This is a genomic window from Butyricimonas sp. Marseille-P3923 (genome assembly GCF_900184685.1).
Lineage (GTDB): Bacteria > Bacteroidota > Bacteroidia > Bacteroidales > Marinifilaceae > Butyricimonas > Butyricimonas muris.
The window spans coordinates 173,015-230,685 of sequence record NZ_FXXL01000006.1; the positions used below are offsets into that span (position 1 = coordinate 173,015).

Here is a 57,671-nt window from a genome sequence, read left to right on the forward strand (position 1 = left end):
CTTTCTTGCGCACACTGATCGGTTTCTCCGGGTCAACCCTCTCCACTTCCACGGCATTCGTCACGTTCGCGCTCACGAACCCGTTGAACCCCTCCGGATAGCCGTTTCCCCCGGGAAATCCTAACCGAATGGCGACCATCAACCATCGTTTTCTTTCTGTCGTCGTGGCGAAGGCTATCGACTGCCGTTTCTGCACCTCCCCGTTCGGCTTACGCTTCAACCCCGCACTCTTGCAATAGTTCTTCCCGTTCTTCCGCACGTAGCCAATCACGTTCCCGTATTTCCCCCGTATTTTTCCTACCGGATTCACAAATTCTGCCATACTCTTTCTATTTTAAAATTTTTCCTGTCAAATATAAATATTTCCTACCAAAACTATGCCAAGATTAGGCAAATACATACATTAATTTATCACTAATCCCGTATGAATTCCGGTTTAATCCCGTATAAAACGCTATTAGTTCCCTATTAAAACGCTATTAAAACCCTATATAGTAATAGCGTTTTAATAGCTTATTATTTGGATTACTAAAATATTTTAAGTACTATTGCACCGGAATTGATACGGAATTAATACTTAAATCATATAGGTTATGGATAAGACTTCACCAATACTTCTTGCTCTACTTGCCAACGGTCCCGTCAGAATGGACGGGGTGACACTCTACCGCCACGGGAATGGCGTGCGGACGTGTAAATCCAAACGGGGACCCAAGAAATCCCGCTCGGAAGGGGAAGAACAGTCTTCCAACCAATTCACCGAAGTTCGGAAGATGTGGCGGGTGTACCGACGCACCACGGGAGGGCTACCCGTGTGGAAAATCTGGGCAAAGGAAACTCATGCCGCCAAAAGCGACTCGGCTTTCCACTCCGTGAACGGCGGGTGTATCCATCCGGGCGAGGGAGTGTGGGCGTTCCCGACATTCCGTTTCTCCATGGGAACCTTGGAAGCCCCGGTGATTACCGATGTAGCACGAGATGGCTGGACGGTTACTCTCCGCTGGGAAAATGACGCCGACCGACCGAAAGCAAGCGCCTCGGATCAAGTGTACCTCGGGTATTTCTACAACACGCAACCCCGTTCCCCGCAAATGATTACCTGCCATAACGCGCACCGCGGTGACGGGGAGGTAACCATGGAAATCCCCGCGGCAGGACAACCGGACGGAACGCCACTGCATCTATATTTGTTCTTCGGCAACGAGAACCCGGATCGCTTTTCACCGAGCGAATACGCGGGCATCTAGCTGTTTTTGCCCCGGTAATTTGCAGACAGGTAATCGAGAAGAATTTGGACTTGGTTGCGACGCGAGTATTGTTTTATCTTGTCCCAATCTCGCGGAAGCACCTCCTTATTCTTCCATATCTGATAACATTTCATGATCATATTTTTAATCCCCTCTTTATCGGCGTCGTCAACGATAAACCCGGCTTTTGTTTCGGCAAGTAGCGGGGCAACCACATCGTTAGGGTCGTACAAAGCTAAAATAGGTTTATTCGTGGCAAGATAATCGAACAATTTACCGGAATACACTCCTTTCCGCCCGGAGCTATGCACCATCACGAGAGTATCAACCTCGGTCGTGGATATCCTGATCGCTTCTTCATGAGGCACAGCCTTACATTGAATCACGTTCGACGATATCCTGCCGGGTACATCAACATGCCTGTGATTTCCAACTATTTTAATCCGACTGTTTTCGGGTAGTCTTCCCTCCTCGATTAATTCGGAAAAGGCGTTAAACAGATTATCCGGAATAGCCATTCCATAAAACCTACCTATATAGCCCATCGTGAATTGGGATTGAAAATTCACTTCATGACACTCCTCGTAATCATATCCGTTTCTCACTTCCAAAAACCGCTCGTGTGAACACATCGTCTTAAAATCATCAATAAGGGGCTTCGACACGGACAATACCAAATCTGCCTTCTCGAGTATTTTACGTTCATAAAACGAGAGCCGTTTCGCGTATATTTTGGAATAGACAGGATGTTTTGACATTTCGTCACGCATGTCAGCAACCCAAAAGAATTTGTATCCTCTCTTTAACAATTTCATCACGAGTGCGTGAGGAGTCAAAGGTCCGAAAGAACTCAATACCACATCGAAATCATTCCTTTGAAATAATTCTTCTATTTTTTTATATGCCTTGGCACGCCAAATACAGGGTCCCTTCAAAAATATTCTTGCTTCTAAAGCCCTAACCACTCGTCTTGGAGTCCATTTTTTATTTAACTGTATTTGTTTAAGCAAATACGCCGGAGTCATCATCGGATCTTTAATATAGTAAACTTCACAGCCATTCCACAAGGCGGTTTCATCACATTCTCCCTCGGTCACGACCGTTACCGAATGCCCCGCTTCATGAAAATATTTAGCGAACGAGTTAATTCGAAAAGAGGCAATTCGATTGTAAGGATAAAAATGCTTTGTGATAATTAGAATATTCATAGTCAATTTCATTTTCATGGATTCGTTCGCAGGGATGACACCAACGGTTTCAACAGCCTCACGTAATTAATCCCCGCGATATATGAAAGAGGCAGATAGACAACAACCGATATCAAAAATCCCGAGAGAAGAACCGGGAAATCACGGGTAACTCCCGTTAAATTTACCGCACAACTCCCTAAAAAACACGAGAAGACAGACACGAATAGAATTTTGGACATGGATTTCCATGGCATCAATCCCGAAAGCCCGGTGTTCAGGAGCCGTGCCGTACTTACCATTAAAACCACAAGACAAAAGACCGTGGTTGCCGTTGCAATGATAGCAATCGCAGACAAAGACGGAAAAAAGGTAACGCAAAGAAAATCAAGCCCTAGCAATAGTACCGCCGTGACCAAGTGGGCGTTGGCAAATATCTTGCCTTTGCCTAACGCGAACATTATCGGTCCGTACGGCACGATACGCACCAAATTTACTATCGTGACAATCCGGAATAAACCGGCAGCTTCACGATAAGCGGTCCCGTATAACACTCCCATTATTTCCGGGGCAAAAATGCAACAATAGACGGTAAACGGATATATTACCGACGCAGACTTGAGCACCACGTTTTTCCAAAGGACCAGATATTGCCCGCTACCGGAACCGTCCTTTGTCATCCGGGAAAATTCCGGTAATAAAATACCGGAAACGACACCAATCATTATCCCCGCTACCGGAAGTTCCTTGTAACCGTTCGCGAACATAGCGAATTCTTCCACCCCAAAGTAACGGCTCACGAAAAATTGGCTCGCGGAACCAATGACGAATCCATACAAGCTCGAAGAAAACACCGGCATCGAGAATCGCAATATATCCGCGATTGTCAAATCCGTTCTTCCCCGTGTTACATTTTTAAAGGGCAATGACAAGAGTCTCGTACCAACGAGAAAGGAGCCAAAAGAAGCGAGCACCAACCCGATAACTGCCCCGGGAACCCCGGTATTGAAAACAATCACGGGTATCACGGAACAAAGTACGCTGAAAGCGCGACTCAACAGCACGTACACCAGCACAACACGTGCCCTCCCGTACACGGTCAATACGCGCTCGACGCCCAATACCTGCATCAATAGCAAGGGAGTTATGGCAAAATATTTCAAATTATCGGTTAGCAACGGGTTGCCAAGTAATTCGGCTATCCATGATGCCCCCGTGAACAAGGTGACTGAAAAAACGGAAGAAAGTCCCCAGAATAACACGCCGAGTTTGCGAATCACCGCCTGCCCTTCTTCTACCGGGACACGTGCAAGAAAGTAAGAATACGCACCGGGAAGCCCGAAGGAAAAAATCATCAACAAAGTCGAGTAAATATAAATCACCTGACGATACGTGCCATACTCGACAGCAGTCATATATCGGCTAAGGATAGCCGATATGACCAATGTCATGCATAATGACAAGGCATTAGCCAGCGCCAACCATAACGCTTGCGCCGTTCTACTGTTATCCGCCACGAAACTCCTACACATCATGTTTCAATTCACGAGCATGTATACAGTTATAAACTACAGTATCTAAATGTTTTACAATATCCCTTCACATACAATCAACATAAAGTTGCATGGTTGAAGAACAAACATACAAACGTAATAAATTATCCGAGATATGCAAAAAATATGAAGTTGCATGGTTGAATAATAAATATATAATGTAACAAATTATCCGAGATATACAAAAACATGGCGCATGTACCGACATTTTAGGTATCTTTGTCTTATTGTCACAAAAAAATAAACGGATTTCCAAGGAGAAAAGGAGTTGTTCGAGGGACTGGCGATAGAGGCGTTGGAAAAGGATTGGGTGCGCAGACCGGTGTTACATCTCGATCTGAATATCGGGAAATAAGATTCTCCGGACAGCTTGGATAAAATCTTGAACGAGGCTCTGATAAAAAAGAGAAAGGACAAGAAAATTATTCTTATCCCTGCCCTAAATGTTTTCACAACGGAATAATCCTTATTGTGATTTGCTTAAATTAGTATCACAAACATAGAAAAAATAAACGAGATGCCATAGGATTTTTAAAGAAATATTTATAGTTTTGGAGAAATTCAAACAGTATGGTCATGGGGAAAAAAATTTTAGGACTGGATTTAGGAACTAACAGTATCGGCTGGGCTATAATAAACGGTAATATTGATAACGAAAACAAAGTACAATTAGAGGAAATAGAAGCCGCCGGCAGTCGCATTATTCCGATGGATGCCGCCATATTGGGGGACTTCAATAAAGGAAATTCAACATCACAAACCGCTGAACGTACCCGCTATAGAGGCGTACGCCGTTTACGAGAGAGGCATTTATTAAGACGTGAACGTTTACACCGTGTTTTAGATTTACTGGGATTTTTACCTGAACATTACACGAATCATTTGGATCGTCACGGGAAATTCTCAACAGGCATTGAATGTAAACTTCCGTGGAAACCGGATGAAAACGGAATACATGAATTTATTTTCAAAGATTCTTTCAATGAAATGTTATTTGATTTTGCCACCCATGCACCTGAATTAGTCGCGGGCAATAAAAAAGTTCCTTATGATTGGACGCTATACTATTTGCGCAAAAAGGCTCTAACACAAAAAATCAAGAAAGAGGAACTGGCATGGATACTACTAAATTTTAACCAAAAACGAGGCTACTATCAACTCCGGGGAGAAGAAGAAAAAGAAAATTCCTCTAAACTGGAAGAATTTTACGCGCTTAAAGTCGTAAAAGTAGAAGACAGCGGAGAAAAAAAAGGAAAAGACTCGTGGTATAACATTCATCTGGAGAATGGCATGATATATCGCCGGACAAGTGCCACTCCTTTAGAGTGGGAAGGCAAAATAAAAGAATTCATCGTAACAACAGATATAGACGCGGAGGGAAACCCTAAAAAAGACAAAGAAGGGAATATAAAAAGATCTTTTAGAGCACCGAAAGAAGAGGATTGGACGCTTTCAAAAAAAAGAACCGAGGCTGATATCGAGAAGAGTGGTGAAACCGTGGGCAGATATATTTACGATACCTTGTTACAGAATCCTTCTCAAAAAATACGCGGGAAACTGATACACACGATCGAGCGTAAATATTACAGGGATGAACTTCAACAGATACTGAAGGCACAAATCAAATTTCACCCGGAATTACAGAACAAAGAATTATATACTACCTGTATTCAAGAACTTTATCCCAACAACGAGGCACATCGCAATAATATTGCCGCAAGAGATTTTATTCACCTTTTCATGAATGACATTATCTTTTATCAACGCCCGTTGAAAAGTAAAAAGTCGCTCATTGAAAATTGCCCGTACGAGCAGAATACTTTCGTTGACACGGAAACAGGAGAAATCAAGACCTCCCCGATCAAGTGTATCGCCAAATCCCACCCGTTATTCCAAGAATTTCGCCTGTGGCAATTTATCTCCAACATCCGTATTTACCAGAAAGAAGGCGAAAATGCAGGGGTTGATATAGATGTCACCCGACAATTATTGCCCACAGAAGAAGATTACGCCGAATTGTTCTCGTGGTTAAATGACAAAAAAGAGATCGACCAAAAGAATTTTTTGAAATATCCGGCATTTCACTTGAAAAACAAAGCCGCCAATTACAGATGGAATTATGTCGAAGAAAAAACTTATCCTTGCAATGAAACCCATGCCCAAATCTTGGCTTATCTCGGGAAAGCACACGTAGCTCCCACCTTCCTCACGAGGGAAAAAGAAGAAGCCTTGTGGCATATTTTATACTCGGTGGAGGATAAACAAGAAATTGAAAAAGCTCTTCGGTCGTTTGCCCGTAAAAATAATTTGAATGCCGAATTCGCGGACGTATTTAAAAAGTTCCCTCCTTTCAAAAAAGAATACGGAGCCTATTCAGCCAAAGCTATCAAGAAATTACTTCCCTTGATGCGAAGCGGAAAGTACTGGAACGAAACTGCTATTGATGCCCAAACCAAGACTCGAATTGACAAAATAATTGCCGGAGAGTACGACGACAATATACGAAACCGGGTTCGGGAGAAAGCGATTAACCTAACCTCCATCAATGACTTCCATTCGTTGCCCACGTGGCTGGCGTGTTATATCGTTTACGATCGTCACTCGGAAATGAAAGATATCACCCGGTGGAAGACTCCCGCGGATATAGACGATTACTTGCAATCATTCAAGCAACATTCATTGCGTAATCCGAGCGTGGAACAAGTGATCACGGAGACATTACGCACGGTTCGAGATATTTGGAAACAAGCAGGTCGGATTGATGAAATTCACGTCGAGCTTGGACGAGAGATGAAGAATCCGTCCGGCAAGCGTGCCGACATAACACGACAGATTTTGGAAAATGAAAACACGAACTTACGCGTCAAAATGTTGTTGACGGAGTTTATGAATCCGGAATTCGAGATTGAAAATGTTCGTCCTTATTCTCCAAGCCAACAAGATATTTTGCGTATTTACGAGGATACCGTGTTAAATAGTACTCCCGAATTACCGGAAGATATTTCTTCCATATTGGACAAATTCAAACAAGGTGACACGAAAAGGTACCCCTCCCGTTCTGAAATCTTACGTTACAAGCTGTGGTTGGAACAAAAATATGTATCCCCGTATACAGGTGAGGTAATACCACTTGGCAAATTGTTCACTCCCGCTTATGAAATAGAACATATCATCCCGCAAGCACGTTATTTTGATGATTCGTTCAGCAACAAGGTGATTTGTGAAGCGGAAGTGAATAAATTAAAAAGTAATTGCTTGGGGTACGAGTTTATCAAAAAACATCCCGGGGAAAAGGTGTTCCTCGGTTCCGGGAAAACGGTTGAAATTTTCTCCGTTGAAGCCTACGAGCGTTTCGCGCGTGAACACTATTCGCGTAACCGTGGTAAAATGAAGAAACTGCTCATGGAGGATATTCCCGAGCAATTCATTGCCCGCCAATTGAATGACAGCCGCTATATCAGTAAAGTAGTAACATCTTTGCTCTCGAATATCGTGCGGGAAGAAGGAGAAGAAGAGGCTCTTTCCAAAAATGTCATTGTTTGCACAGGCGGCGTTACAGACCGACTGAAGAAGGATTGGGGGGTTAATGATGTTTGGAACAAAATTATTCTACCCCGTTTTGTTCGGTTGAATGAAATAACGGGATGCTCTCGATTTACATCCGTGAGCGCAAACGGGCATATTATTCCTTCAATCCCCCTCGAATTGCAGAAAGGTTTCAATAAAAAGCGTATCGACCATCGCCACCACGCTATGGATGCTATCGTCATCGCGTGCGCGAATCGTAATATCGTGAATTACCTGAATAATCAGTCGGCAAGCAACAAAGCAAAGGTTTCCCGTCACGACTTGCAATCGTTACTCTGTACCAAATATAAAACTGACGATAAAGGTAATTATAAATGGATTCTCAACAAGCCTTGGGAAACATTCACGCAAGATATGCAGACGGCATTGCAAAACATCATTGTCAGTTTCAAGCAGAATCTGCGTGTCATAAATAAAACGACAAATCACTACCTGCATTACGAAAACGGGAAGAAAGTATATACCAGTCAGATGAAGGGAACAAGTTGGGCTATCCGCAAACCGATGCATAAAGAAACCGTTTTCGGAGAAGTGAATCTGCGCAAAATAAAAACGATTTCACTGAAGGAGGCTATCAAGCAACCGCAAGCGATCGTGGAAAAAGACTTAAAAAAGAAATTAATAGCCATGCTCGAACTAGGTTATGATAGCGGGAAGATAAAGAAGTATTTTGAAGACAATCGTGATGTCTGGCAAGACATTAATCTTTCAAAGATTGAAGTTTATTATTTCACGCGAGAAACAAAGGACAGGTATTTTGCCACTCGCAAACCATTGGATACGACATTTACCCGAAAGAAAATAATAGAAGAAATAACGGATACAAGTATTCAGAAAATCCTGCTCCGCCATTTAGAGGAAAATAATGATGATCCCAATTTAGCGTTTTCGCCTGACGGGATTGATGCCATGAATCGGGATATAAAGCGGCTTAACGACGGGACGCACCATCAACCTATTTATAAAGTAAGATGGTACGAGAAAGCTGATAAATTTGCCGTCGGACAATCGGGAAATAAAAGTTCAAAATTCGTGGAAGCCGCTAAAGGTACCAATCTATTCTTCGCGATCTATGAAACGGAAAGTGTTGATCCCAAAACCGGCACGCTTGCACGCAAAAGAACGTACGCAACAATCCCGTTAAATACGGTTATTGAACGACAAAAGAAAGGATTGGCGCCCGCTCCCGAGGATGCAAATGGGGATAGCCCGAAATATGTTCTTTCGCCCAATGATTTAGTGTATTTACCCACGGCGAAGGAGGTGAGTGATGGAAAGATTCATTTCCCGATAGAGCGAGAACGAATATATAAAACGGTGTCATCCACTGGATACCAGTGTTTCTTTATCAAAGCGGAAGTTGCAAAAAGCATTGTAGATAAAGTTGAATTTTCTCCCATGAATAAAATGGAACGAGCAATCACTCGAGAAAAGGAAATGATAAAAGAAACCTGTCTTCCTATTAAAATAGATCGTCTGGGAAATATTATAAAAATAGGAGACTTTAAACCGGAATAGCCATGCAAGAGGAAAATAAAAGTCAAATTCTTCTTTATCAAACAGAAGATGGAACAGCCAAAATAGAAGTGATCCTTTCCGAGGACACGGTTTGGCTGAGTATTGATCAAATGGCGGAATTATTTCAACGCAATAAATCCACGATATCCAGACATATAAAAAACGTATTGGAGAGTGGCGAATTAAAAACAGAGGCAGTTGTTGCAAAAAATGCAACAACTGCCTCTGACTTGAAAACATATCAAGTTTCTTATTACAACCTTGATATGATTATCAGCGTGGGGTATCGGGTAAATTCCCACCGGGGCGTACAATTCCGTATATGGGCTACGCAAGTGTTGAAAGAATATTTAGTAAAAGGATTCGCACTCAATGACGATTTGTTGAAGAGAGCGGGAGGAGGCAATTATTTTGATGAATTGCTCGCCCGTATTCGTGACATCCGTTCATCGGAAAAACTATTCTACCGAAAAGTTCTTGAAATTTATGCACTCAGCATAGATTATGACCCACGTACGGAAATGACCCGATCGTTTTTTGCCACGATACAGAACAAGATGCATTTCTCGGTTCACGGACACACAGCAGCTGAAATTATTTATAGCCGAGCAGACGCGGAGAAAGATTTCATGGGCTTGACCACGTGGACAGGAATGATACCAAAACGAAGTGACGCAGAGTACGCCAAAAATTATCTGACCGAAGAAGAACTGGATATCTTGAACCGAGTCGTTAGCCTCTTTCTCGATTTCGCAGAATTGCAAGCTAAAAGTCATACACCCATGTACATGAAAGACTGGATGCAAAAACTGGATGATTTTCTTAAACTTTCCGGGAAGGAACTATTGACACACGCCGGAAGCATCTCGGCAGAAATAGCAAAACTGAAAGCTGATACCGAATACGACAAATTCAAGCAACGAACGGATACGCAATTATCTCCCGTGGAGATACATTTTATCGAGAACTTTGAAAGAGAGAGGAAAAATCTAAAACAATAAAGGGTACTCACAAAAATATTTACATCATGATCAAGAAAACTCTCTATTTTGGCAATCCCGTATATCTTTCTTTACGAAACGGGCAACTAGTCATCAAATTGCCCGAAGTTGAAAAAAGCACATCTCTTCCCGAAACTCTAAAAAAACAAGCAGAAACAACCCGGGCTATCGAGGATATAGGCATTGTAATACTGGACAACAAACAAATCACCATTACATCCGGAGTCATTGAAGCTTTACTGGAAAACAATTGCGCGCTTATCACTTGCGACAGTAAAAGTATGCCTGTAGGTCTTATGTTGCCACTTTATGGTAATACAACACAAAATGAACGTTTCCGTGAACAATTAGACGCCTCTGTACCTCTAAAGAAACAGCTTTGGCAACAAACCATTCAAACCAAAATAAATAATCAAGCAACCGTATTAAGCCTTTGCACTCACGAGGAAATAAAATGTATGCGTGTTTGGGCAAATAACGTACGAAGCGGCGACCCGGACAATTTAGAAGCTCGAGCCGCGGCATATTACTGGAAATTATTATTTAGCAACATAAAAGGATTCACTCGCGAACGTGAAGGTATTCCTCCCAACAATCTATTGAATTACGGTTATGCAATCTTACGTGCCATCGTGGCACGAGGACTTGTCACAAGCGGCTTGTTGCCGACTCTAGGGATTCATCATCATAATCGCTATAACGCTTATTGCCTTGCTGATGATGTCATGGAACCCTACCGACCTTACGTGGACGAACTGGTATTTCAATTAACGAACGCACACGATATACCTATTGAGTTAACAAAAGAATTAAAAGCATCTTTGCTCACGATCCCAACTTTAGAAGTTGTTATTAATGGTAGACGTAGCCCTCTAATGGTAGCTGTAGGCCAAACAACAGCTTCACTTTATAAATGTTTTTGCGGGGAAAGCCGTAAAATAGTTTATCCCGAACGATAGTAGCATGGATCGTTTCAGTGAATATCGTATTATGTGGATACTTGTTTTCTTCGACTTGCCAACAGATACTAAAAAAGATAAAAGAGCATATTTCGATTTCCGGAAAAATTTACAACGGGATGGTTTTACTATGTTTCAATTTTCTATCTATATCCGCCATTGCGCTAGCATGGAAAATGCAGAAGTCCATATTAAAAGAGTGAAATCCTTTCTTCCTGAATTTGGAAAAGTAGGAATTATGTGCATCACAGATAAACAATTTGGAAGTATTGAATTATTTTATGGACATAAACCACAAGCACCCGATTCTCCCGGTCAACAATTGGAATTATTTTAAAACAATAAATCCCACTTTTATGTGAGATTTATTGTAAGGATTCTATCCCTTTTTTCTTTCCTATTTTAAGATATAAATCTTTGTTATTCAGCCAATAACAAAGATTGAGCTGTTTCCAATAGGTCAAAGATACTAATTTGTAAGCAAATCACAACATTAAAAAGTTTCTTCCCGACTACGATAAAGCTGTTTCCAATAGGTCAAAGATACTAATTTGTAAGCAAATCACAACGTACTCTTGTCAGGCATATTATTCAATTCAGCTGTTTCCAATAGGTCAAAGATACTAATTTGTAAGCAAATCACAACTGTTCTTTGCGGACGCCCTTTGGAGAGAAAGCTGTTTCCAATAGGTCAAAGATACTAATTTGTAAGCAAATCACAACTGGCTCATCTACTTCTTATCAGCGTCGCCAGCTGTTTCCAATAGGTCAAAGATACTAATTTGTAAGCAAATCACAACGATAATCAATAATAACGACTGGATAGTATGCTGTTTCCAATAGGTCAAAGATACTAATTTGTAAGCAAATCACAACCGACTACTTGCAATTATCGAAACACCGGCGCTGTTTCCAATAGGTCAAAGATACTAATTTGTAAGCAAATCACAACAGGGTCATGCAGGTAGATGCTAACGAGTATGCTGTTTCCAATAGGTCAAAGATACTAATTTGTAAGCAAATCACAACACTCATGGTCGTAATATTGAAAATCCTTATGCTGTTTCCAATAGGTCAAAGATACTAATTTGTAAGCAAATCACAACAAGAAGAAGAAGACGGTTGTTCCGTGGCAGCTGTTTCCAATAGGTCAAAGATACTAATTTGTAAGCAAATCACAACTGGAAGAGCGAGATATCCTCCGATTTTACGCTGTTTCCAATAGGTCAAAGATACTAATTTGTAAGCAAATCACAACTCCTCACCTAACGCTATTTTCCCCAAGGGTGCTGTTTCCAATAGGTCAAAGATACTAATTTGTAAGCAAATCACAACACCGCAATTAAAGGACATTTATATTGCACGCTGTTTCCAATAGGTCAAAGATACTAATTTGTAAGCAAATCACAACTTGATGTTGCATGACAAGAAAAACGATTGGCTGTTTCCAATAGGTCAAAGATACTAATTTGTAAGCAAATCACAACTCAACCAGACATGTGTCTTACTGTGTCTGAGCTGTTTCCAATAGGTCAAAGATACTAATTTGTAAGCAAATCACAACTATATATGAAAGAAAGAGTTAAACAACGGGGCTGTTTCCAATAGGTCAAAGATACTAATTTGTAAGCAAATCACAACAGTCATGCAGGTAGATGCTAACGAATATCGGCTGTTTCCAATAGGTCAAAGATACTAATTTGTAAGCAAATCACAACGGTTCCCGTACTCCTCTAGCGGAGTATAAGCTGTTTCCAATAGGTCAAAGATACTAATTTGTAAGCAAATCACAACTGCTTCTGAGAATGAGAAGGCACGTCGATAGCTGTTTCCAATAGGTCAAAGATACTAATTTGTAAGCAAATCACAACAAGAATTTATCACCGGAGGAAAAGATGGTGCTGTTTCCAATAGGTCAAAGATACTAATTTGTAAGCAAATCACAACTCCGAGAGTATGACCAAGTTCGAGTTAATGCTGTTTCCAATAGGTCAAAGATACTAATTTGTAAGCAAATCACAACACAAAAACAGAGAGAAAGGTAAAAATTTTGGCTGTTTCCAATAGGTCAAAGATACTAATTTGTAAGCAAATCACAACGCCGACTTATCATTCATTGTCACGGACACGGTTGTTTCCAATAGGTCAAAGATACTAATTTATATGTAAATCACAATACACAACAATATGGCTACAATCTAAGATCAAGATAAATCTCAATGCTAAAACTCGCAATAACGAGAGATAGACCGTGCTCCTAACGAAATAAATCTTTTCCCCATTCATTAGTAATATTAAAAAATACGTATTATTTTCGCGGCGTTATGGTTCTCGTGTAAGATATTCTACAATCTTACGTGGGATTAATAGGGAATCAGGTGCAAATCCTGAACAGATCCACTGCTGTAAGTTTCGTAACAACTTCTCCGGCACTCACGATCCACTGTCTATTTTAAGGATGGGAAGGACGCCGGGAAGGAAACAAGTCAGAAGACCTGCCATACACAACATTGTTTAACGTTCAAGGGGAAGGAAGAACGTGAACGCCGATAGCTTAACAATTGTCGACCGTGTACGTCAAGCCTTTTTCTGACTAAAAGGGAATTTATGTTCATGAAAAAGTGGTTTCATTTTCTGACAATCGTATGGATTAGCATGACGTTAGCGTCGTGCGACAAACCGGGGATGCCTTATCCCGACGGGGTGCTGGGCGACGGGGATATTGAGGCTCTCGTGCTGAACGAGGGGTTGATTAACACAAACGCCGGGGCGATATCGGTGATATACAAAGACAGTACCGTGGTAGTGGATGCCTTTCAAGACGTGAACCATCGCCCAATGGGTGACGTGGCACAATCCATCACGCTGATTAACGGAAAGTATTTCGTGGCGATGAATAACTCGAAGAAAATCGAGGTGGTCAATCCCGTGACGTTCAAATCCGAGGGAACGATACTCTACACGCAGGCGGGTTACCCGCGACAGATAGTGCCTATCTCGGAAACAGAAGCCGTCGTGTCCGACTTGAACCGACAACTGGTGCGTATTCGCACGGTAGCCCCTTACGGGAAGCCGCTGGAATATATTTCAATCCCGAGATGGGTGGAATATCTGGTCGTGGCGGAAAATAAAGTGTTCGGCATGACGCAGGGAGGTTTGTACGTGTTCGATGCCAACAACATCAATAAAGAGTACGCCCGGGTTATCAAGGATATATACAACGAGGAGTACACGAAGACGTGCCGGATGCTGATAGACAAAGACGGCATAATCTGGGGATTGATGCACCAGAAAAGGAGCGGTGTCGTGACAGGCGTCACGCTGAAAGGCGTAGACCCGAAACGGGAAAAAGTAGTTAAATCGTACACCCTCCCCATCGGCGACTCGAGCTCACAGACACCGGGCGAGATTATCGGCTATATCAATTACAACCGCACGGATATCGACCCGACGGGAACATGGATATACTTCAACGTGAAAACCCGTGCGACAGAAGAAAACGCCAAGGGCGAAAAAGAACAGCAGAGCGTGTACCGGATGAACGTGACGACGGGTGAATTCGAACATTATTACGACCTGCCGGGCGTGGGTATGATGTACGGGTTCGCGGTTAGCCCCGAAGGCGACGTTTACCTGTGCGATTGTTTGGATTACACGGCACAAAGAGGTTATATCCGTCATTATCTGAAAGACGGGAGAAGGGTAAGCCACAAAGTGGGTGTTTATCCCGGGCAAGTGTATTTCCCCGGAAGTCAACGTTAAAATGCAGAATATGTTCAAAAAAATAACGATAGGATTATGTGCCTGTTTCACGCTGGGCAGCGGGATGCAGGCAGAGGCACAGCGGCGGGATTCGGTGGCGATGCACGGGACTCTCGACACGGTGCAGGTGGTGAGCCGGCGTATCCAACACGCCAACGAGGCAAATGCCGGGGCGAAGGTTAGCCGCATAGACCCGGAAATCATGCAAGCGAATAAAACCCGTTCGTTGGCGGAATTACTGACGGACTACACGGCTATTTATATCAAGAGCCTCGGGATGGGAGCCTTGTCGACCGCCTCCTTCCGTGGAGCCAGTCCCTCGCAAACACGGGTGAACTGGAACGGCATCAATATCACGCCGCCGATGTCGGGAACGTTCGATTTCTCGCAAATCCCGGTTTTCTTCACGGACAATATCAACTTGTATTACGGGAGCAGCCACGTGAAGAACGGGACGGGAGCCATCGGGGGAAGTATCAACCTATTCACCGACCCGGATTGGCGAAAGGGAGTAAGCGGGAAAGTGCTGGGCGAGTACGGTTCCTACGGCACGTACACCACGGGGGCACAAGTAAACACGGGCGGAGAGAAATCAAGTTTCAAAACCCGCCTGTATTACCAGCACTCGGATAACAACTATACTTATTTGAACAAGATTCTGACCAACGTCCCCTTCCGCGAGAAACGACAGGATGCCGATTACACGCAATGGGCAGCAATGCAAGAAGGTTATTTCCGGTTGTCGCGCTACACCCGGTTGACGGCAGTAGCATGGTATCAAGAGGGCGAACGGATGTTGCCCCCCGCGCTTGGGGTGGTGAACCAATCACACGAGAAACAACGGGAAACGAATTTCCGGGCATACACGGGACTGGATTTCACCCGGGGTATACACGCCCTGCACGTGAAAGCGGCATGGCTGTACTACCGGCAGAAGTACGACAAATGGTACGCCGGGGGGATGTTTGACCCCGAGGGTACTAAAAATCAATCGCAAACGTGGCAAGGCATTGCAGACTACACGTGTACCCCGCAAGAAAACCTCGTGCTGGGGACAAGCCTGACTTACTCGCACGATTTGATACGAGTGAGCAGTTACATTGATATCGACTCGTCGAAATACACACTGGGCGACGTGGATTATGATATCCCGGTGGTAGAACCGCCATTCCGCCATCACCGTAACGTACTGTCGTGGCAGGCATCGGCGTTGTGGACCCCGGTGGAATGGATGATATTGAACGGGCAGTATATGTTCGAGCAAAACGATAGCCAGGGAGTATCCACGTGGTCGGCGGGCGTGGTATTTAACCTGTGGGAAAAAGAGTTGCAGGTAAAAGGGAATATGGCTTACAATTATCGGTTCCCAAGCATGAACGACCTCTATTGGCGACCGGGAGGCAACCCGGAGGTGAAGCCGGAAGACGGGTACTCGTATGACGCTTCCGTGGCTTACCGGAAACACTTGTACCGGGGGTTATCGCTGGACGCGGAGGTATCGGGCTACTTGATGTATATCGACAACTGGATACTGTGGTTGCCCAAGGACGGGAATCAATGGGTGTGGACGCCGCAGAATCACCGCAACGTGCGCTCGGAAGGCGTGGAACTGTACGGGAAGCTGACATACGAGATGGGGGATTTAAAGGTGAACGCATCCGGCAATTACAGTTGGTCGCAATCCCGTACCCGCAAGAAACAGCACGAGGACGACGGCTCGTACATGAAGCAGATTCCTTACGTGCCGAGATTCAAATGGAACGTGCGGGTTGCCGCCGATTACCGGGGAGCCTTTTTCTCGTGGCAAGTGACTTACATCGGGCGACGCTTTATCACGACCGACCAAGCATACGCTACAGACCCCTATTCGGTACACAATATATTGGCGGGCTACCGTCACGAGTTCCGTAACGGCATGAGCCTCACCCCGCAGGTACGGGTGGACAATCTACTGGACATTTATTACGAATCCACGCAGTACTACCCGATGCCGTTGCGTAACTGCCTCGTGTCGCTGATGTGGGAATTTTAGAGGAAGAATAAACAAGTTATTTAATATTACATGATGAAAATTAAAATTATGAAGAAGTTTTATTTAGCACTTTTGCTTTTGGGAATATTTGTAGGATTCTTGAGTTCTTGTAGTGATGATGACGATAACTGGACACCCGTACCACCGACCGTAACCATCGAAAGCGAGAATGGCAGTTTTTCGACGCTCCCGATGGAATCTATCGTACTGAAAGCCAAAGTTGACAACCCGTCAGAAACAAGCTTGGCTTGGTTTGTAAACGGGCAAAAAGTGGCAACAGATTCTATTTATACCTTCACGGCAGAAAGTATTGGTAATTATAATGTTTCTGTTATAGCATGCACTACAAATAGCCGCAATCATGCTTCCACTTCAATTGAAGTTCACGGGAAATACAAGTATGGTACTTTTATCATAAACGAATCAACCATGGGCAGTCCCGGGAATTTAATTTTCATTAATCCTAAAGGAGAGGTGACAGATAACGCCTATTACCTTGAAAACGGAGGTGACTTGGGAAAGCAAAGCCAAGATCTATTCATCAAAAACAATAAAATGTATATTCTTTCACAAAACGGGGGTGATGACGGAGGCTTTTTAACCATCCTCAATGCAGAAACATTGAAAAGGGAGCGAAAATTTCAGGAAGAACTTAACGGACAGGTGAGTATGCCTAGCCACGTGGCAGTACTAGGAGATGATGACATTTACCTACGTGACAATAATGGAATAAAAAGATTTCAACCATCAAGTGGAACCGTCACTCTTATTGAAGGCACAAAGGGTGCTCGGAAAAATACAATGGCTGTTGCTGACGGGAAAGTTTTTGCCACAGTAAAAAACACGGTTGTCGTAATTGAAGCAGGTAAAGATGCAATTAGCAATACGATTGAATTTGACGGGAATGTTTCCGGTGTAATTAAAGCATCCGACGGGAATCTTTGGGTTTCCGATGCATCCGGAAAAATCACTAAAGTTGACCCGAAAACATACGCCAAACTAGGAAGCAGCACTGTATCAGAGGAAGCAAAAAGCCTTCTGAACCCATCATACGCAGCAGCCCCCAGCATTACAGCCAAAGGGGACACGCTATACATGAGTGCCCTTAAATCAACAATTTACCGTCATATTTTCAGCACGGGAGAAACGAAATTAATGGTGGATGCCCAAACGATGGTCGACAACGTCGGTATCATTTACAACACGTGCGCTGTTCACCCGATTACCGGAGAAGTTTATCTAAATTCCATAAAAGGATACGGCCAAGACTACAAGATTAATAACATCAGTGTATTCAACTTTAGCGGGGATGAACCAGAATTAAGTGCAAATTACGAAAATCACACGGCATTCCCCGCCGGCACATTCTTCACTTATAATTTTGAATAAACGGTTCATGAAAAAGAATTTACTTTATATATTAGCTATTCTGGCTATCGCGGGAATGTGGAGTTCCTGTAGCGATAATGATGGCGGAGAAGATGAACCGGAGATGCCTCTTACCGCACCGGAGGTGTCTGTACAGAACTTGAGCTTGAAAAATGCTATTCTTCCCTCGAAAACGGTAAGATTAAGAGCGAATATCATCAACACCACACGTGCTGACTTGCAATGGTTCGTGGATGGGAAGGCAACATCAACAGACACGATATACGAATTCTCGTCCGCCACAGAGGGAGAGTATAAAATCAAGGTGACGGCATCCAACATCTTGGGCGAGGCATCGGATAGCACGTATATCACGGTACAAGACGGTTTCAAAATCTCGGACGTCACGAACTGGACGGGCGAAGGCGATTGCCGTTCGGTGCTGGCGATACAATGGGTAAAACCGGAGGTGGAGGATTTATTGCACCCGGCAGACGAGGATGTCTTTTTCCGGGCGTGGGGATACAAGTGGAATAAACCGCAAAAAGGGAAGATATCCCCCACGGGATTTGACATGATTAAAGCCATTGCCAAGAGTGATCCCTGCTTGTTCGTCATCGTTTCGAACGATGCCCTAGGGACTACTATCAAGGGATTCGGTTATGACGGCAACGGTGACGGGAAAATCTCGATTGAAAGCGATGATTTCGTGCACAACGAAAGAGAATACAAGGGGATTTCTTTGACAGAAACGAATTTCGCGGATGGTAACATATACGTGCAAAAGCAAGAGGATAACATTGATGACGTCAGGGTTACCAGCGAGGGCGACTGGTGGATGGGCGGCTGGTACGTGGCTTATGCATCCTACTGGTTGGGATACGGGGAAGCCGTACTGGAAGCGGAGGAGTACGAGTATTCCAATTTCTACGCCAGCAACCGGGAACTGGAAGACGAGTGCTGGGATGCATGGACATTCTCCCCGATTAATGACGCAGAACAAAATATCCTACCCATACCCCGCTTGTTGAAAGCAGCAGGCATCAAATAGCAATAGCATATTCCAAAATACTTAACTAAAAAATAATTTTATACATGAGCTCCCGGATGATCCGGGAGCTTTTTTACTTCAACATCATCAATACATTTCAAGAATAGTCTAAAAGGAGTGCGATTTGAATATAAAATAAAAAAAATACTTGATTATTTAACATCATTCTTCTATCTTCGCAAAGAATAATGGAAGTGAGTGGTGTCCCGATTCGTAAATCGCGTTTCGGGATGAAAAGGGAATCAGGTGCAAATCCTGAACAGAATCCCCTGCTGTAAGTTTCACTATACTTCCCGGGCATACTTTATCCACTGTCCCCGACACGAGGGATGGGAAGGAAGCCCCGGAGAAGGAAACGAGTCAGAAGACCTGCCACAAGCTAATATGTTTCATGTTCAAAGGGAAAGGAGAACATAAACGCCAGTACCGTTTACAAGTCGATATTTGACGCCATCTTTTTCCTACAAACAGAAATGTTTGTATCCACGTGGGATACATGGGTATGAATTAATTATTGCGTTTTTTAATATATAAAATTAATTCAAAAAAAACAGTTATGAAGAAGTTGTATTTCTTTTTTATCGTGTGGGGATTGATGATCTCGTTGTTTAGCGCGTGTAGTGATGATGATGACTACATCCCAACCCTGCCCATCGTGGGTTTCGCGCAAGGGAATTATTCCATGGAGTTGACGGATTCCATCGTGTTCAGGGCGGAAGTTACCAATGCTTTGGAAAACACGTTTAGTTGGGCACTGGACAACGATGAGGTTGCGACAGGTGACACATACGTGTTCAAAGCAGAAAACAGCGGCACCTACCAACTAGCCCTGACCGCAAAAAATTCAGACGGCACGACGACCAAAACCGCAACGATTACCGTGAATCCCGGTAAGTATAAAAACGGGACTTTTATACTGAATGAAGGGTTAGTTACGACTCACGGCTCGTTGATTTACATCAGCCCGGAAGGAGATATTACCCCTAATGTATATTACAAGGTGAACGGCGAGTATTTAGGAGATGTGTGCCAAGACCTATATATCAAAAACAACAAAATGTATATCGTATCCCAAAATGGAGGAAACGGGGGTGGTTTTCTAACCATTTGCAATGCTGAAACATTAAAAAAAGAACGTTCTTTTCATGATCCTTTTATCTTAGGAATAGACACGAGTTATTATGAAGACGAGGGAAAGATGGTGCAAGTAATCGATACCACTTTCTCGTATTGGCCAACACACATTGCCGTATTGGGAGATGACGATATCTATATACGTGATAATAGGAATGGCATCTTCCTAATGCACCCGTCAACAGTGGCAAATGATCACAGAGCGACTCTAATCAAAGGCACCCAAGGCGCCCGGAAAAATACCATGGCTGTGGCAGAAGGAAAATTATTTGCCTCACGAAGAAACACGGTCATAGTTATCGAACGAGGCAAAAACGAGGTTACACATACAATTGCATTCGGGAAGAAACAGATTTCCGGGCTAATCAAAGCCACAGACGGAAACCTTTGGGCCTCGGATGAAGGCGGTATTATTTACAAAATCGACCCGAAATCATATGAAATATTAGCACAAAATCAATTGCAAGGTGAAGCAGCCTCACTTTTGCGTATCAGAGCATCGCAACCTGCCGCACCGAACATCACTGCCAAGGGAGATACGATATATATCAGCAACACGACCACAACAATTTATCGTCACATTTTCAGTACAAATGAAACAAAATACATGATTGATGCCAAAAATTGGATTCCCGCTTCTTCTGATTTCTGGGAAGGGAACTACGCGAGTAAGCCATTGGTATATAATACTTGTGCTGTTCATCCTATCACGGGAGAGGTCTTTTTAAACACGGTAAAGGGAATTGGCTCACAACGCCACACGAACCATATCACGATTTTTGATTTCAGCCGCATTAATTCCGAGAGCGAAAATTATGCCAGAATAAGTCGTGATTACGCGAATTACACGGATTATCCTGCTAATGTATTCTTTACCTATAACTTCAAGTAAATCATTTAAAACAATCAAAACAATGAGAAGTTTATTATCAAAATCTTTCATAGCCTTATTATTTATCGGCTTTTTAGCTTCTTGTAACGAGGATACATCCATCTTAGCGGAAATGGAAGATTTAAAAACAAATACAACGCCTTTAGTTGTAAATGAAAATCTTCAATCCGTCAATTCTATTAATGATATCCAAAACTGGACAGGAACGGGAAATAACCGTTCCGCACTTACGATCCAATGGGTAACAGCCTCAGATATTGAGAATCCCACTGATGATGAAATTCATTTCTTGGCATGGGGATACCGTTGGGCTTCCGGTGCAACGGGAATAGATATGGTTAAAGCTATCGCAAAAAAAGATACTCGCTTGTACGTTATTCTCGGAAATAATTTCGGGGGAGTCACAATCAAGGGATTCGGGTATGACGGAAATAATGATGGAAAAATTAAAATCAGTAATTCTTCTCTCACTTTAACAGAAAAGGACTTCGTGAACGGCATCTATCAAGAAAAGAATGGGGATAATTTAGACGGTATGAAAACCTCTTCTCCCGAAGACCTCTGGATGGGCGGCTGGTACGAAGCCTACGCAAGCTATTGGTTAGGCTGGACTGACACAACAACAGTACCGGATGGATTTGATTATTCACAATATCTAGTTGATCAACGTTCATTAGCAAATAATTCTTGGGATGCTTGGACGTTCTCCACGATTAATTCGGCAGAATACAATGTTGATCCCAGACCGGAATTATTGAAAGCCGCACCCAATAATTAAGAAAAACAATAGCAGGATAATACACTTATAAAAAAGACCGACCGAAAAGTAAAATTTTCGGTCGTTTTTTTTTTACACAAATCATTTCAAACCTAAAGAAAAAAAAACTACATCAAGCAATCAAGTTCCATATTTTTGAGCCAACAATTTTCAAAAACAAAACACATTATACTTATTATAAGCACAATAAAAAACATCAATCCCAATAAAATTATTTTATTTGAAAACCACTATTGAAATACAATTATTTTATCATACATTTGTCATGCATTCGGTTCACTCCGGTGACGAACAGGGAAGCAGGTGAAAATCCCGCACTATACCCGTAGCTGTAAGCTCTATTCAACGCTTGAATCAATGATCCACTGTCACGCTGTCGATGGGAAGGAGATTCAAAAGCGAGAGTAAGTCAGAAGACCTGCCGATTGCAAATAAATTGGAGCTTTCGGGTGAAAAGCGAAAAAGACAATTCTCTGCCATACACGATCTTTTCTCGTGTTTTCCCCGAAGTATTTTTTTAATTATTAAAATTTTAATCATGGAAACATCAACCACGTTCTCAAGAATCGTGAAACGCAACGGGGAAATTTGCGATTTCAAACCGGAAAAGATTGAACAAGCTATTTTTAAGGCAACGAGAGCCATCGGACAGCCCGATCGTAAAACGGCACGTGCTCTGTGTGACAAAGTCGTGCAAATTCTTGCCGCAAGCACACCGGAAAAGGAACTCCCGCACGTGGAACAGGTACAGGACACCGTGGAGCTAGTGCTGTTCCAGCACGGCGACCTGCAACTGATGAAAACGTACTTGCTTTACCGCAAGCAACACGAGCAAATCCGAAACTCGAAGACCTTACTGACAAATATAGAGGTAATGGATAATTACCTGTCATTGAGCGATTGGAGGGTAAAAGAGAGTGCTAATTCCTCATACTCGCTGCAAGGATTGAATCAGCATATATCCACACAAATCACCTCCAATTACTGGCTAAGCCAACTCTACCCGGAACGGGTATCGGAAGCGCACAAAAGCGGGGCGTTGCATATCCACGACTTGGGATTCCTAAGCGTCTATTGCGTGGGATGGGACTTGAAGGATTTACTTACCGTCGGATTCCGGGGAGTGGAGGGGAAAGCGCAAAGCAGCCCGGCAAAGCACCTTCGCACGGCTCTCGGACAAATCGTGAATTTCTTCTATACCATGCAAGGCGAGGCCGCAGGGGCTCAGGCTTTTTCCAACTTTGACACGTTCCTCGCCCCCTACATACGCTTTGACAAGTTGAACTACAAGCAGGTGAAACAATGTTTGCAGGAATTCCTGTTCAACTTGAACGTACCCACCCGTGTAGGATTCCAGACACCGTTTACCAATATCACGATGGATCTCGTCGTACCCGATTTCTTGAAAAACGAACATATCGTGCACGGGGGTGAAATCAAAGAAGAGGTGTACGGGGATTTCCAAGCCGAAATGACGATGCTTAACAAAGCGTTCGCCGAAGTGATGAGCGAAGGGGATGCTTCCGGCAGCCTGTTCTCGTTCCCCATCCCGACGTACAATATCACCCCGGACTTTGACTGGAATACCCCGGAGTACGAGGGTATCTGGGAAATGACAGCAAAATACGGTATTCCTTATTTCTCCAATTTCGTGAATTCGGACATGAAGCCGGATAACGTGCGCAGTATGTGTTGTCGCCTTCGTCTGGATAAACGGGAACTCATGAAACGGGGCGGCGGTTTGTTTGCAGCGAACCCGTTGACCGGATCGGTAGGTGTGGTCACGATCAACCTGCCCCGCTTGGGATATGAAGCCGCATCGGAAGAGAATTTCTTCCAACGCCTGCAACACTTGATGGAAATCAGCAAGGAAAGTCTGGAAATCAAGCGCAAAATTATTGAACGCTACACGGAAAAAGGGCTGTATCCTTATTCCAAATATTACCTGCGTTACGTGAAAGAGCGTTACGGGTGTTTCTGGAAAAACCATTTCTCGACGATCGGTATCAACGGCATGAACGAGTGTTGCATGAACTTCCTCGGGGTTCCTATTTCACACCCGGACGGGATGGGATTCGCGCAAAAAGTGATACACTTTATGCGGGATATACTGGCACAATTCCAAGATGAAACCGGTAATATCTATAACCTTGAAGCCACTCCGGCGGAAAGTACCTCTTACCGATTCGCTTTGCTCGACACGGCCGAATATCCCGATATTATCGTTGCCAACCAAGAACAATTCAAACAGGGTGCCGATCCTTATTACACGAACTCCACGCATCTGCCCGTGAACTTCACGGACGACCTGTACGAGGCACTCGACCAACAGGACAAATTACAAACGCTGTACACGGGTGGAACTGTTTTCCACGTGTTTACCGGAGAACACCGCACGTCCGCACAAGCGGCTAAAAACATGATTCGTAAGGTAACGGCAAATTTCCGCCTGCCTTATATCACGCTCTCGCCCTCGTTCAGCATATGCCCCTCGCACGGGTACATCGCGGGAGAACATTTCAAATGTCCGCATTGCGGGGCTTCCTCGGAAGTGTACAGCCGGATAGTAGGGTACATGCGTCCCGTGAGCCAATGGAACAACGGGAAACGAGCCGAGTTCGACGACCGGAAACTGTTTGACAAGAGCGTCCGGGAAAAAGAAGCATGCACGCTATGAGAATCGGGGCATTTCTCAAACAAAGCCTGATAGACTGGGAGGGGAGAGTATCCGCAGTGATATTCACGAAAGGATGCAATTTCCGTTGCGGGTACTGCCACAATCCATACCTTGTTCTGCCGGAATTACTCCGGCAGACGCAAGATATAGAGGAACACGAGGTGCTGGACTTTCTCGACCGACGCAAAAACTGGCTGGACGGGGTGGTTATATCCGGAGGGGAACCGACGTTGCACGAAGACTTGATTCCATTTATCCAAAAAATAAAAGCCCTCGGGTTACCCGTGAAACTCGACACGAACGGGTCGCACCCGGAAGTTCTGGAACAGTTGATCGGCGGGAAATGGATAGACGCAGTGGCAATGGATATCAAATCTGCCCTTTCACTCTCGTGTTACCGGAAAGTGAACCGCACTATGACAGACTCCCTGCTGGAACGGATTCTTGAATCCGTTCGTCTTGTCAAGGACTCCGGGATAGAATACCAGTTCCGGACAACCGTTATCCCGCAGGTACAAACACCGGAAGAAATACAAGCACTGAAAAAAGAGTTCTTAGGGACACACTATATCCTGCAGGAATTCCGGGACGGGGATATTCTTGAGAAACACTTGCAAGAAACATTACCTATAAATTAAAAAGTAGTACTTTCGTATCATCATTTATATTCAAAATCATGCAAAGATTTTTATTGCTATTTATATTCGTTATCACGGTATTTACCGGACAGGCGCAGACGAACAAGCGTATCGTTTCACTTGCCGCCTCCATCACGCAAAACCTGTATTTACTCGGTGCAAATGAAAGCATCGTGGGCTGCACCCGTTTTTGCATCACGGAACCGGCAGATTCTATTCCCGTAGTGGCTGACGCAGTGAACGTGAACATGGAGAAAATCGTGGCTCTCCGTCCCGATATCGTTCTCACCGGAGGACTTACTCCGCCTAAAGTTCTGGAAGGACTCGAACGCATGGGTATAAAAACGCTACGACTGGAACAACCCAAAAACTTCGAGGAGATATGCGAGCAATTCATTATTCTGGGAGAATTATCAAATAAAAAGACAAAAGCGGAAAGCACCGTGCAGGAGTGCAAAACACGATTGAATGAAGCCAAGAAAAACATTCCTTCCGACAGACATCCCAAGGTATTCATGGAGATCGGATGCGACCCGTTGTATACCGCCCTGCCCGGATCGTTCATGCACGACTATATCCAACAAACCGGAGGAATAAATATCGCCAAAGACCTCGACAATGCCATGATATCCAAAGAATTTGTTCTTCTCCAAAACCCGGATATCATTTTCATCGTCGGCATGGGCATCGTGGGCGAAAACGAGATTTCCAAATGGAAAGAGATCAATAGCCTCAATGCCGTGAAAAATGACAAGCTATTCCCGCTTGACGACTACATTTGCAGCCCCACGCCCATCACTTTCGTGGAGACGATAGAAGAGTTGATCAAACTACTGTATTGATCAGGCAATTTGTATCCCGAGCTTACGAAAATTCTTCGGCTGACCGAAAAGCACGAACACGTCTTTTGTCGTGAACACAAGGTCGGCAGGAGGATTGTCCATGACCAGCGTTTTATCGGCCTTGACATCGTAACGCTTTAACGCTACGAGCTTTAACCCGAACTCTTCCTCGAAATTGGCATCCTCTAACTTTCGTCCCACGAAAGTGGAATGTACTTCCCACTCGATAATTAAATGGTCGTCATCCAACACATAAGAATCAATTGTCGTCCCCAACTCCACTTTCGTGGCAAAGAAATCGGCATATTCCCACTCGGGGTTTACGATTTCCGTGATTCCCATAGACGTTAAAATCACCTTGTGCACGGGAGAGATGGAACGGGCTACGATACGCTTCACCCCAAACTGCTTCAACAGGGCTATCACGAATAACGAGGTTCCAAAATCCTTACCGAATACCACGAACACTACATCCACGTCCAGCAACGGCAAGGTCTGCAACGCTTGGGCATTCTTCACGTCCAACGCTACCGTGTTCGTGATCGATTCCTTGTACAAATTGATCTTACTAATATCCGAATCGACGCCCAATACTTCATTCCCCCGCTTTGTCAACCGTTGTGACAGAGCAAGCCCGAAATTTCCCAGTCCAAATACAATACACTTCATAATAATTGAAAATTGAGAATTGAAAATTGAAAATGAAAAACATATTTTCCATTTCCGAGATTCAATTCGTTATTATATATCATTACCTTTTCCATTTATATTATCTGTCCAAATTATTATTCACGTCCTACTCTAATCATTTTCAATTTTCAATTCTCAATTTTCAATTATTAAAGTATTACCGTGTCGTCCGGATAAGTGTACAGTTTCACTTCCTGCCTGCGGATAAAGCAAGCCAGAAGGGTGAGCAAACCGACACGACCGACGAACATCGTGAGGCTGACGATCAGTTTGCCCGCAACACTCAGATGCGGAGTCAGATCCATGGTCAATCCTACCGTACCCAAGGCGGAAACGATCTCGAACACGGCTTGAGTTATCGTGGCTGTCGGTTCCAAGATGATAATAGCGAATGTACCCAGAATAATCCAAAGGATGGAAAGCACTATCACGGAATGTGCCCGATTCACGTTCTCCCGGGTCAGTTGACGATGCGCTACCACTACCCGATCGTTTCCCGTGAGATTCGCCCAAATATTCTTCAACGCGATCACGAATGTAGTTACTTTTATACCACCGCCCGTGGACATAGGAGCCGCACCAATCCACATCAACACGATAGTCAGAAAGATTGTCGTCGGGTGCAAAATGGATATATTCACGTTATTGAAACCCGCCGTACGGGGCGTCACCGCTCCCATGAACGAGGTCGCGAATTTACCCGTCAGGGACATTCCCTCCAAGGCATTGTGATTCTCGAATATCCAGAACAATCCCGTTCCCACGACCAGCAACACCAAGGTTGTCGGCAACACAATACGGGTTGTCGTACTCACGATACGGGGTTCATGAACCACCTTGTAATTCAGTCCCAACATACATTTTATCTGATTCCGGATTCCATAGTGCAGAAGACGCCCGTAATTAAACAAAATCGGGAACCCGATACCCCCGAAGATAATCAGAAACGCCAGAATAATCTGCAACCCGTACAGGTGGCGAATCAAGGGATCGTAGAGATTTCCCGGTAAAGTGGAGAACCCCGCGTTACAGAAGGCAGAGATCCCATGGAACAGGGAAAAAAAGATTTTATTCCCGACTCCCGCGACATCCTGTATCTGCAAATATACCAGATAGACACCTATTCCTTCTATAATAAACGTTGTCAAAACAATGTACACGACAGTCCTGAATATATCGCTTAGGGAAGCCTCGTTCAGCAAGTTCTTCATCATCAATTGATCGTGAAAAGAGGTCCCGCTCAAAAACGACATGGCGAAAAAACTCGTGAAGGTCATTACCCCTATACCACCGACTTGAATCAGAAACAACAAAACGACCTGCCCCATTAACGTGAACGTTCCCCCGGTATCGACCACCGTCAATCCCGTCACGCACACGGCACTCGTCGAAGTGAAAAGCGCATCCGTGAAACTTATTCCCCCGTAGGTTGCGTTAGGCAACCTCAGCAGTACCGCTCCCAGCAATATAATAAACAGGAAACTCCCGGCAAAAAGAACTTCCGGCTTCACCCGGCTTCGTATCACGACAAATATCTGTTTAGAGAGCTGAATAATACTGAGCAGCAATACCACCCCGTAAGTCAATACACGCTCTATCTTGAATAACACGGGGCGTTCCGTTTCAAACCCCGGTGTATCGAAATGTTTGGATAACAAGGTTAAAGCGAACAAGAAGAACAGCACCAGCACTTCTACCCAAAAACCTTTTTCCGCTCGTAACAGTCTAAAATTAAACACGAACCGCAACAATCCAAGAGCCAGAAAAAGACGCATGATTTCCCGAAACACGTAATATATTTCGTGGGAATAAGTATCGGGCATCCTGAAACCGAACCGATAAATGACTAAAATAACAGCCAGAAATGAAGCAAGGAATAACAATACATTGCTTACCAGTTCCACCATTTTTTTGACAGACTTGTATATTTTCCTCGCTCTATATTGAAACTCCACTGAAAGCATAACATCTTTTTTTAGTTTTTAACGGCATCCCCCTGCACGAGGTTACAAAAAACGCAAAAAACTCATTTGCCCGGAGCATGTCAAAAGTCCCCGATACTAACTTGTAAAGCTCTTTCAAGTTTAACCAATATTTCGCATCTTTGCACTGAAAATCACTATTGAATTTCCCCATGCAAGGAAAATATTATAAATGGATTCTATTTCTGGCTTTTTTACTGCTTCTCCTCGCGGGAAGTATTGTGGCAGGGCTTTGCTTCGGGGAGATTCGTTTTTCCATTCAAGATATATTTCAACTCTGGAACGGGGACCCGGAGGATGTTCGCCTGAACATCCTGCGTCAATTAAGAGTTCCCCGCATCATTCTCGGATTTATCGTCGGCGGTGCTTTAAGCCTGTCCGGAGTCATCCTGCAAGGAATCTTCCGCAACCCGCTCGTTGAGCCTTATACCTTGGGGATATCGGGGGGTGCATCGGTGGGAGTCACGGCTGCCATCGTCCTGTCACTACATACCCTGCACGGGAGTTTTATGCTTCCCTTCGCCGGGTTTGCCGGGGCTCTTGTCACGGTCATTCTGGTTTACACGCTCGGAGTCCGACGAGGTAATGTCCGCGTACACAGCCTCCTGCTGACAGGGGTGATGATTAGTTTTATCTCTTCCTCGCTCATGTTGCTGATCATGTCCGTCACCAAAAGCGAGAACTTGCACGGCATCGTGTTCTGGATCATGGGTTCTCTGAATGAAACCGACCCGACACTTATTGCACTGATTTCCGAGACCAGTCTCGTCGTGCTATGCCTTGCTTTTCTATACACCCCGGCGTTGAACGCCATGCGTTTGGGTTCGGAAAGAGCCATACAATTAGGTATTAATGCCAACCGGGCTATCAAGGTTCTTTTTTTGCTCAGTTCCCTGCTTACCGGAATATGTGTTTCTATTGTCGGGGTTATCGGGTTCGTGGGATTGATTATCCCTCAACTCATGCGTTTTATCATCGGTTCCGATTTTCGGATTTTGCTCCCGAGTTCTTTTATCGGGGGAGGTATCTTCTTGATTTTATCCGACATTTTCGCCCGAACGATTATTTCGCCCAACGAATTACCGATTGGGGTAATCACCGGAATTATCGGGGGTATCATTTTCATCCTCGTGATGAGCAACACCAAAACGGAAAAAACGATAGACTGATATGGACAACGCAATAGAAATAGAAAACCTTCAATGTGGCTACAACCATAAATTCACGATACGGGATATTTCGTTCACCGTGGAACGGGGTAAATTGACTTCCATTATCGGTCCCAACGGGGCGGGCAAAACAACTTTATTCCGAGCCATCACCGGCATGCTACCCGTGCAACAAGGCTCTATCCGGATAAACGGCACGGACGCATTCCGCATGACGCATAAAGCAAGGGCAAAACAACTTGCCATTGTCAACCAAACCGTGGAAGCGGATTTTATCTCTATCGAGGACTACGTTCTCATGGGATGCCTCCCCTACCACGCCCCGCTACAACTTTTCGAGAGCAAGGAGGACTACGTCATTGCCGAAAAGAATATGCGATTAACAGGTATATGGGAAAAACGTGCAAAACTCATGAACCAACTTAGCGGTGGCGAACAACAACTGGCAGCCATTGCCCGGGCTCTCACCCAACAAACGGAGATTCTCCTGCTTGACGAACCCACTTCCCATCTGGACATATCCCACCAGATGCGAATACTGAATCTCGTGCAACGCTTGAACCGGGAACAAAACCTTACCGTGTTGCTTATCATTCACGACCTGAACCTTGCCAGCGAATTCAGCGACCGACTGATTATGCTCAAAGAAGGAAGTATCCACTCGAGCGGCACCCCGGAAGAAGTATTGACTTACGACAATATCGAAAGCGTCTACGACACGCTGGTTATTACTCAAAGTAACCCTCTTTCGGGTAAACCCTGCGTATTCCCCGTGTCGGATAAACATCACTTCATAAATACAAAATAAACAGCAAGTACAAGACAGACGCAAGCCGCCAGATGATTCCATTGGAACGTCACTCCCTTGAAGAAGACCATGGAAAAAATAATAAAGATGGTCAAAGTGATCACTTCTTGAACGACCTTCAACTGCATTAACGAGAAAGGTCCCCCGTTCCCAATGAATCCCAGACGATTGGCTGGTACTTGCGCACAATATTCAAATAACATTTCGAATTAACCCATGACAGAAAATATTGATTATCTTTGTGATATCTATTTAGGAACAAAATTATGAAAAAAGCTATTACTTATATTCGAGTTTCAACTAAAATGCAAGATGTCGCAAGACAAAGGATGAAAATTCAAGAGTATTGCGCTCGAAACAACTATGAAATTGTTCAAGAAATTGTAGATTACGGAATTTCTGGGGCAAGAGCTGATCGAGAAGGCTATATTAAGTTACAATCTCTTACAGATAAAGATGGAGAAATATTAGTAATTTCAGAATTATCTCGATTGAGCAGGGAGGAAACATTAATTACAGTCAATACAATTCAAAATATTATATATCATGGTTTAGACGTGGTATTTTTAGACGATGCAAGTAAATATTATAAAGCTAATCAAGCTCTGAATTTAATAGAACTAATAACCTTACTTGTTAGTGCAGACAAAAATGCAAAAGAAAGAATCGAAATAAAAAGAAAAAATCAAGAAGGCAAACAAGCTATATTATCAAATAACCCCTATGCTATGGTTGATGGCAATATACCTTTTGGCTTCCAAGCAATCTATAATCCTAATGGACGTAGACCTAAAAAAATTCTCGAAGAAAATGAACAAGAAGTTGAACACATAAAAAAAGTCTATGAATTAATATTATCAGGATATTCACTTGGAGAAGTCGCAAGATACTTCAATAATAGAAATATTACATTTAGAGGATTCTTTGTTACCAGACAATTATTAGGTAGATTAATCAAACATTCTATTTACAAAGGAGTTAGAAAAAGGAAATTAAAATTCGATAGAGAAGAAGCAAGCGTCATTTCTGTCAATATTAAACCAATAATTACACCAGAAGATTTTGACAGGGCAAATCTTTTGGTAAAAGAAAATCATAAATATAAATCAACTGGCAAAAATCTATACAACCCATTAAAAGGAATTTTCAAATGTCGATGTGGACGTTCCATGATTGTAAAGGACAAGAAACCAGAAAAGGCTGTCACCAAACTCACATACAGATGTAGTTACGTGGGAACAGAAGACAATCCTATTGCCTGCCATTTCAAGGATGAAATCTCTTATCATCTAACCAATGAAATTATATATAGCTTATTCAAATACATGAATTATAGTGAAAATATTGACTTTTTCAAAGGACAGATTGATAACAAAGTACAAAACTTAATTGAAGAGATTGACGGTTTGAATAAACAAATCAAAAACAAAGAGTTAATTCGTTCAAACCTAGAAGCAGAAAATCAAGAATTAGTACAAAGCTATTTAGAAGCACGTTCTTCCACATTACGCACTGCGGTACAAAACAAACAAATCGAAATAGAAAATAAAATTGAAGCTCTTAAAAAAGAAATGGACAAACTAACTGATGCAAAACTCAGTAAAGAAGCTGATAAACTAAGATTAATTGACACCAGAAAAAAAGAAAAACTAGATAATCTTAATATTCAGGAAAAAGGAGAATTATTCCACAAACATCTTGCCTCTGTTACCTATTACACTGTCACTATGATGCAAGGTTTTTATGTCATTCAATTTAGGAGTGGTTTAGAGTTCATCATTGCTGTTAGAAAAACTGCTAGAAGCCCTCTAGTTTCTATCTTACCAGATAAATATACGCTAAACAAAGATACCCTTCTAATTACAGAATATAAAGAAACATCTAAAAATACAAGTCTAAAAAATTTCTCCCTAAACACTACTGTTACAACAAAAGAAATAACTATTCAAGAATATCTAAAAAGTGAAATTGCAGAACTAAGATCATTAAGAATAGACTATTCATATCGAAAACAGTATAATGAAAACTTAAAAATGAAACGTGAAGAATAAATATAATATACCTATTAAAATTAAAGCCTATCCCCTCTAAATTGAAGGAATAGGCTTTTTCAATTAGAATGACAAAGATTCATAGGTCTGCGCAACCTCTTCCTGCCTCAATCCAATATACCGTCTTGTGATAGCCAAAGAGGAATGGTTAAACATATCCATAAGCATAACTAAAGCCCTTTCTGCATTCTCTGGATTCTGGTTGTAAACCTGCCTTCCAAAAGTCTTGCGTAAACTATGACAGGAGAAGTTTTTGACGTTTACCCTGTACTTAGCCTTTATCTGCTTTAGAATCCTGTTTAGCTGTTGGGTGGAGTAAACGGTTTTCTTCTGGCTTAGAAAGACAGGAGAATTAAGGCAAACGGGGTTAATGTGGTTATAACAATCTGCAATGAACTTCTTTAGTTGTGGAGAAATGGGAATAGTCCTTTTCTTCTCCGTTTTGTGTTCCGTGATGGTGATTTCATCCTTATCCAGAATCAACAACCAAGCGAGTTGCTTCATGTCATACACACGTAATCCCCAGAAAGAACCTAGCGTGATAAACAAAGCGATTTTATAATTCCCGTCCTGTATTAGTTTTCTAGTTAGATTAAGCATATCAGCCCAATCCAGACGGTCTGCCGTGGTGTTAGAATACTTCAAACTCATAACGTTCAAATTTGTAAGATTAAATATGTAAGTGAATATTTTATAGAGCCAGAGAATAGCCCTAAATTGTAAGTAATTGATAATAAGAAAAACGTTCACTAATACAGAAAGTGAACATTCCACAAATATACAGGGCTTGCTTCTGGTGAAGCAAACCCTGTATACAGAGAATTTAATTTAAACTGTATTAGCAAAATTAATTATTTGCTTCTTTGCTGACAAGTTTAAATTATATTCTCATTAATTTTTGATATATGCAACCCAAATATTTATTGCAGTAAGTATCAATGATATTACTGAAATTACAATGGCAATCCAACTTTTCTTAGCGTTCTTGAGAGTCTGTATTTTCAAGTCCTCTTCTATTTTCTTGTTTGAATGTTTTCTTGTGTAACCTCCATTTTGGATATACTTTATTCCCAAATCTGTTATTTCTGGCAAATCTAAATCTTCTTTCCTTTTAAATTCAATTAATCCATCTGATAATAATCCTCTTTGTAGAAATTCGGTTTCCCAATCTTCATGCCCTTCTTCTTTAAATAATGTTTTGCAAATGAAGTCCATTGTTAATCTTTTGTCATCTTCTCCATTATTTCTAATCTTGGTAGAGATACGAGATAATAAACCATATAAGATTTTATCTAATTTTTCATCATGCGTCATAATCACTCTTATTCATATAGCTCACTTATTTTTTCAAACCAGCCTTTTATTTCTTCAAAAGCATCTAGTTGTACCAGCATTTCTTTTGTTAATCGTTTTGCTAAACATCCATTTACAATAGACTTAACTTCTCCTTGTTTTAATCCTGTTTTGGAAGCAAAGAATGTAGGTAGATCTTCGTTATCCCAATCTGAAATGGAATTACAATCTACTGCTTTGAAATATTCACTGTAGATTTCTTTTGGAATGTAGTTCTCAAGTTCTCTTTTTTTTGTTAATACGGCAAAAGATTTATCTGGACGGCTATTAATCTTCTCTGCTTGTTCTTTGTATTGTTCAGTGTTCTTTCCTGAACTTGAATCTCTATCATAGATATGGAACTCTATGACATTTGAATCTTTTAGATAATATCTTTCTACCCAATTTTTTAGATTACCTCCTATCATGGGAATAATGCTTATCTGTTTTTCTTCTAAATCAATAATAGACTTTAATTCTGGAATATTTTGATTAATATTCTTCAAGAATCTAATATCATACTCTCCTTCTACGCATACAACGAGTTTTGTTAAGTATGGCATTATTCCTAACGTTTCACGTATATCAGACAATTTATTATTTTCTTCAGAAACGATATTAGGCTTCCCCAATGAATCTTTTTTGATGAGAATAAGACTCTCATTTTCTGCTATTTTTGCAATCTCTGGGCTGTGAGTGGTAATAATCACTTGTCGGTTTTCGTCATTGGCAAGTTTAATTAGCGAATCTATTAATATTTTCTGATATTCTGGATGCTGAGAAGTTTCAGGCTCTTCAAGAGCATATATGACCCCTTTTGAACTTCCAACTCTTTCTTCAGCCTCTGCTCTAAAATAGTTTAGTAGTATTAATCTTCTAACGCCACTTCCTCTTTTATTTATTGGAATTCCTTCATCACCAGTGAATGAGAAGCTAAAAAGAGTATCCCAATTTTTGTTTTTAACGTTAGGATAGAGCGTTTTGGCTATTTCGGGATTCATTTCAGACAGTTTTTCTATTGTTCGCTTTCCTTTTTCAATGGCTCTCCGTTCTATTTCCTCAACTACGGATTTTAATTGAACTTCAACCTCTGCAATAGCTTGTTTGGTTATAACTTTTAAGGGATCTTGAACTTCTTTATCTGAATCTCTATTTTGTCTATCTGATTGAAATATGGCAAAATAAGGAAATTCAGAACTTATGCTATCATATATTCTTTTTATATCTTCTTTGTCTATTGGAATAAGAGTTAATTGTTTTTCTTTATTCTGAATAGAGTTATATATCGCTTTTCTGAAATCTGATAGAACTCTTTTATCTTGAACGTTTGCATCAAGCCCCTTTGCTGTACATATTTTTTTTAAATCTGTTATTTTCAATGCAACAAGAGGTTCTTCTGAAAATTCTTTTAAATAATTGGCAACGATATAACTCGTTAAACTTTTTGCTGTTAATGACTTCGTGCAATCCCATATTTTTCTTATTTCGAGTAAACCATCTTCATTCAATAAGTATTCCGCTTCCAATGATGTTTTTCTTTCTGGATCTATAAGATATTCTTTACTCTTATCAATTTGAAATGCTACACCAATAACAATTCGCGGAACTGCCCCAACCCTTAAATCTTCTATTTCAATTTTCACTGTTTCATTATTGAAAAAAATTTCAAGAGCCTCTAATATCGTTGATTTACCAACATCATTTTTTCCAATAATAACATTTAGATTATTGTTAAATGGAATTGTTATTTTTTCGTATCCACGAAAGTTCTCAAGATATAGTTTCTTTAGAATCATAATATTATCTTTTGATTGGTGTTTCTGTCTGAGAAAATGATATAGCAAAAGTAACTCTATTTCTAAAAGTTTCAAACGATTATGGACTTTCTTAATTTGGAAGGTCTGTTTAGATGCTGAATCTTGTCATTTGCCTTCGATTAGTAGGTTTTTTGTCTTCAAAACGATATAAGTGTGTTCGTTCAGGGAGAAAGAATGTCGTGAAGGTATACCATGGACCAAACCAGAGAGATGTCAAAATTCAGAAAATGAATCAAAGTCATAAAACGAGTCATTTGGAGGCTTTACTTTACGTTTTCTTAAATAGAAGTCTTTAACTTACGTCCAACATCAATTCCTACCCATCAGTTAATCGACAGTTAATATGAAAAGCTAACTCCAGTACCTTTTTATTAACCTGTATTAGCAATGTCTTATTCTTTGGTTCATGTTTCTTCAGGTTCCACTACTTTTTCCATACATTAATACTAGTAGGAAACTTCGTATCCTTGAAATAACTCCGTACTCTTAGATAGATTGGATATTTACCATTTCGCTTTACTGACTTATCAGCTCTTATACATTTGCCAATAGAGTATTCTACCATTATTATAAATAACTTATCTGGCTCGCATGAAACAAGTTAATTGACAGTTTGGAGACGACAAAAAAAATCATGTATTTTTTTTCGATGTAGTTTTGTTAGTTGTCTGTAAAAATGTATTTTTATGAAAATTAAAAGCCCGATTTTAAAATGAGTAAAGAACTAAATATATTAATATCTAGTTTGTCTGAAGATAATTTCAGAAGATTAGTTCAGGAGTATTTGAAAGAAAAATATAAGACTTCAAATGTAAGAATCACCGATGGCCCTTATGATGGTGGAAACGATTTGGAAATAATCATTGGTGATAAGGATATAAAAAGGAACATTCAGATTACTATACAAAATAGTAATTACGAAAAGAAGTTGGAAAAAGACTTGCAAAAAGCATCAGAAAATATAGAGAAATATAATTATTTAAATAATTTAGATTTTTATATTAGTCAGAATATTACAAAAGATAAAAAGAATGAACTTGTATATAATGCAGAAATTAATTATGGAATAAACCTGAATATTTTAGATGCCAATACTTTAGCACAAGAAGCAAGTACCTATTCCTCTATTAGAGATTTTACCTATGAAGCTCATGCAATTAAAACGAATGAATCTATACATAAAATTGCTGATAAGCAGACTAAAATTTTATTTGATGTCTTAACTCTAAATAAAAATAGTGTTGAGATAAAAAAGAACTTTATTAATTCATATATTTTTTCTTATTTATACATACATCCTAATAGTTCGTCAGAGGAGATATTTGATTATCTAAATCCTAATCTAAACAATACACTGGATATTAATTTCTTAAGGAAAGAACTAAATTATCTTCGTTCAAAGAAAAAGATAGAAAGTCAATTGGATAAAAATAAGTATCAACTAACAGCTTCTCAAAAACAAGAAATCGGAAATATATATTCAGTAGTATCAGAACAAGAAATAGAACTGGAAGGTATGATTAGCTCTTTTATTTCGGAGAATAATATCCCTTCTGATTCTGGAGAATTGATAAATATATTGTATAAACTATATAGGGAGAATTACACTATTGACATAGAAGAAGTCAAAAGTACAAATAACTCTTATAATACATCAATAAAAAAAACGTATTTTGATTTAACTAATTTCTTTATAAAGAAAGGAGTTGAGAAAGAAAATGCAGAACTTTACTCAAAAAAGTTAATTAAAGTATGTCAATCTAACGATTATTTGAATAAATTATCATCTATCCATTTATTTAATAATTTATACTCATCAAACAAACTTGAGAGATATGTAAATTCTAAAAAGCAAAGAATATTCTTAGATACTCAAGTTTTAATTAGAATGTTGTGTACGTTGTATAATGAGAGAGTTGACTATCCAGATATTGCAATGCATGCATCGAAGTTATTGTTAATTACATTGGAAAAATATAAAGATAAAGTATGTCTATATAGTTCTTTCGATTACATTGATGAGGTTGCAGGACATTTATTAGAAGCATATAAACTTAGACGGTTTCTACATTTACCTTTCATATCTAAATTGGGAAAATCCAAGAATGTTTTTCATAATTGTTTCATAGAGCTTATTTATCAAGGTATTCTTGATGAAGATACAGAATTTATAGATTTTATTGATGAAATAATGAATGAAGAAGTTGGTGATATAGCCTATGAAGAATTTTCTCAAATAGCAAAAAGAAGAATTACTGAAATATTTGAACAGATTGGAGTGGAACTTGTATATCATCCAACTTATCCAAACTATTCTTCTATAAAAATAGCTTATGAAAAATCTTTGGCATATCAGTCGAAAGAACGTTCAGCTACAGCAAGAGGAAATGATTTAAGAACTATTTTATTTCTTTCCCAGAAAGAAAATAATATTGATATAGAAACTGGTGAAATAAACGAGCCATTTCTTATAACTTGGGATTCTGCATTTTATTCCTTCCGAAAAGATTTGCTTAAAGCTCACCCAGAGCTCACTTACTGGTATATTTACTCCCCGCTAAAGCTTGTAGATAGACTTTCTATCATGAATTTTAATTTGAATCCACAATCAATAAGTCTAAATATAATTGCTTTAGCAGAGACAAATTTTAATTACTCAGCAAAGACTGGTTCTTTCATTGATGTAATTTCTAGTTATTTTAATACAGATGATGTTCAAAAGTTTGGAATAATTAATAAATTAGCTTTGCTAAAAGAGGATACCAGAGAAATAAACGAAATTCCAGAGAATGAGATTACAGATTCAGAAAAAGAAACTGACGTAATTACTAATCTCCTCCTTGATATCAAATCTCATTATAATTCTCTTGAGTCTAAATATAAATTTGAAGATATAATAAAAGTTTTTGAAAATATATCATTTGAGGATAGGATAATGCATATCTTAAAAACTAGATTGAAAAATCAAAATTCACAATTGATGTTCGATAGTTTTGATGAATTAATCAAAACAGAAACTGATAAATCAACACGATGAAACAAATATTGTAGACACAAAAAAGCAATAGAAATTTTTTATTGTATTAGCAATGGTTAAAATTTATGTTTTTTCTATGATAATGCTTTATCATATGATTTAAGAGATAAAGGGGCGTAAATAGAAGCGCACTATTTTGAATTCTCCAACTCCTAATCTTTCATTATTTTTTACACCGATGGTATTTATAACTCACTAAATACCATCGGTGTAAAAAAACACACAGTATACTGATTATCAATAACACAGTTCTTCCACCAAGGATCTTTACCTATTTTCGTAATCATTCCTTTTATTATCTAACCAAATAGTTTCTACTATATCCGTGTAATATTATCTTCTCCCCATACTTCTCTACTTTCAGCTTTCTCTTCTTCTGTTAATTCTACTTCAACAGAGTTTGGATCTTCTGGTAACTGTGGAAGTTCCTCTTTTGTCCAAGTTTTTTGAGGTTCTAATGTTCTACTCATAATCATTTATTATTTAAATTGTTAATACCTACTTCCTCATAATATGCTGAACTTTACACTCACCTATGCAATATTCATTCTCCTTTAGTCCATGTTCACTAGCATATTTATGTGCATCTTCCTCTGTTCTGAAATATATATCATCATATTCAGGATTACTAATAATTTCTCCAAACTCATCAATAAGAGCTATTGTCTTGGTGAATCCTGCCCATCCCCAGTATGGTTCTTCTCTAATTATTCCATTATCATAGACCCTGTCCTTCATTAGTTTTATTATTTAATATTGTTGCTCCTGTAGCAATAGGAACAAATACATATCTTCCAGTTAAAGCATCCCAAACTCTTTTCACGTGTGGAGTTGTTGATAAATCGTTAAATAATCTCTACTTAGTATTTTCTGGAGGAGGTAATGTAGGAAGTTCCTGTATATAAAACCTCTCTGTATAATCTTCTTTTGATAGATTATGTTCTCTCACATATTCATCAAGTTCTTCCTGAGAATCAAAATATAGATACTCTTTTGTAGCTTCAATTACTAGAATTAATCCATAACCAGTCCATTCTTTCATAATCATTTTATTTTATATTTATTGATTATATATCTAATTGCACTAGGAACTAGCAATATTATCCCTAATAGTATAAAACTTAGTCCAGGGTCATACCAAGGGCTGCGATACGGTTCTATATTAATATAAATTTTAATGACACCTACAATCATCCCAAATAATATAAGTGCTATTCCTAGTATATTAAGTATTTTCATTAGAATCTCTTTTTAGTTAATTTCTCCTCCATGTTTCAATGATAAGTGATTCATTAATACTTCCATTCTATAACTTCATACTCATCTTCTTCTAAACCATATTGTTTAGCAAATTCATGGAGATTATCTTCATTTTTAAAATATATCTGTTTCAACTCTTCGTTTTTCTCTCCACTTAGTAAACCAATTTGAAGATAATATTTTAAATAAGCATATTTCTCATCTGATTCATATACTATTCCATTATCATACACTTTCATGGCTGTTTTCATTATCTGACCAAATAGTTTCCACTAACTCATTCGTACTTATCTTATATACTTCAATTCTGTCTGAATATCCATATATACGATAATTTTCATTTATCGCTATATAGTTATGACTTCCTTCTTGTCCATAATGAATATGATATTCTAATTTACCATACTTCTCTTCTATCCCGTCTACAGCTTCATTCCATACTTCAACTAAATTACCTTTCTTGTCACGTATTTCTGTATGTTCATCTGCATATCTACACATGGTAATACAATCATTAACCATTACAAATATAGGGTCTCCTTCTTCTGGTGGTGGTCCTAATTTAGGTCTTGTAAACTTACCGTAATCCATATAACTTACCTCTGCTTTTAAGTGACATTATACATACCAGAAAGCAATCTCATATTCATCTTCTTTTAAACCATTCTCTTTAGCAAAAGCAATAGCTTCTTCTTTGGTTTTAAACATTGGACATTCTAAAGGAGCAGCTACTTCTATTTTCTCTATTTCTCCTACTTCTAATTTAGGTTTGTTTAGTAATTGTATTCCGTATGGTCTATATTCAAATTTATGACCTTCTCTCTCATATACAGACATAATTATTCATTTTTATCATTTCTTGCATGATGTGTTAGTGATCCCTTTATAGGTGGATAAAATTCTGTACCCATTATACAACTTGTAATGTAATTTCTAGCGTCCATTCTATCGCTTGTTTCTTGGGTTGTAATTCCATACTTTATACCCCATTCTGTTAGTGATTGTGCTAACTCTCTATGCTGGTCTATAAACTCTTTTAGTTCCTTTACTGGTGCAATATCTAACTCATCCAAGAAGGCATTATCACTGTAATAATTAGGATGCAGATACCCACGGAAAGGAGGTCTATTTCTTGCCACTTCCCAAGCATCTTGCTCTGACAGGAAACGATTCTCGTAAGGAGAGGCTATTTTCCACCTGAAACGCTCTAGGTTGTTTATAAAAGAGAACAAGGCTTTCATTGATTCATTATACAAATCTATTGTTGCCTGTTGATGTTCTGCTTTATATTTCGCATCTATCGCCTGTCGCTCTTCTTCGCTAATCTCATTTTGCCATTCTGTTTCCTTTATCTCTTCATGTTGTTTTACAACGTCTTCTTCATCTAGTACTTTGTCCAAAAACTCACACGTCTGAATGACTATGATACAAGCTACCACGATCCACACGCAAACAAACAGAACGGCATATCCAAAGTTTGTTGGCTCTATCCACTTCCAAACGAAGAATCCAACCCCAAGTATCTCTACAAGTATAACGACAGTATATATCGTTGTAATAAGTTTTTTCTTCTTACTCATCTTATCACTATATTATGAATTTATCCAATAGTTGACTTACTATAATAAGAATCGCAACAGGACTTAACCAGAGTATTAATATTAATCCAATATCTTTCCTACTTTTCTTGATAGAGCGTGATGAAAGCGTGATAACAAGAAATGCTAGCATTAAGCCAATCAATGTAATAAACACGTAATTACCAATATCATACCACTTGTCAAAATTAAACATATAGTGTTCAATATTACTACAGCTTGTTACCCCTGCCACAAACGCACATATACAATTACTTAAAAGCAACAATATAACATACACTCGTAAATCTTTCCAGTACTTCATATATTGTCATTTTAGTTGTCCATATATCAACAATTCCTTCACTAACATTCCCAACTTAAATGCGATCATTGGAAACAGGAACAAACAAAAATATAGCAGGCTACTTATCCATTGTTTCTTACAAAGGAGGTACAAGCCTACAAGTGTAGTCGCAATGCCTAGTGTCCACCAGTAGATTTTTAATATTACAGTAAGATTAGTAGTGACTTGTACAGCAAATAACACTATAAAACTGATAGCCCAGAATGAATAGACTATTTTCCAGTTTAAACAGGCATTCAATATATCTTTATATCTTATCATTTTGAAAATGTAATTTGTAAATCACCATATCTTGTGAATAAATGTTTGATTAACCGCAATATCTGATGTGTGGAGGAACATGGTAATACAAAACGCAACAAGTAATATTCCCACATTTTTCCATTTTTTCTTGTATAGTTGGTATATAAATGAAGGAATTAACCATATTCCTAAACCTAAATAGAATGATCTTCCATTTATATATAATTGCCCCAACTCAAAATCTCCAAATTTAATGACAGGTTTGAAATTAAGCCAATATATTGCATTAGGATCAAATGGAATTGTATTAAACAAGTAAAAAATCATGAATAGCAATATGATTGATATTCTAACATCATCTAAACAAGTAAGTAGTATCCGTTTCATAACTCATGAATTATAGATATTATTCCTCTAAAACAGATTGGAATAAAAAACATTACAGTATTTAACCATTGCCTTTTTCGTAACCAATAGCATCCAGATATGGCAAAGACGCAACAACCAATAATCTTTATAATGAATAATACTTCTATTATAGAGAAGAATAAATTCCAGTTATTCCGTAGGGTTCCAATTACAAGTAGATAGATGAACCATATTACATACATGATTTTCCAGTTCAAACAAACCTGTATTAATCTTTTTTTATCAATTAGTTTCTCTATCATCTCTCTTCCCAATATTAAAAATGGGACAGAAATGATTGATAAACGCAGCATCATCCCAAATGTTGATTCGTTAATTCTTGGGAAGATTGTGGGGATTAATATTGATAACACGTACAAGCATCCTAAATAATATAGCTGTTTATTACCTTTGGGAATGAACTCGCAAGCGATACAATAACAGGAATGGATAAATACTAACACCATAAAAGAGTTGATATTACTTACATATCCTACTCTATTTTTAATCGTCCATAAATGATAATCCCAGTAAACAACCAATTCAAATAGCAAGTAACCTATTGTAAGTGCAATCAAAGTCAGAATAAATGCTATTCCTATCTCTTTAAATATCTTTGTCAATACATCCATGTCATTCTTCTATTATTTGTTTAAACTCGCACCACCCCATAGCCTGCCTGTAATCCTTGTAAGAACCAACAGGAACGAACAATTTACATTCCATGTAGTTCTTTTTGCCAAATGTATTATCTCTCACGCTAGGAGGTATTTTATTCTTGGAATGTATCTCAATTAAAGAGTTGCAATTACCCAAGGCAAAATTCCCTAGCTCTTCTAGGCTAGAAGATAAAGTGATCGCAACTAAACTTTCGCAACTCCAAAAAGCAAATTCTTCCACGCAAGTAACCTTATCAGGAATGATAATCGTACTTAGTTTCTCGCAATGATTGAAAGCATTTTTACAGATACGAGTGACCTTACTAGGGATAGTAACACTTGTAAGACTAGAGCAATTCTTCAACATTCCAGTCCTTATTTCAGTTAATTTATTTGGCAAAGTGATTGAAGTTAGGCTCCAACAATTCCAAAAAGCGTTAGTACCAATTTCCATGATACTATCAGGTAACGTTATTGAAGCCAGCTTGGTACAACCACTAAAAGCCCCCTCGCCAATTCTATATAATCCATTAGAAATAAATATAGATGTTAGGTTCACGCAGTTCCAGAAGGCATAGTTGCCAATTCTATCCACGTGGTTAGGTATCGTGACGGTATGTAATTCAAAATTGTTACTAAACATCTTGTTACCAATCACGATGGTATCTTTAGAAATCTCTATTGTTTTCTTTAATACCCCTGCTTCTTTCTCGAAGTTAGGAGATAAATCAACGTGAATACCTTCCCTTGTTAATTCTTCATCAACAAGAGAGGTGTCACGTTTCGTGTCTTCCGTGAAAGATACTGTAAATAGCCTCTTTATTTTGGCTAACCATGAAACAGGCTTTCTGTTTCCCATATTTCAAAAACTTTTGTAAGCACGATTAAATTCTATTTTATATCAAAATCCAATCTTTGGTCTTTCTTGCTGTTGCATGTTACGTTTCATGATTTCCTCTTTTTGAACATGAATATCGCTTATCACATCATCATAAAGCGACATTACATTAAAAAATCTCTTTTTAAAGACTTTACTATTCTCAATATCCATGGACACGTCAATAAAATATGAATCATTATAAGTTCTGACTTTAACAAACCTGTATTTAGCATTGACAACCTGTCCCAAAAACAATTTGTCAAAACTATCAAATCGAGTGTTATACTCGTCATCTTCAATAGGAATAGAAAAATACACCACAAACACATTATCCCTTGGTATTATTTCAAGATGATACTTCAAGTTTTTACGAGTGAAATAAAGTTCTCCTTCCTCTTTCTCGTGTTCAAAACCGTTGTCATACAAATAATCACAAATGCGAGATTCCAATTTCTCTTTTGTTAGTTTGGTGTTTGAAATCAAGGTATAAATAATTATTGAAGCCAACAATATACATCCCCAAAACCATTCTAATTCTGTTAATTTGAATCCCAGATAAATAGCTAACAAGACTACACTTGCAAAAAATGGAATATATTCTTTCATATATCAATCGTTTAATCTAACTGCTTGTAAAAGGAAGTGAGTTCTTATCATGATTGGTATATAGCCATTCCACGATAATCACTCACTTACTGGTGATTAATCTTTCCACTTGTTCTCTAAATTCTTACATATTAATATATGTAATCATAAAATACACGCAAAAAAATAAATTCATGCTCATTTTAGCGTGTCATTGATTTTATTAATAATTTCATTTTTGTTGTATTGACAAGTATTAAATTCTCTTTCTTGTATTAGTTATTTTATTTACACCCACATTGTTCCCATAATCCTTCGAGTTGTTTTTCGAGTTCTTTGTCATCTGTAAGGTTATAAGCAACTTGAATATCTTTACAAGCACCCTTTCGGTCTTTATTACGAGCTTTAAATATTGCCCTATACATATAAGCATAAGCATCCCGTTTAAAATCCTCAGATTTAATAACTTCATCCATATCTTGTATGGCTTTTCTCCATTCTTCTATATCAGCATAAAGGTATGCTCTAGTTAAATAGTTATCTGGTTGTACGGGATCTATAGCAATCACTCTATTCAAGTCATTTAATGCTTTGGAATATTCTTGATGATTCCTGTACAATTGAGCTCTATTTAAAAGTCCAGTAGTGTTACTTGGATTACTTTCAATTGCTTTAGAAAAATAATATTGTGCATCACTGTTATTATCCATCACGTAAGAAATGATACCCATTGCATTTAACGCTAATTCATCATCTGGATTATTTTCTAATATGTTGGAAAATACAGAGGCAGAATATTCTAAATCACCTTCTTGCATGGAAACATAAGCAAAATCTCTAAAATAATTATCAACATTTACAGATATTTTTTTCCTGTATTCATCTAAATTGATATTCATGAATTGCCATCCCCTAGAAGTGTAACCATACACAATATCAATATTTTTGAGTTTATTTTTTATTGCTGGAAAAAACACTTTAAATCTTGTGCAAGAAGCCAAAGGTGTTGGAGTTCCATCGGCTTTATTTACACCAATTGTAGATGATGTTAGATAGTGTTTTATGTCTAGATCTTTATCATGGATTAAAAAACCTGCATCTTTTTTATTTAATTCACACCATATAACTGCATTAGGAATACTGAGATTGAGATTTGTATATGAAAAATAACCAATGGTCATGTTATTTTTAAACTCTAGGGCATGTAACATAATTTCAGCCCCTTGATTTGAAGGTATATTTAAAAGAATAAATTTGTCCCCTCGATTAAAAGAGGAATTATTTTTAACAAAGTCATTCTTTTTTAGCTGTTCAATTTTATCTTGATCTAATAACACACCAAAGTTAAGATTTTGTCCTCTTGTTTTTTGAAAGGTAGCAACGGCAAAACATTCTCCTTTGTCATTTAATATGGCACTACCACTACTACCAGGTGAAATTGGTGCTGTAATTTGTACCGTTTGTCCATGTTGTTGATCTTCCCTGTAAGAAGAAACAATTCCTTCTGAAACAGTATTTTCCAACCCAAGTGGAGCGCTAATATTATATATTTTTGCACCTTTCTGTGGAGATTTTGTTGCAAATTTCAAAAATGAATGTTGAGTTTTAGAAGGTTTGATTTTGAATTTTACAATATCCCATTTTTTATCAGAAGCCACAACTTCTTTTATTTCGTGTTCCTTTCCATCAACAGTTTTTATTATTGCCTTTACCGCACCATCTAGTACATGATAATTCGATATTCCCATTCCTGATGGATCAATAAAGAAACCAGATCCAGAACCTTTAGGTGCTCCAAATTCATCGTAAGTATATATTGTGAATGTAGCGTTTTCTGTTTCTGATATTATGTCTGATAATTTTTTAGTACACGCTTGTAATAATACCATCGTGATACAATTAATAAAAAAAATATATCTCATATCAATTAATTTTGAAATTAGGGTCTTTCTTTAATTTGTTTGTCACTTGAGGACGAGATTGAGGATTGGCATTTATTCCCTTTAGAATGTTTTCTCCTGCAACACCTCCTTTATTTAAATCATCTTTATATGAAGCAATCCCAAGTATATATTTGGCACATCCTCTAACATTATAAATGTACTCATCACGATCACAATATTGGTCAGGTAATTCGTTTAAAGCCTTATTCGCAAAACTAATTGCCGCTTCATATTGTTGATTTTCAAAATAACATTTCGCCATAGCTGAATAAACGCCTTTACTTTTTGCTCCTAAATATGTTGCGTTTGAATAATGTTCTATTGCATCATTATACAATTGATGATACTGTAATACTCGTCCCATCTCCTCTGAAAATTTTTGTTTTCTATAGCTATCATTGCTTAGTTTTTCATCGCCTGCCGTATACAAAACAAATATAGTTTTTTGATCACCTTGCACAAAAAGTAGTTGCTGTCCCATGTCAATATATTTGGGAATTGCAACACCACATTCTTTGCCAAGATCATCCGAGCATATATACAAATGCCAAGTATCACTATCCTGTCTATTTTTTATGTCAATTTTAGCAAGTGTTTCATTTGTTGCGGGGTTGATAAATACAAATTGGTTATTATTTATCAATACTGCGTTGTTTTCCATTGTTAAAGAATAGTTCTCATGTTGAATACTGATTCTTCCAATCACATAACATACAATGATATCGCTTTTACCGTGAGATGATGAAGATTCTTTAGGCTCTGCGGGAAGAAACTCCATCACGTAATTTAATAATTGAGTTGCAATACCCACTGCGTTGTTGGTAGTGTTCTTCGTGGAACCTAAAATACTTGTTTCTCTTGTACCATTACTGGTAATGCCAGCAGAATTAGTCCATGAACCATCTGGATTTCTTCCAAATCCTTCAGAATCTAATGTTTTTAGTACTAATTTAAAACCTTCCTCAAATAGCTCCCTCTCTTTGTTAGAATAATTGTTTCTGCGTAACCACGATTCTCTTTCTTGTATAAATAGGTTCTTCAATTTCTCCACGCTGTATTTTTTTCCAGCCCATTCAAAAGTTCTCTCCCTGAAATCGTGTTGGTTGTTTACTGTTTGGGTAGGTTCTTGTTGTTGTAAACAGAGTTTTGTAATATATCCAATGGTATTATTAACCTTTACTTTATAATATACACTCCCAGTATTGATGTCTAAAACATAAACCGTTTCTCCTTTTTTACATTTTTGAATGACATCCATGCTTGTTGGAGAGGGACGAAGGTATGCCATAATTCCATCTTTAATTACGGTTTGATAAATGTAAGCTTGTTGTGCAACTAAAGGATGGTTAATGATTATTAATGCAATCATAACCACGGTATTGATAATTCGTTTCATAGTAATATGTTTTTAATTTGTAATATATTCCATTACTTTATTGAACTCCCCAATCCCCGAAGAAATATTAATACAAAAAAGAAGCGTGGGAATTGTCAGTCTATTCACTTTGAGGGTCTGGACTCCCTTTCATACAAATAAACAGCTACCCCACGCTAAACCAGTATATATAATTGGATTGTATATATGGCAAGCATGAGCGTTTGTACTGTTTATCCCTGTATGATGAAATTGTCCAGATTCCAAAGTGAGGATAAAACTAAACGCTTCTATTATCTAACATGTTACCAAACAGGTTTTACCCTGCCCAGTGTCATACAAAGGTAGATAATTTTTAGCATCCTACAAACGCCACTACGGGGTAGCCGTGTAACAAATTTATGAATTAATCATCGCCCGCTGCCAGACAACGGGTATTCTATTGTAATTTAGAATCAGATTAATTACTCTATAAACCATTTATAGGTGTTATCACCATGCAAAGCTCTATCTATTCCTTCTGTTAATTGCGTGGCGTTTAATGACCTATCGAGGAAATTATCTATGTAACTACTTTTATTCGCACCTGTCAACATGTTGTAGAATTTCCATAAATTTATTTCATTCTCTCCATGCTCCCTCTTGAAATTGTCATCGTTGTAATACGCTTTAGCCACCATGTTAACCTGGCTATCCGTCAACTCCATGCATGGTAAACGCTTCTTCTCTCTGGCAGGTAAACATTGATACAACCTACTTTTACCCAAGAATTGTGCGAATTGATGTTCCGCGAGGTAAGAACCTGTAAAGCTCTTCATCAACCTTAAATGCTTTTCCGCATCGTACTGTTGGAATAACTTCATCACCCCTCTAAATAAATCATGGTAACTCATCGCTCTTAAATCAGTCTGGAAACCATCAGTAAAGGTACACAGGTTACAGCATACCTTGTTCTTGAATCCAATAGCAACACTGAACCTCTCTGATGTCTTCTTTGAATAGAGGTTCTCCCTGTTATACGCCCTCACACCTGTAATACATAGATTCACCCTGTTGCCGTTTATAGATTCATGAATAGTAGGTATTTCAAAAGCGAACGCCATTCTTTCGTAATAAATAGTCTTGTCACTTTCCAGTAATTCAGATACTGGTTTATGTATCGCTTCTGGAATCCTACCTTTTATAACGTGGCTAACCATTATATCAGGTTCATCCATGCTTTCCCCTCTAAACAATTCACTAGCTACCTTATGCACTGTTTCAATAAATGCTGGATGGGATATTGTCATCTCGTTATCCTTGCTGAACACTGGCACGATACAATCATTCTTTAAATGTAGCATATCTACTGGTGAAGTGTTAGCCTCTATAAAATGTTTTCTCCTTTCGTCCTTTCTAGTTGGTTCATTTACCACTTCATAAGGAGTGTAGGTAGGTTCTTCTTGCTTGACGTTATCACTGCCAAATAAAACTGGCAACAATCCTTCATTCTGGTTTGAAATTAATATTGACGTGTTCATAATCTAGTCTATTTACTGGTGGTGGAAATATTTGAAACTTCAGTTTATATATACAATTCATAAATTCTCCACCAACCTTGATTTATAAAGTTCATTATCACTTCTACTTGATTTATTCATTCTCTAGCGTTATGCCAGTTAAAAAATTAAACTGGAAATACATTTATAGTTTACGTTCTATTGGTGGTGAGGATTATTGTCCTTAGTGGCTATATATACCAATCCAGACAAAAATTCACCAACCTAAATTTTCATATCTTACCGTTAGCTGAATAACTGTAATACCCCTCTTCATAGTAAAGAACGTAATCCAGTAACTCTACATCTATGTATGAAAGTGCAATCTTTACCTGTTGTACCAGTTCATCATCCTGTTTAGTTGGCTTTATATCACCAGAAGGTTGATTTATACAAACTATCACACTTTTACAATTAGAGAGAGCAGCTAGTTGTACTATAAACCTAATATCCGTGATGTTGTAAGATAACGCACCTTCACTCACGGTAGATATTCCTAATACTTGATTCCTACCATTTAACAGGATAACTCTAGTTGAGATATGGTGCTCTATGGTATCTTTAAATGGAGAAACCAGTAGCTCGTGAACGTCCCTAGCCATTTTGATTTTATACCTTTTAGAAGGTTTAGTGTTATTCCTGTACACCAGTTCTACTACTGGTACTTTTATCAATTCTTCATTCATGACATTGTTTTAGTTGATTTTTAATTTGAATACATTAATGGTAATGAAATTGAGAGAGTTGTAAACTTGTCAGGTTTGGCAATGGAGAGGAAAGATTCTTGTTTATACTGCCTGTTTAGAAAGGTGATACTTCCTTCACTTTGGTATAACAATATCTTTCCCCTTCCCACTGCGCTCGCTGTCCCTGTTCCTTCTCCACTAAAGGGTTATTTTAGTAGAATAATGCTTTTACAAAAAAAAGTAGAGATTACTCTCTACTCTTCATCAAACAGTATGGCGAATTTCCATACAGTTAGCGTGTACTCGTTCCCGTTGTAACTGGCAGGCGTTTCCATGCTACCACAGCAAATAATAGTTTGCCCGTCTAGGATAGAAAACAAATCCTCGTAACTGGTATTCACTGCCAAGGGGTAAATGTATTGTAGCCTGTCTTTATACTGTTCCTCTATAACTGGATCACACGGGACATCATCGGGTGTTATCCCCGTTTGCTTGGAACCTTTCACCATGTTACGGATTCTAATATCTATCCTTTCATCCCCTTTCATGCAGGAGAGGGAAATACTTGTTGGGTCTTCACCCTTGAATCCAATAACTTTTAGAATATCTCCCACTTTTGGAGGTGCTGGTAACGTGACCAGCTTGCCCGCCAGTTTGGATTTACTAATGTCTGAAAAACATTTGGGCAGGATAACCTTGTTCACTTCAAAATCTTTTTTTAACATGATAGTTTGTTTTTAATTAATTGATTTTTTCCAGAGATGGGTGGGGGATGTAAATGGTACACTACCCTAGCGTGGAATACTCTTTATATATAATGCTAACCTGAAATCGAAAGGGAGGGGGTGTTTTATCAGAGGGTAGATATATATGTTTATGATATAAGGCTTCACTCAATATAGATGGGGAAATATTGCCATAGAATAATTACGAGAAACAATAAGTATTCATTAAATTTGTACAATAAACAGCTATAAACACCACAATTCAATATTATTGATATGAAACATGAAGATATTGTTATAGATAAAAAAAATCCTTTCGCAAATTGTAAATTGGGCAGAGAGCCTTATGCAAATATTTTGTCATCAATAGTTGATAGCTATGCAAAGGGATTTGTGCTTGCAATTAATGGAGAATGGGGAGTTGGAAAAACAACCTTCGTAAAAATGTGGATGCAGAAGCTAAAAAATGAAGGACATAAAACCATATACTTCAACGCTTGGGAGAATGACTTTGTTTTAGAACCTATGGTTGGTATTTTAGGAGAGTTGAAATCATTAATAACCTCTGATCCAGAGAAGCGTTTTGATTCTATTTTAAAAGGATTCGCAAAGTTCTCCAATAAAATAATTCCAGCTTCATTAAAATTTGTTGCAAAAAGTATTGGTTTAGGGGGTATTGCTGATGTGATAGAAAAAGGAGGAGAAGCAATGGCAGCATTTTTTGAAAATGAAATAAGCAATTATGACCAAAAAAAGGAAAGTCTCCAATCATTAAGAAATGATCTTTGTAATCTTGTTGCACAAAACAATGGAGGTAAACCTGTTGTTTTTATTATTGATGAGCTAGATAGATGCAGACCAGATTACGCTGTGGAAGTTCTGGAAAAGGTTAAGCATTTCTTTTCAGTACAAGGAATAATTTTCGTGTTATCAATAGATAAAAAGCAACTCGGCAACTCTATTAGAGGATTCTATGGTAGTGAAAATATTAATGCAGATGAATATTTAAGAAGATTTATTGATATTGAATATAGTTTGCCAGAGCCATCTATTAAAGATTTTTGCGAGTACTTGTATGATTATTTTACCCTTAATGAGTTTTTTGAAAATGAGTGGAGGTGTACCTATGATACTTTTAAAGATGATAGCCTGTTGTTTAAAAAGATTTCGGTTATATTATCAACAGAAAAACATCTTACTTTAAGAAAAATTGAAAAGTTATTTGCGTACACTCGTTTGGTGCTAAAAACATTTCGTATAGAAGGATGTGTTCTTCCTGAAGTTGTGTTCATGTTGATTTATTTAAAATACTATGAGAACGACTTATATAATGCTATCAAAAGAAATAAGTTAAATATTCATGATATTGTAAATCAGATCAATTCTATTTTTACTATTTCATTGAAAGATAAAGAACAATATGAGTATCGAACTCTTATTTTTGCTATGGCGAAATTGATTTACTGTTACAATAATTCTTATAGAGGTACAGGATATTATCAATCATTATTCTCTAGAGAAAACGAAGAATTATCTTTTGATACAGGTGAGATTGACAAAAATTTTCTTTATTTGGCATTAGAGCATTGTGACCAAAAATATACTAGATTTGAATTATCTACAAAATCATTAATACAGAAAATAGATTTATTAGAATCATTGAAACAATAGATAATCCATATCTATAATTAAAGGTATAATATAGTCTTCTTTACTTCTTTTGGACTAGAAGCCCTCTCTTTATAACATTTAGTATTTATCAATGAAGTAAGGAAATATTGTAAACTATGTATTTGAGGTGGCAGGTTGGGACACAATTTAGGCAGGTTACATTTCAATGAATAATAATTATAATGCTTCTTGGCGTTTCTATCTCCATTTCTAACTGCCGTTTCCAGTTCCTCTTCTGGTTGATCGTACCTGTGAATACATAGCACTTCCATTAGCTTGAAATCGTATGGAGGGGGGATAACATTCTTCTCTATACAATAGTTATATATAATATCGTATTTCTCTCTGGCTAACTTGTTAAAAGTTCTCAATCCAAAATTACTTTTAGCATGTGGGGTATCCAGTATGATGTTGTTATCCGTGATAAGGAAGAAATTATTAACTTCCACCAGTTTATGATGCTTTACTGCCAAATCTATATATTTCTTTACGGTTTTGGGAGATAAGTTTAATTGCCTAGATATTTCTGTCTTGTTATAGCAAGTGATATTGGTATTATTGATACATAAACATTTAAGTAGTACTAGGAAGGCTTTCAATTCATCAGGAATATCTTCCAGTAATAAATCTTTCTTGAACCTGACCCAGTTACTCTTTGGAATGTCTACATGATATGTAACAGGTGTGGTTAACTGTCCTTCATTGTTCCTGTAATTATACTCTTTACGCAGGAAGCCTAAATCTTCAAATTTGGCGGTGTACTTGGAAATGGTATCCACGTCCTTTATTCCTGTAACTTCACGAAGTGTTTCCCTCAGTACATGGGATTCACCTGTTTCGTAATCTGATTTAAAAAGTAACCATGTAAATGTATAAGTTTCATCTAGGTTCAGTTTACCTGCAATATCTCTCGTTATGATTCTATAATCCTTCTTTTCTTCTTCATTTGCCATTATTAATTCCAGTTTGAAACAACCATCTAAAAATGATCTATGGACTTTCTGGTTCTGCTTTTATCTCGTGGGATAGGCTGGCAAGCCTGTAACACCAGTACTAGTTATTAGTTAAATAGTTAATAGTATGTACCCTGTCAATTCCCCAAAAGCATACCCCGTCAAATCCCTAATTTTTAAATATTAATCTTTATGCGTGGATAATCTCTTTATTTCAGGTTGGAATCTCTGGTTACATGAAATACAGTTATATCATGTAGCTTTATAGATTAATCTTTACAGGGTGGTAGTATCTGGATTCTGGTATTCTCATCTGGAATGTAATATATCTTTCTCACTTTATCTACCTGTTTTTTAATCTTTTTCAGCCCTTTAGACTTTATCCAGAAACCTATGGATACCTTATTGTCAGGGATACCAGATTGTATGGCTAATCGCCTTAATCGCTCGTAAGTGTACATGATTTGATAATTTGATTGGTTAGTACGGTGTATCTAGTTTAGTGCCACTTGAAGACCAAAAATTACTCCTTACAGGTGGACTTGCAAGGAGTAACAGGAATCCTTTATATAGTTATTTCAAATGGTATGCTTTGATTATTAAGATGGTACAAAGATATTTAACATCTGGGATACCGACAAATAGAGTATAGGTATTCTTAAAATATAAAGTAAATAACTATTTAAAGAAAAAATATTTCCCTCTCACCTTGTTTGCCTGTCAATTTAATATATTAGTAACTTCGATTCTTATTTTATTTAGTAATTCAAATCAATACCCGTTTTATCTTTTACGAATTCGATATATTCTGTCAAGGTTTTTTCCGCATACACTTGGGAGAAAAAATCTAGTACATTATATTTTTTAGCAAGGAATATAATACCAGAATCTTTTTTAATTAATTCCTCTTTTGAATTACTCAACATTTCTTCTGTTTGATTTTTTATAAATTCTGAATTATCCCAGATGTTCCTATTTTCTTCTTTAGGCTTTATTTGTAACATAAAAATTAGAATAGTTGAAGCTTCCTCTGAAGTAATATAAGAATTAATATTACAAAAATGTTTATCAGAAGATTGAGCTTCAAAATATCCAGTATCGCTAACTTCAACTATTGATAAATCATATGCCCAAGATTGATTCTCTTGGAAACACTCCTTGTAACCTAAATAAAATTCAAAAATATAGCAATATAAAAAATCCCATGCCCAAATATTATCCACTTTAAGAGTTCCATAGCTACCACGAACCGAATGGATTGTATCAAAAAAAAGTCTATTGCCTGTTAAGGAGGAGAATTTTAGTTTGTCTTGCACGAAATGCATGATATCCACAATTCGATGTTGATACTCGTATAATAAACGATGAGCCTTACGTACATCAACTAAAGCCTTTTCCATATCAGCTTGATTTATTTTTTCCATATTGAAGAATTAAATATTGATATCGAAGATTGATTTATAGATAGATTGTTCTTGTTCAATGTTTCCAACCAAATGATATTATGTACTCCAAACATGTTTAAGCCCCAAATGATATTTTCAAGTATTCTGGCATGAGTTCGATCCTGTGTTTCATGATATTCTTGATCTAACGTGAAGAGTAAAGAATGCCAAGTACATTTGTAAACGCTATAATTTATTGATTGATTATTAAATAATATTGTTCGATCTTTCGGATCAAGATTTGTACAACCTCCTAAAGCAATAAGAATGATAGGTTTTGAATACCCATGTTCTACACAGAAAGAACATACTTCCTTGTCCCACTGTTCCTCGTACTGCCCACAATAATCACTCATTTTTGCTTCAATTATCATATCTAATTGATCAAATTGAAAGACTACATCTGGTTCCACGTATCTACTGTTAGTAATACTTTCATCATCAGCACTATATTTAGACCAAAACGAATATGAACATAATTCTCCAACATTTTGAGGTGTTTTTATCGCACACGCACGTTTAAGAATCTTGTAAATTGTAAAAGAAGGAAGGTAGATCAAATTTCCTAAAACTGTCGATGTTTTTAAATCTTCCTTCCATATATTTACATCAGGAAATTTATTATTAAGTAAAGATTGCAACATAGATTAAATATTTATCAATCATAAGCCAAATATAATCATTTTGTAACACAAAAAAGTCATTGATTAATGGTGATATTTTCAGGAGAATCTTTTTTACTGTGATAAAAATATATTTTACTTTTAACCAACTAAAAAGAATGATTATGAAAGCAAACGAGATGATTTTAATAGAAACGTTGAAGGATATTGAACCTGCATTAAAAGAATACTTCGCTTATGACAGGGCGATGTTATACCCTGAAATAGAAAGAATGTATCTAGCAACTCACCCAGCAGGATTACATAACATACAACTAGAAGACAAGTACAGGGTAGAAGTTCCAAGCACGCTAGATGAACTGGCAACAAGCGATAATCCATTTGATTGGCAACGTTACGCTCCTAGAGAGCAAAAGATGATAAAAGTGGTTGATACCTTGGCTTACATGACAGATAACATAAAAGGTATCCTTTTTAAAGATGATGGATTGAAGAAAAAGATAGAGGAATTAGTTGAGGGAAGTAATATCCCAGAAGAATATCAAGTTGCCATGGTTCACGTCCTCTGGATACTAGCCATTATCTACAAGAAGCATGAAGCGTTCAAACCTATCCTAGACCCAGAATTACTGGAGCAAAGTTACAACATGGATACCTATTTCCAGCAAGTAAGACCTGAAATGCTACAACTCTACCTGTTCCTTAAGAGGGATAAAAGGAAGAAAGACAAATCAATCACTTTAAGTAACAATCAAGAAAAGATCATCATTAACAACGCCATGGAGAGCTGGTTCACCAATCTCCTAGATTCCTACCTACATATATACTTGGGAGTAAATTCTATTGAAGAAGCGGAAGAAGAATTAAAGGAAGTCTATTCATCAAAGAAAGGACGAAAGGCAGATAACCCTGCACGAAACCTTGTAATAATGGGAATATACCGTTTATTAAAAAAACATTCCCAGTTAAAGGATAGCAAAATACATGATTTTATCTACGAGTACATGTGTATAATAGAAGAAGGTGATGTAGTTAATGCAACAATAAAATCCGTGATTGAATATTTCAGAAAAGGCGATTACACACCCCAATGGGTTCCCGCATCACAAGGTAATTATAGAATCTCCCCCAATAACCCTTCCAAACTTTATTTCTGGTAACAACACTAGCCGTCATACATTTTTTTCTTGAAAAATTCGCAGAGAATAGTAAAAATACTGGAACTATTTCTCTGCGAATTTTCATTTATTGCTTCTATAGTTTTGTGTCGTCAATCAAGAATGACGGCGCGCACCTCTTCCAAGATTGAGGGTAAGCTCCAGCCCTGTTGGATGCAAAATGTAGAATCCATAAAAATAACGACATGGATACCAGAAATATTATTTTAGACGAGAATTGTCTTGCAGTCATAACAGAAGCTAATGTAGTCTTAAGCTATGCTGCGATAGGGAGATTAGATAACCTTACTTCCTGCATTATTCGGAAGTTTAAAAACTTACCCGTGCAGGAAGCAACTTTTACTATTAACCTCGATAATGTATATTTGGATAACACCCCAAACGTCACTCTGCTAGTAGAAAAAATATTTCCAGATGCGATACGACCTTTGGTAAAAAGGAA

The 57,671-nt window shown here is 38.6% G+C and carries 47 protein-coding genes, 1 pseudogene, 1 CRISPR repeat array and 3 riboswitches (2 of these 52 running past the window's edge); of the genes and pseudogenes, 21 read left to right on the plus strand and 27 right to left on the minus strand.

Annotated elements, in window-relative coordinates:
* Positions 1 to 322, minus strand: partial view of a hypothetical protein gene (locus CS948_RS06660; RefSeq protein ID WP_099290941.1) — the beginning only. Its footprint begins 362 nt before the window's first position; 322 of the gene's 684 nt are visible here — the first part of the coding sequence; its start codon is at positions 320 to 322; the stop codon falls past the left edge of the window.
* 271 nt (positions 323 to 593) lie between these two features.
* Between CS948_RS06660 and CS948_RS06665 the strand changes: the two genes are divergently transcribed.
* On the plus strand, positions 594 to 1,247 hold the full coding sequence (locus CS948_RS06665) for a hypothetical protein (protein WP_255301891.1): 654 nt from the start codon (positions 594 to 596) through the stop codon (positions 1,245 to 1,247).
* Here the strand turns inward: CS948_RS06665 and CS948_RS06670 are convergent.
* Together CS948_RS06670 and CS948_RS06675 are read right to left on the minus strand one after the other, a co-directional pair.
* Positions 1,244 to 2,455: a glycosyltransferase gene (locus CS948_RS06670; protein WP_099291818.1), complete on the minus strand. Its 1,212-nt coding sequence runs from the start codon at positions 2,453 to 2,455 to the stop codon at positions 1,244 to 1,246. The two genes, CS948_RS06665 and CS948_RS06670, sit on opposite strands and share 4 nt — an antisense overlap.
* Positions 2,456 to 2,469: 14 nt before the next feature.
* Positions 2,470 to 3,966 (minus strand): oligosaccharide flippase family protein, encoded by a 1,497-nt coding sequence (locus tag CS948_RS06675; RefSeq protein ID WP_255301892.1) that lies wholly within the window; start codon positions 3,964 to 3,966, stop codon positions 2,470 to 2,472.
* Between the two features lie 597 nt (positions 3,967 to 4,563).
* Here CS948_RS06675 and cas9 point away from each other — a divergent pair.
* From cas9 to CS948_RS06740, 13 genes are all read left to right on the plus strand, one after another.
* Positions 4,564 to 9,093 (plus strand): type II CRISPR RNA-guided endonuclease Cas9, encoded by a 4,530-nt coding sequence (gene cas9 / locus CS948_RS06680; RefSeq protein WP_099290943.1) that lies wholly within the window; start codon positions 4,564 to 4,566, stop codon positions 9,091 to 9,093.
* Between the two features lie 2 nt (positions 9,094 to 9,095).
* Positions 9,096 to 10,094: a virulence RhuM family protein gene (locus CS948_RS06685; RefSeq protein WP_099290944.1), complete on the plus strand. Its 999-nt coding sequence runs from the start codon at positions 9,096 to 9,098 to the stop codon at positions 10,092 to 10,094.
* Positions 10,095 to 10,120: 26 nt separating this feature from the next.
* On the plus strand, positions 10,121 to 11,053 hold the full coding sequence (gene cas1 / locus CS948_RS06690) for a type II CRISPR-associated endonuclease Cas1 (RefSeq protein ID WP_099290945.1): 933 nt from the start codon (positions 10,121 to 10,123) through the stop codon (positions 11,051 to 11,053).
* Between the two features lie 4 nt (positions 11,054 to 11,057).
* A complete protein-coding gene (gene cas2, locus CS948_RS06695) occupies positions 11,058 to 11,390 on the plus strand; it encodes a CRISPR-associated endonuclease Cas2 (protein WP_099290946.1) in 333 nt (110 codons plus the stop codon).
* A gap of 108 nt (positions 11,391 to 11,498) precedes the next feature.
* Positions 11,499 to 13,214: a CRISPR direct-repeat array (repeat unit 29 nt; unit sequence TGTTTCCAATAGGTCAAAGATACTAATTT).
* Positions 13,215 to 13,361: 147 nt separating this feature from the next.
* Positions 13,362 to 13,571, plus strand: a riboswitch (cobalamin riboswitch).
* Between the two features lie 95 nt (positions 13,572 to 13,666).
* A complete protein-coding gene (locus CS948_RS06700; RefSeq protein ID WP_255301893.1) occupies positions 13,667 to 14,815 on the plus strand; it encodes a DUF5074 domain-containing protein in 1,149 nt (382 codons plus the stop codon).
* Between the two features lie 10 nt (positions 14,816 to 14,825).
* The gene (locus CS948_RS06705; protein ID WP_099290948.1) at positions 14,826 to 16,847 is read left to right on the plus strand and encodes a TonB-dependent siderophore receptor; all 2,022 of its coding nucleotides are present in this window, start codon (positions 14,826 to 14,828) and stop codon (positions 16,845 to 16,847) included.
* A 48-nt stretch (positions 16,848 to 16,895) separates the two neighbouring features.
* Positions 16,896 to 18,236: a DUF5074 domain-containing protein gene (locus CS948_RS06710; protein WP_099291819.1), complete on the plus strand. Its 1,341-nt coding sequence runs from the start codon at positions 16,896 to 16,898 to the stop codon at positions 18,234 to 18,236.
* Positions 18,237 to 18,243: 7 nt separating this feature from the next.
* Positions 18,244 to 19,266, plus strand: coding sequence for a PKD domain containing protein (locus CS948_RS06715; RefSeq protein ID WP_099290949.1), 1,023 nt, complete (start codon positions 18,244 to 18,246; stop codon positions 19,264 to 19,266).
* Between the two features lie 182 nt (positions 19,267 to 19,448).
* A riboswitch (cobalamin riboswitch) is annotated at positions 19,449 to 19,658 on the plus strand.
* Between the two features lie 164 nt (positions 19,659 to 19,822).
* Complete coding sequence (locus tag CS948_RS06720) at positions 19,823 to 21,292, plus strand: DUF5074 domain-containing protein (RefSeq protein WP_099290950.1); 1,470 nt, start codon at positions 19,823 to 19,825, stop codon at positions 21,290 to 21,292.
* 22 nt (positions 21,293 to 21,314) lie between these two features.
* Positions 21,315 to 22,070: a hypothetical protein gene (locus tag CS948_RS06725; RefSeq protein ID WP_099290951.1), complete on the plus strand. Its 756-nt coding sequence runs from the start codon at positions 21,315 to 21,317 to the stop codon at positions 22,068 to 22,070.
* Positions 22,071 to 22,325: 255 nt separating this feature from the next.
* Positions 22,326 to 22,511: riboswitch (cobalamin riboswitch) on the plus strand.
* Positions 22,512 to 22,608: 97 nt separating this feature from the next.
* A complete protein-coding gene (locus CS948_RS06730) occupies positions 22,609 to 24,747 on the plus strand; it encodes a ribonucleoside triphosphate reductase (protein WP_099290952.1) in 2,139 nt (712 codons plus the stop codon).
* Entirely contained in the window at positions 24,744 to 25,385 is a 642-nt protein-coding gene (locus tag CS948_RS06735; protein ID WP_099290953.1) for an anaerobic ribonucleoside-triphosphate reductase activating protein, read from the plus strand. Before CS948_RS06730 ends, CS948_RS06735 begins: the two co-directional genes overlap by 4 nt.
* 38 nt (positions 25,386 to 25,423) lie before the next feature.
* Complete coding sequence (locus CS948_RS06740; protein WP_099290954.1) at positions 25,424 to 26,227, plus strand: ABC transporter substrate-binding protein; 804 nt, start codon at positions 25,424 to 25,426, stop codon at positions 26,225 to 26,227.
* Here the strand turns inward: CS948_RS06740 and CS948_RS06745 are convergent, their stop codons facing one another.
* Both CS948_RS06745 and CS948_RS06750 read right to left on the minus strand, forming a co-directional pair.
* Positions 26,228 to 26,896: a TrkA family potassium uptake protein gene (locus tag CS948_RS06745; RefSeq protein ID WP_099290955.1), complete on the minus strand. Its 669-nt coding sequence runs from the start codon at positions 26,894 to 26,896 to the stop codon at positions 26,228 to 26,230. It lies immediately after the preceding gene.
* 170 nt (positions 26,897 to 27,066) lie between these two features.
* On the minus strand, positions 27,067 to 28,881 hold the full coding sequence (locus CS948_RS06750; RefSeq protein ID WP_099290956.1) for a TrkH family potassium uptake protein: 1,815 nt from the start codon (positions 28,879 to 28,881) through the stop codon (positions 27,067 to 27,069).
* 170 nt (positions 28,882 to 29,051) lie between these two features.
* On the opposite strand from CS948_RS06750, the gene CS948_RS06760 reads away from it, so the two are divergent.
* Positions 29,052 to 30,068, plus strand: coding sequence for an iron ABC transporter permease (locus CS948_RS06760; RefSeq protein WP_099290958.1), 1,017 nt, complete (start codon positions 29,052 to 29,054; stop codon positions 30,066 to 30,068).
* A gap of 1 nt (position 30,069) precedes the next feature.
* On the plus strand, positions 30,070 to 30,876 hold the full coding sequence (locus CS948_RS06765; RefSeq protein ID WP_099290959.1) for an ABC transporter ATP-binding protein: 807 nt from the start codon (positions 30,070 to 30,072) through the stop codon (positions 30,874 to 30,876).
* Here the strand turns inward: CS948_RS06765 and CS948_RS06770 are convergent.
* A pseudogene (locus CS948_RS06770) lies at positions 30,855 to 31,073 on the minus strand (DMT family protein); the annotation flags it as partial. The gene CS948_RS06765 and the pseudogene CS948_RS06770 overlap by 22 nt on opposite strands.
* A 69-nt stretch (positions 31,074 to 31,142) precedes the next feature.
* Between CS948_RS06770 and CS948_RS06775 the strand changes: the two are divergent.
* The gene (locus CS948_RS06775) at positions 31,143 to 32,927 is read left to right on the plus strand and encodes a recombinase family protein (protein ID WP_099290961.1); all 1,785 of its coding nucleotides are present in this window, start codon (positions 31,143 to 31,145) and stop codon (positions 32,925 to 32,927) included.
* A 63-nt stretch (positions 32,928 to 32,990) separates the two neighbouring features.
* Here the strand turns inward: CS948_RS06775 and CS948_RS06780 are convergent, their stop codons facing one another.
* The 3 genes from CS948_RS06780 to CS948_RS06790 form a co-directional block, all read right to left on the minus strand.
* Positions 32,991 to 33,578 carry a tyrosine-type recombinase/integrase gene (locus tag CS948_RS06780; protein ID WP_099290962.1) on the minus strand — a complete coding sequence of 196 codons (588 nt, stop codon included), beginning with the start codon at positions 33,576 to 33,578 and terminating at the stop codon, positions 32,991 to 32,993.
* A gap of 240 nt (positions 33,579 to 33,818) precedes the next feature.
* Entirely contained in the window at positions 33,819 to 34,241 is a 423-nt protein-coding gene (locus CS948_RS06785; RefSeq protein WP_099290963.1) for a hypothetical protein, read from the minus strand.
* 8 nt (positions 34,242 to 34,249) lie between these two features.
* Positions 34,250 to 36,055, minus strand: coding sequence for an ATP-binding protein (locus CS948_RS06790; protein ID WP_099290964.1), 1,806 nt, complete (start codon positions 36,053 to 36,055; stop codon positions 34,250 to 34,252).
* 733 nt (positions 36,056 to 36,788) lie between these two features.
* On the opposite strand from CS948_RS06790, the gene CS948_RS06795 reads away from it, so the two are divergent.
* Positions 36,789 to 39,113 (plus strand): hypothetical protein, encoded by a 2,325-nt coding sequence (locus CS948_RS06795; protein WP_099290965.1) that lies wholly within the window; start codon positions 36,789 to 36,791, stop codon positions 39,111 to 39,113.
* 317 nt (positions 39,114 to 39,430) lie between these two features.
* On the opposite strand, the gene CS948_RS21635 is transcribed toward CS948_RS06795, so the two are convergent.
* From CS948_RS21635 to CS948_RS06885, 15 genes are all read right to left on the minus strand, one after another.
* Positions 39,431 to 39,583 (minus strand): hypothetical protein, encoded by a 153-nt coding sequence (locus CS948_RS21635; protein WP_176554958.1) that lies wholly within the window; start codon positions 39,581 to 39,583, stop codon positions 39,431 to 39,433.
* 28 nt (positions 39,584 to 39,611) lie between these two features.
* Entirely contained in the window at positions 39,612 to 39,851 is a 240-nt protein-coding gene (locus CS948_RS06800; RefSeq protein WP_099290966.1) for a hypothetical protein, read from the minus strand.
* 118 nt (positions 39,852 to 39,969) lie between these two features.
* On the minus strand, positions 39,970 to 40,155 hold the full coding sequence (locus tag CS948_RS06805; protein WP_099290967.1) for a hypothetical protein: 186 nt from the start codon (positions 40,153 to 40,155) through the stop codon (positions 39,970 to 39,972).
* 250 nt (positions 40,156 to 40,405) lie between these two features.
* Positions 40,406 to 40,612 (minus strand): hypothetical protein, encoded by a 207-nt coding sequence (locus CS948_RS06815; RefSeq protein ID WP_099290969.1) that lies wholly within the window; start codon positions 40,610 to 40,612, stop codon positions 40,406 to 40,408.
* On the minus strand, positions 40,599 to 40,964 hold the full coding sequence (locus CS948_RS06820) for a hypothetical protein (protein WP_099290970.1): 366 nt from the start codon (positions 40,962 to 40,964) through the stop codon (positions 40,599 to 40,601). Before CS948_RS06820 ends, CS948_RS06815 begins: the two co-directional genes overlap by 14 nt.
* Before the next feature lie 27 nt (positions 40,965 to 40,991).
* Positions 40,992 to 41,210: a hypothetical protein gene (locus tag CS948_RS06825; RefSeq protein WP_099290971.1), complete on the minus strand. Its 219-nt coding sequence runs from the start codon at positions 41,208 to 41,210 to the stop codon at positions 40,992 to 40,994.
* Between the two features lie 2 nt (positions 41,211 to 41,212).
* Positions 41,213 to 41,953, minus strand: a complete 741-nt coding sequence (locus CS948_RS06830) for a hypothetical protein (RefSeq protein WP_099290972.1) — start codon at positions 41,951 to 41,953, stop codon at positions 41,213 to 41,215.
* Positions 41,954 to 42,943: 990 nt separating this feature from the next.
* The gene (locus CS948_RS06850; protein WP_099290976.1) at positions 42,944 to 43,600 is read right to left on the minus strand and encodes a hypothetical protein; all 657 of its coding nucleotides are present in this window, start codon (positions 43,598 to 43,600) and stop codon (positions 42,944 to 42,946) included.
* Between the two features lies 1 nt (position 43,601).
* Positions 43,602 to 44,486, minus strand: a complete 885-nt coding sequence (locus CS948_RS06855; protein WP_099290977.1) for a leucine-rich repeat domain-containing protein — start codon at positions 44,484 to 44,486, stop codon at positions 43,602 to 43,604.
* A gap of 42 nt (positions 44,487 to 44,528) precedes the next feature.
* The gene (locus tag CS948_RS06860; RefSeq protein ID WP_099290978.1) at positions 44,529 to 45,113 is read right to left on the minus strand and encodes a hypothetical protein; all 585 of its coding nucleotides are present in this window, start codon (positions 45,111 to 45,113) and stop codon (positions 44,529 to 44,531) included.
* Between the two features lie 263 nt (positions 45,114 to 45,376).
* Positions 45,377 to 47,014, minus strand: coding sequence for a serine protease (locus CS948_RS06865; protein WP_099290979.1), 1,638 nt, complete (start codon positions 47,012 to 47,014; stop codon positions 45,377 to 45,379).
* A gap of 1 nt (position 47,015) precedes the next feature.
* On the minus strand, positions 47,016 to 48,431 hold the full coding sequence (locus CS948_RS06870) for a tetratricopeptide repeat protein (protein WP_099290980.1): 1,416 nt from the start codon (positions 48,429 to 48,431) through the stop codon (positions 47,016 to 47,018).
* Between the two features lie 443 nt (positions 48,432 to 48,874).
* Positions 48,875 to 49,930, minus strand: coding sequence for a DUF3871 family protein (locus CS948_RS06875; protein WP_099290981.1), 1,056 nt, complete (start codon positions 49,928 to 49,930; stop codon positions 48,875 to 48,877).
* A 251-nt stretch (positions 49,931 to 50,181) separates the two neighbouring features.
* A complete protein-coding gene (locus CS948_RS06880) occupies positions 50,182 to 50,634 on the minus strand; it encodes a JAB domain-containing protein (RefSeq protein ID WP_099290982.1) in 453 nt (150 codons plus the stop codon).
* A 254-nt stretch (positions 50,635 to 50,888) separates the two neighbouring features.
* Positions 50,889 to 51,359, minus strand: a complete 471-nt coding sequence (locus CS948_RS06885; protein ID WP_099290983.1) for a hypothetical protein — start codon at positions 51,357 to 51,359, stop codon at positions 50,889 to 50,891.
* Between the two features lie 276 nt (positions 51,360 to 51,635).
* Here CS948_RS06885 and CS948_RS06890 point away from each other — a divergent pair, with 276 nt between their 5' ends.
* A complete protein-coding gene (locus CS948_RS06890; RefSeq protein WP_099290984.1) occupies positions 51,636 to 53,030 on the plus strand; it encodes a P-loop NTPase fold protein in 1,395 nt (464 codons plus the stop codon).
* 17 nt (positions 53,031 to 53,047) lie between these two features.
* On the opposite strand, the gene CS948_RS06895 is transcribed toward CS948_RS06890, so the two are convergent.
* From CS948_RS06895 to CS948_RS06910, 3 genes are all read right to left on the minus strand, one after another.
* Entirely contained in the window at positions 53,048 to 53,983 is a 936-nt protein-coding gene (locus tag CS948_RS06895; protein ID WP_099290985.1) for a hypothetical protein, read from the minus strand.
* Between the two features lie 758 nt (positions 53,984 to 54,741).
* Complete coding sequence (locus CS948_RS06905) at positions 54,742 to 55,407, minus strand: hypothetical protein (protein WP_099290987.1); 666 nt, start codon at positions 55,405 to 55,407, stop codon at positions 54,742 to 54,744.
* On the minus strand, positions 55,395 to 56,072 hold the full coding sequence (locus CS948_RS06910) for a hypothetical protein (protein WP_099290988.1): 678 nt from the start codon (positions 56,070 to 56,072) through the stop codon (positions 55,395 to 55,397). The genes CS948_RS06905 and CS948_RS06910 overlap by 13 nt, the downstream gene beginning before the upstream one ends.
* A 143-nt stretch (positions 56,073 to 56,215) precedes the next feature.
* Here CS948_RS06910 and CS948_RS06915 point away from each other — a divergent pair, with 143 nt between their 5' ends.
* Both CS948_RS06915 and CS948_RS06920 read left to right on the plus strand, forming a co-directional pair.
* Positions 56,216 to 57,211: a hypothetical protein gene (locus CS948_RS06915; protein WP_141560897.1), complete on the plus strand. Its 996-nt coding sequence runs from the start codon at positions 56,216 to 56,218 to the stop codon at positions 57,209 to 57,211.
* Positions 57,212 to 57,414: 203 nt separating this feature from the next.
* Positions 57,415 to 57,671: the 5' portion of a hypothetical protein gene (locus tag CS948_RS06920; RefSeq protein WP_099290990.1), read on the plus strand. Its footprint extends 157 nt past the window's final position; the window shows 257 of its 414 coding nt (coding positions 1-257); its start codon is at positions 57,415 to 57,417; the stop codon falls past the right edge of the window.

Coding starts and splice junctions, on each gene's coding strand:
- cas2 (WP_099290946.1), top strand. CDS start 11,058: ATGGATCGTTTCAGTGAATATCGTATTATGTGGATACTTGTTTTCTTC.
- CS948_RS06855 (WP_099290977.1), bottom strand. CDS start 44,486: ATGGGAAACAGAAAGCCTGTTTCATGGTTAGCCAAAATAAAGAGGCTA.
- CS948_RS06785 (WP_099290963.1), bottom strand. CDS start 34,241: ATGACGCATGATGAAAAATTAGATAAAATCTTATATGGTTTATTATCT.
- CS948_RS06850 (WP_099290976.1), bottom strand. CDS start 43,600: ATGGATGTATTGACAAAGATATTTAAAGAGATAGGAATAGCATTTATT.
- CS948_RS06895 (WP_099290985.1), bottom strand. CDS start 53,983: ATGGCAAATGAAGAAGAAAAGAAGGATTATAGAATCATAACGAGAGAT.
- CS948_RS06875 (WP_099290981.1), bottom strand. CDS start 49,930: ATGAACACGTCAATATTAATTTCAAACCAGAATGAAGGATTGTTGCCA.
- CS948_RS06860 (WP_099290978.1), bottom strand. CDS start 45,113: ATGAAAGAATATATTCCATTTTTTGCAAGTGTAGTCTTGTTAGCTATT.
- CS948_RS06910 (WP_099290988.1), bottom strand. CDS start 56,072: ATGTTGCAATCTTTACTTAATAATAAATTTCCTGATGTAAATATATGG.
- CS948_RS06800 (WP_099290966.1), bottom strand. CDS start 39,851: ATGAAGGACAGGGTCTATGATAATGGAATAATTAGAGAAGAACCATAC.
- CS948_RS06830 (WP_099290972.1), bottom strand. CDS start 41,953: ATGAGTAAGAAGAAAAAACTTATTACAACGATATATACTGTCGTTATA.
- CS948_RS06820 (WP_099290970.1), bottom strand. CDS start 40,964: ATGGATTACGGTAAGTTTACAAGACCTAAATTAGGACCACCACCAGAA.
- CS948_RS06715 (WP_099290949.1), top strand. CDS start 18,244: ATGAAAAAGAATTTACTTTATATATTAGCTATTCTGGCTATCGCGGGA.
- CS948_RS06915 (WP_141560897.1), top strand. CDS start 56,216: ATGAAAGCAAACGAGATGATTTTAATAGAAACGTTGAAGGATATTGAA.
- CS948_RS06890 (WP_099290984.1), top strand. CDS start 51,636: ATGAAACATGAAGATATTGTTATAGATAAAAAAAATCCTTTCGCAAAT.
- CS948_RS06795 (WP_099290965.1), top strand. CDS start 36,789: ATGAGTAAAGAACTAAATATATTAATATCTAGTTTGTCTGAAGATAAT.
- CS948_RS06780 (WP_099290962.1), bottom strand. CDS start 33,578: ATGAGTTTGAAGTATTCTAACACCACGGCAGACCGTCTGGATTGGGCT.
- CS948_RS06750 (WP_099290956.1), bottom strand. CDS start 28,881: ATGCTTTCAGTGGAGTTTCAATATAGAGCGAGGAAAATATACAAGTCT.
- CS948_RS06745 (WP_099290955.1), bottom strand. CDS start 26,896: ATGAAGTGTATTGTATTTGGACTGGGAAATTTCGGGCTTGCTCTGTCA.
- CS948_RS06790 (WP_099290964.1), bottom strand. CDS start 36,055: ATGATTCTAAAGAAACTATATCTTGAGAACTTTCGTGGATACGAAAAA.
- CS948_RS06880 (WP_099290982.1), bottom strand. CDS start 50,634: ATGAATGAAGAATTGATAAAAGTACCAGTAGTAGAACTGGTGTACAGG.
- CS948_RS06885 (WP_099290983.1), bottom strand. CDS start 51,359: ATGTTAAAAAAAGATTTTGAAGTGAACAAGGTTATCCTGCCCAAATGT.
- CS948_RS06685 (WP_099290944.1), top strand. CDS start 9,096: ATGCAAGAGGAAAATAAAAGTCAAATTCTTCTTTATCAAACAGAAGAT.
- CS948_RS06905 (WP_099290987.1), bottom strand. CDS start 55,407: ATGGAAAAAATAAATCAAGCTGATATGGAAAAGGCTTTAGTTGATGTA.
- CS948_RS06675 (WP_255301892.1), bottom strand. CDS start 3,966: ATGTGTAGGAGTTTCGTGGCGGATAACAGTAGAACGGCGCAAGCGTTA.
- CS948_RS06870 (WP_099290980.1), bottom strand. CDS start 48,431: ATGAAACGAATTATCAATACCGTGGTTATGATTGCATTAATAATCATT.
- CS948_RS06765 (WP_099290959.1), top strand. CDS start 30,070: ATGGACAACGCAATAGAAATAGAAAACCTTCAATGTGGCTACAACCAT.
- CS948_RS06700 (WP_255301893.1), top strand. CDS start 13,667: ATGAAAAAGTGGTTTCATTTTCTGACAATCGTATGGATTAGCATGACG.
- CS948_RS06705 (WP_099290948.1), top strand. CDS start 14,826: ATGTTCAAAAAAATAACGATAGGATTATGTGCCTGTTTCACGCTGGGC.
- CS948_RS06760 (WP_099290958.1), top strand. CDS start 29,052: ATGCAAGGAAAATATTATAAATGGATTCTATTTCTGGCTTTTTTACTG.
- CS948_RS06665 (WP_255301891.1), top strand. CDS start 594: ATGGATAAGACTTCACCAATACTTCTTGCTCTACTTGCCAACGGTCCC.
- CS948_RS06725 (WP_099290951.1), top strand. CDS start 21,315: ATGAGAAGTTTATTATCAAAATCTTTCATAGCCTTATTATTTATCGGC.
- CS948_RS06775 (WP_099290961.1), top strand. CDS start 31,143: ATGAAAAAAGCTATTACTTATATTCGAGTTTCAACTAAAATGCAAGAT.
- cas9 (WP_099290943.1), top strand. CDS start 4,564: ATGGGGAAAAAAATTTTAGGACTGGATTTAGGAACTAACAGTATCGGC.
- cas1 (WP_099290945.1), top strand. CDS start 10,121: ATGATCAAGAAAACTCTCTATTTTGGCAATCCCGTATATCTTTCTTTA.
- CS948_RS06720 (WP_099290950.1), top strand. CDS start 19,823: ATGAAGAAGTTGTATTTCTTTTTTATCGTGTGGGGATTGATGATCTCG.
- CS948_RS06740 (WP_099290954.1), top strand. CDS start 25,424: ATGCAAAGATTTTTATTGCTATTTATATTCGTTATCACGGTATTTACC.
- CS948_RS06805 (WP_099290967.1), bottom strand. CDS start 40,155: ATGAAAGAATGGACTGGTTATGGATTAATTCTAGTAATTGAAGCTACA.
- CS948_RS06815 (WP_099290969.1), bottom strand. CDS start 40,612: ATGAAAGTGTATGATAATGGAATAGTATATGAATCAGATGAGAAATAT.
- CS948_RS06670 (WP_099291818.1), bottom strand. CDS start 2,455: ATGAATATTCTAATTATCACAAAGCATTTTTATCCTTACAATCGAATT.
- CS948_RS06710 (WP_099291819.1), top strand. CDS start 16,896: ATGAAGAAGTTTTATTTAGCACTTTTGCTTTTGGGAATATTTGTAGGA.
- CS948_RS06735 (WP_099290953.1), top strand. CDS start 24,744: ATGAGAATCGGGGCATTTCTCAAACAAAGCCTGATAGACTGGGAGGGG.
- CS948_RS21635 (WP_176554958.1), bottom strand. CDS start 39,583: ATGAGTAGAACATTAGAACCTCAAAAAACTTGGACAAAAGAGGAACTT.
- CS948_RS06825 (WP_099290971.1), bottom strand. CDS start 41,210: ATGTCTGTATATGAGAGAGAAGGTCATAAATTTGAATATAGACCATAC.
- CS948_RS06865 (WP_099290979.1), bottom strand. CDS start 47,014: ATGAGATATATTTTTTTTATTAATTGTATCACGATGGTATTATTACAA.
- CS948_RS06730 (WP_099290952.1), top strand. CDS start 22,609: ATGGAAACATCAACCACGTTCTCAAGAATCGTGAAACGCAACGGGGAA.